Origin of the sequence: Pseudomonas sp. NFPP25, from assembly GCF_900116505.1 — a bacterium.
Classification (GTDB): Bacteria; Pseudomonadota; Gammaproteobacteria; order Pseudomonadales; family Pseudomonadaceae; genus Aquipseudomonas; species Aquipseudomonas protegens.
Map to the genome: position 1 here is coordinate 795,337 of NZ_FPBG01000001.1, position 57,671 is coordinate 853,007.

Genomic DNA, 57,671 nt, shown 5'->3' on the forward strand with positions numbered 1-57,671 from the left:
GAATCACCGGCTTGCCCTTGATGTACTCGATGATCGCGCTATCCCCCGTGGCGTCGGAAATCGACAGGTGCAGGGTCGCCAGGCGCGTGTCCCCGGGGACATTGGCCGTCACCAGGGTAAAGGGCTCTTTCTTCAGCGCGTCCACGGCTTCCGCCACGGTGGCGTAGTTGTCCAGCACATACTGGGCCCAGGCGGCGATGCTGAGGCCCGGCTTGCCGTTGTCGGGCACCGGGTACTGGGACTCCACCAGCCACAGCAGGTTGGTCACCAGGCCTGCCTGGTTGACGCCGTCGGTAGTCGCGATGTCATAGCCCGAGGCAATCACGCTGCCGTAGCGCGAGGTCCACTTGATCGAGTTGGCTCCCACCTCACCATTGCGCTGCATGCCCTGCGGGAAGATCCACAGATGGGTCGCCACATCGGTTTTCCAGTCCATGGAACGGGCGGTGATCACGCTCTGGTTGCTCCCCAGGTAGGTCAGCCGGGTGCAGGCCTGGGCGAGGGGCAGGGACAGGATGATACTGCTGAGGGCCAGGACTAAGGCCCTAGGCACGGCTTTCCTGGGCAGTGGCAATACCGTCATTACCTTCATGGTGCTGATTCCTGTTTTATTCGGCCGAGACGGCGCGGGTCTCTGAACTCATACCAGTCTTTTTCCTTGTCAAGAAAGCCCGGAGTGACCTGAAAATCGCCATAGCCTCACTTTTAGCACTGCCTATACTGGATTGCGCAGCCGTTTCACCGCAGGACACACATAAACAGGAGCGTTTATGACTTTCAGCGAAATAGCCTATGAGCAGTCCGGGCCTGTGGTGATCATCCGCTTCAATCGTCCCGAGCAGCGCAACTGCATCGGCCCGGTCACCCACCGCGAGCTGATCGAGGCCTGGACGCGCTTTCGCGAGGATGACAACGCCCTGGTGGGAATCATTACCGGCACCGGCGACCGAGCCTTCTGCGCCGGCGGCGATCTCAAGGCGGCCGCGCAACTGGTGCCCAGCAGCGCCGAGGAAATGGCAGCCCACGACCGTGGCGAACGCCCGGGTATCATCGGCCCCAGCCGCTGGACCGAGATCTACAAGCCGATCATTGCCGCGGTCAACGGCGTGGCCTATGCCGGTGGCCTGGAGTGGGCCTGTTTTGCCGACATCCGCATCGCTGAAGAACACGCCTCGTTCGGCGTTACCTGCCGGCGCTGGAATATCGGCCTGGCGGATGGCGGCACCCAGCGCCTGCCACGGATCATCGGCATGGGCCGGGCCATGGAACTGATTCTCACGGGCAAGGTGATCGACGCCCAGGAGGCGTACCGCATCGGCCTGGTCAACGAAATAGTGCCCAGTGGGCGCTCCCTGAAACGGGCACTGGAGCTGGCCCATGTCCTGGCCGGCCTGCCGCAACCGGCGATGCGTTCGGACAAGGAAGCGGCCGTGCGCGGCTATGGCTTGCCATTGGCGGAGGGCTTGAAGATCGAAGCGCAGTGCTTCAACCGCTCGATCCATCAACCGGAAACCCAGGAAGGGTTGCGGCGGTTCATCGAGCGCGATCATCCGGATCGAGCCAGCCAGCAGTCGCCCGGTACGCCGGGTATTGTCAGGAACTAACCTCCAGGGCGTGGCGGCCTGCACCCGATGCGGTGCAGACGGCAGGGCTCAGCCTGCTTTCTTGCAGATCATCTCTTCAGCCCCATGGCCCCAAGTGACAGCAGCCTCGCCCTGATGCTCCCAGAAGCTCTCGTTCTGCCCTAGGTAACGTGAGCCGCTGGCAGAGCTGGCCTCCAGCATCAGCGATTGCCGACCTTTATATAAGGCGGTGAGGGAGGGCGGTTCGGTCTGGAAGAAGGTGACACTGATACGGCCATTGCTCGCGCAATCGAACATGACCGGAGCGGAGGAGGTGACCAGCCCATAATCCGTCTGCAGTTCGACGATGCGCCGACGATAGCTATCAGCCACGCAGGCTTGCTGATCATCGATCTTCCAGCACTCGTCGCGGCCCTTGATCCAGCCACGCTGTTCGGCCTTGAGCACATTGCCGCGCTTGCCGGCATTCTTCAGGGCGTCGCGATAAATAGTGGCCAACTTGCGGTCCAGTGCCGCGAGACCAGGGTTCTGGCAGATCAGTGCGGTTATCGACCCGGTCATCTTCTCACTGCAGTTGAATGAAGGACCTTGTTCGGCCGTTGCCAGAGAAATGGCCAGCAGGGCCGATAAAGCGACACTGCTCACCATTGTTCGAAGGGGAAAGGTCATGGGTAACTCCTGATATCCAATATAACTAAACTAAATATTCATTTAGTTTAGTTATTTATAAGCGTCATATTGTAAGGGCAGGGTAGCTCATCCCGCGAGCCATATCTCGACACCCGGCAGCACTCGGCAAGACCCGCGGCGAGGTGTATTTGATAAAGGGCAGATCGAAGCTATCCTCACCAGGGGCAGCAATATCGATTATTTAAACTGCATATTGAACAACTAGGCAGGAGCCAAGAAACATGACAGGGGAAGATCTGGTCAGGGCAATAGAAAACAACGCAACACTCATGGAACTGAAGGATTGTCCTTCCGTGCCCATTCAAATGAGCTGCGCTGTCTACGGGAAGGTGCAAATTGGCACTTTAGTACGGGACCAGTGGTTCATCATTTTGTCGTGATCCCTTGGTACAGGCAGTCAGCCCCTCAAGGGACCGTGTATACGGTATTTATGGCCTACGAAGGAAAGTACCTGCTGGTTAATTATGTAAAACATAACAGCCCGGCCCCTGGTGAGGTTAAAGGCTACAAGACAGCCTGGACGGAAAACGACTTGAGAACCATGCTCTCTGACTTGCTCACCAAGAGTAATGCCTGGGAAGAATACTTCGGCAATGTCGGACCGGCCCAGGCGAATATAATCCACTACTACAAATACAAAACAACAACACTAGACTCTGCAGTTTCCAACGTGAATCGATACAGAGAGCTCTGTCGGTAGATTTCTTGGCCGTCCCGGCAATTACCCAAAGCCCACCTTTAATAGTTCGATATGCAGGTGGGCCACAGTCAGCAACCACCTGAGTTTGAAAGACACACACCACATGTTCACGCGCGGTCGGAATCCGTGGGAGTCACACAACTGGAAGTTTTTCGGCCCAGGGCCGGTGAAGTCCTGGGTTGGCTACAAGGAGCAAAGGAATCAGGATTCGTTTGTCCAGGATGTCATTGCGAAGGCCCAGACGCGAGCGACAGCAGAGTGATCGAAGCCTGGCTTCAGAAGCTGTCCCTGAGGGTAGGCAGCGTTGCAGTTGAGCCTGGGTAATTCTTGGGTATCGTGACCCACATGAATATGCCATATCTACGCATAATGTATATTATGTTAAATCATGTGCTATGTCAGATGTGTTCATGTGCTTCGTAAGACCTTGATATGTGCTCGCTGCGCTTTTGGCGCCAAATGGCAAGTTTCCATCGGGGTGTTCTTATAGAGTTTGAAAAGGTAATGCCAACCCATTACGCCCTGCCGAGCACTGTCGTGTCTCGGCGGCATCCTGACTCACCCACACTGCAAGGCCATCATGGAGAACGCTTATGAGTAGTGGAACCCCCAACCGTACCTGCACAGGTACCCTCACCACCTCGTGCCCGCTGGTGCTGGTCGACACGAAGTACAACCTCAGCGACGCCAACTGGACCACCACCCCGCCGACCTCGGTGCCGGCCAAGACTGCAACCACCGTGTTCGTCGCCAACGGCAATGCGCCGGCCGGCGAGGTCACCTACCAAGCCAAGGACGGCACCCGTTTCATCCTGCAGTTCAGCATGAACGGCACCAACTCCGCGAACATCCTCGGCGTCGGTGGCAGGGTTTCGTCGTACAAGTACGACAAGACCTTCCCCAGCACCGGCGACATCATCACCGTCGCCTACTCCCTGTTCAACATCTGAGAGGAAGCCCGTCATGAGCTACACAATGTCCGTGGACCGGGTGGTCCAGCTTGCCCGTTGCGACGATTTCCCCGAGGCGAAGATCCGCGAGATGTTCGCCCAGTACAGCGCTACCGAACTGCCCCTGGAGATCCTGGCGACCCTGCCGATCCCGCTGCCGGTGAAGGTCTTTCTTGCCCTGCAAGACGAGTTCTTCAGCGAAGCGGAATTCTGCCAACTGTCGCTGGCTTTCGCCAAGCACGCGGCCAGCAGCGACCCGGCAGTGGAAAGCAACCACTTCGTAAGCAGCGTCATCAGCGCCTACGAACAGGCCCTGTTGGAGACCCGCAGCCTGGCACGTGGCGTCGCCCTCAACGCCAATACCCGGCAACAGGTTGAGGGCTACCGTGGTGCTGTCAAGGCGTTGATGGAACCCCTGACCCAGGCGCTGCGCAGTGGCAGTGGCAACGGCGCGCCGTTACACACCGTCGCCGCCTATGAGGCGGTGTGGTTCGCCGGCTACGAGCACTACGGCATTGCCTGCCGCAACGCCGCCTCCTGCGCGGTGGCCGCGGTGCCCAAGGTGGAAGCCGACGCTGCCCAGCAATGGGTGCTGGACAATGCCGTGGCCGTGACCCAGGCCCGGGCGGCCTGACATGGCCAGCACCAGCACCGCCCTAGACGTCGCAGCCGTGCTCGCCCGGCTGCGTCGCGGTCCACTGTTGCAAGCCACTGCGGGATCCTCCGCGGTGGTTGCCTTTCCGCCCCTGGAACAGATGCTGCCGCACCGGACGCCGTTCCTCCTGATCGACGGCGTCCTGGCCTGGGACCCGGACGACCATGTGCTGCACGCGCAGCGCCGGGTCGATCCCGAGGATCCGGTGCTCGGCGGGCATTTCCCCGGCAACCCGATCTACCCCGGTGCGCTCCAGGGCGAAGCCATCGCCCAGGCCGGCCAGTGCCTGTTGCACATGGCCCGGGGCTGCCCGGCGCAACCGCTGGACATCCTCGCTACGCGGGTGTTCGGCGCCCAGTTTCTTGGCCAGGTGCGCCCTGGCGACATCATGGACATCGAGGTACGAATGCTCGACGACAACGGCATGCTGGCGATCTTCGGCGGGCGCATCAGCGTCGCCGGCGCGGTGCGCAGCGTGGTGGTGATGGAGGGCTGCCATGTCTGAAGCGCCCCATGTGGTAGTGACGGGGATGTCGGTGCTCACCGCCCTCGGCGAGGACCCCGGCAGCCTGCTCGACAACCTGCTGGCCGGGCGATCGGGCATTCGCCGCTGGAGCAGCTTCGACCGCGAGATCGCGACCAAGGTCGGCGGCAGCCTGGAAGGCTTCGATCCGCGCCCCCGCCTTGCCGCCCTGGCCGACAGCCTGACGGATGCGCCGCGCCTGCGCCTGCGCCGGGCGAGCAACCGCCTGCCCTGGTCCACCGCGCTTTCGGTGCTGATGGCCGGGCGCGCCTGGCAGGACGCCGGGCTGTTCGACCTGTCTGCTGGCGATGACGGCGAAACCGCGATCATCGTCGGCGGCCACAACATCGGCCAGAACTACCACTACAACAATTTTCGCCAGTTCGAGCAGGACCCCGACCATATCGACGTCCAGTTCGGCCTCGCCGGGCTGGACACCGACCATGCTGCGGTGGCCTCGGAAGTCCTCGGCATCCGCGGCCCCGGCTACAGCGTCGGCGGTGCCTGCGCCAGCGGCGCCCTGGCGCTGCGCGCGGCGTTCAACGAGATCCGTTTCGGCGATGCCGAACGGGTCGTGGTGCTGGCCCCGGTGCTCGACTACTCGCCGCTGGAGCTGCATGCCCTGGCCCTGATGCAGGCAGTCAGCCAACGCTCGTTCAACGACCATCCGGAACAGGCAAGCCGGCCTTTCGACCGCCGCCGCGAAGGCTTCGTCCCGGCCCACGGTGGCGCCTGCCTGGTCCTCGAACGTGCTGACCTGGCCCAGGCCCGCGGCGCCGAGCCGCTGTGCGAAGTCCTCGCCGTGGCCGCCCGCTCCGATGCCAGCCGCCAGCCAAGCCCGCAGGAAGACGGCCAGACCCGCACCATCCAGGCCGCCCTGCGCGAAGCTCGCCTGCAGCCCAGCGATATCGATTTCATCTGCGCCCACGCCACCTCGACGCCAATGGGCGATCTTACCGAGGCGCGCTCGATTCGCCGGGTGTTCCGTGCACACCTGGACCGGCTCAAGGTCAACGCACCGAAATCCATGCTCGGCCATACCTGTTGGTCGGCACCGCTGGTGGAGCTGGTGGCGGCCATCGCGCAGATGCGCGCCGGGCAGTTGCACCCGAGCATCAACCTCGACGACCCCGACCCGGAGCTCGACTTCGATGTCTGCGCCGCCGGCGCGGTGGCGCATCCGGTGCGCTACCTGCTGAAGAACGCCTTCGGCTTCGGCGGCAACAACTGTGTGGCGATCCTCGGTCGCTGGGAGCCCCGTCCATGAATTTCCTAGTCACCGGCGGCAGCCGCGGCATCGGCCGGCGCATCGTCGAACAGGCGCTGCTGGCCGGCCATGATGTCGCCTTCACCTGGAACCAGGGCGCCGAGGCCGCCACCGCGCTGCAGCGCCACGCGGCGGAGATCGCCCCGCAACGACGCTGCCTGGCCCTGCGCCTGGACATGGTCGACGACGCCGCCATCGATGCCGTCTGCGAAGAGGCCGACCAGTTGCTGGACGGCATCGATGTACTGGTGGGCAATGCCGCGATCAACCGCCCAAGCCTGGCCGTGTCGCTGCCCGACGCCGACTGGCGGGCGGTGATGGAAGTAAACCTGGACGGCAACTTCCGCCTGTGCCGGACCCTGCTGCCGGGCTTCATCGCCCGTCGCCGCGGGCGCATCGTCCTGCTCTCCTCGGTGGCCGCCCACGGCATGAGCGGGCAGATCGCCTACAACGTGTCCAAGGCCGGGCTGATCGCCATGGCCGCGACCCTGGCCCGCGAATACGGGCGCCGCGGCATCACCGCCAACGCCCTGGTGCTGGGCCTGGTGGACACCGACATGAGCCGCGAGACGGCGGCGCCAAAAACCTTCGAACACTGGCTCGGGCAATGCCCCAGCGGCCGCCTCGGCACGCCGGACGACGTGGCCCAGGCCGTACTGTACCTGGTCTCCGACGGGGCCGCCTTCATCAACGGCCAGGCCATCCACCTCACCGGTGGACTGAACTGGGTACCATAACAAGGAGCGACGCAATGCACGATATTCACGAGACGGTTCGCGAAGTAGTCCTGCGCCATACCGAGGCCGCCCTGGCCTTCCTCGACCTCGGCCCAATCGACACCCAGCTGCGCTTCGACCACCTCGGTGCCAGCAGCCTGGACATCATCACCATTGTCTCCGACGCCATGCGCGAGCTGCGCATCAAGGTACCGGTAGAACAGCTCAACTCGCTGTCGAGCATCGACGCGCTGATCGACGCCCTAAGCGGCGCTGTGGCCGCCCGCGCGAGCGCCTGAGCTATGGCCTGGTCGCTGGAGATTCACCACGTCGATGTGAAGAAGGCCGGCGACGCGACCCTACGGTTTCCCGCCAGGCTTTTGAAAACCACCACCCCATCCTCTGGATTGGGATCGTCAGCGGTTTGGGCGGCGAGGCTGATGGGTCATTCAAAATCAGCCGACTGGGTCAAAATCATATCAGCGTCAACAACTGGATGACTCCACTGATCCATGACGAATTTCTCATCTTCATAGAACAGACGAGCTCTTTGCACTCAACAAGTCCTGGCAACAGCAAAGACCCTTACAATTTCCTCATCGCAAACGACGTCATGAAATCTGCTTTCATGAAAATCAAAAGCAGTTTCTACCCCGCAGTTGGAAAAATGCCTTTTTACTTCCTGCATCTCCCGTGACTCAAGACCTCCATCATTTTCTTGTAATTTTTCCAAAAAAACCGACCGAGGCCGGTTTTGGATAAATAAATATATTAGGTATGAGGGTGCCTTGTTCCTCCAATCCCTCAAAGTCTGTAAAGGTCACGGCAAAAAACACACTTTCACTTCTTGATACTTCTAACAATCTTAAAGTATTCAAAAGAAATACAGCGAGCCCTGTTAGAAAGCTAGAAGCCCCGCTGCCGCTCAGCTCATCCTTCAAGAGCTTTAAGCGACTGTATCTTGATACAAGCGGAATTTCTTCAAAGCTTTCATAGTTCGCAAAGAATACATCCATGTCGTTATACGGTTCTTCGCTGATTATTTTACTGTAGATATCTGTAAGCTTCATTTTTAGGAGGGGCTCCATCCGTACTTGTTAAGTCATTAATTTATTTTCTTTTGCTCTGCTATAAAACTTTGAAAGCTTTTAATGAAGTGCGGACTTATATCAGGAGCGTAAGTACCGCTCACCCCGTCACCGCCTGATAAACAACCCGATGCGCCTCGGTGGGCAGTGGCACTTCCCACTTGAACAGCATGCGACGGATATCATCGTTGCGCAGCGAGGTGTCGCGCTGCTGGTTGCGCCGCATGATCTCGCCCTCGGGGCGCTCCAGGTAGAGAATTTCCACCTGCGCGCCGTAGCCGTAGAGCAAGTCCAGGGTGCGGTTGCGCATCTGCGCCGACAGGTGCGTCGAGTTCCACACAAAGGGTTTGTGCTCTCGCAGCAAGGCCTTGGCCCGGTCGATGGCGTAATGCGCAGCGGCGCCTTCATTCTGTCCATGGCGCAGGCCCAGGGCCTGGCGGGCGTCGTCGAACGACACCACCGGCAGCTCCGGGTGATGCTGTGCGGTCCAGGTGTCCTTGCCGCTTGCCGGCAGGCCCGAGAGCATCACCACCGACGAACCCTGCGGCGCGTGCAACGGGTAGTCGGGATGTACCCGGGCGCCACGCAGGTACTGAATGCGTGTGTAGTCGTCGGCAAAGGCCCGCGGGCCGTGCAGGCAGCCCTCCTCCTGCGCCAGTTCGCGCCACAGTTCGATGGCGTCCAGTACATCGGCCTTGCCGGCGTAGTTGCGGCCCTGCATATCGGCCTCGGCGACGGCACAGAGCATCCACAGCGGCAGTTCCCAGGACAGTTTGTGCAACAGGAACTCAGGGCTGCGGCCGCTGCGATCACCCTGCAGGGCGAAAAACGGCACTTGGTGCACGGCGATGATGCGGCAGATCTGCTCGCGCAGCTCGAACGGCACACCGGCGCGCCACAACAGCAGCCGCGCATCCACCGCCCCCCGGCGTGAATGACCGGGCTGGCCGATACGCCCGGTATCCTTGTCGATCACCGTGGTGTCGGGCTTGGCGATGTCGTGCAACAGGGCGGCGAAGAACAGCACAAAGCGCTGCTCGGCGCTGGCCTGCTGGTAGGCGGGTTGGGCCAGTAATGCTTCGACCACCAGGCGGGTATGAATCCATACATCGCCCTCGGCGTGGTAGATCGGGTCCTGCGGTGTGTCGGCCAGGCGCGCCAGGGCCGGAATGGCCGACAGGCAGGCGGCGGTGTCCATATCGCGCCCCGGCTCGGGGACCAGTTGGCGCAGTTGTTGAATATCCATTTCGAGATGCTCCTTCAGTAACCGTGGCGTGGGCCCTGCCAGTCCATGGACAGGCGCGGGGCATAGAGGTCGACGCCGGCGGCCAGTTGATTGGGGATAAAGGGTTGGCTGGCATGGTGCTGGTCGGCATCGAGGATGGCCTGGACGAAGTCCTGGCGTACCCACTTGAGCCGGCCGAGGGTCTGCTGCTCGTCCTCGAGCTTCAGGTACAGGCCCTCCATGCGGCTGGAGCGGTCGCACTGGCGCCAGGCACGGGCCAGGTCGAGGCCTTCGCGGTGCACCACCTGCTCGAACACCTGGCGCCAGTGCGCGGTCTTGGCCAGCGAATCGCCCACCAGCGCTAGCAGCTCGGCATGCCGGCGCGGTGCCGGGCCTTCGTACAGCACAGGCACCGACAGAACCGGCCCACCTTCTAGCAGGCGCCGGCGCGCCGCGGTGGAGAGGAACAGCCCTGTGGCGCGGTCCCACACATCGAACTCGCAGAAGTAATGTGGCAAGTGGTCGTAGAACACCGAGTGCTTCTTGTGCAGCCACTCGCCATACAGCACGAAGCGATCTTCCAGGCGTTCCAGCAACCAGTGCTCATGGGCCGAGGCCCACTGCTTGAACAGATTGAACTGGCGCTCGCGCCCACCGCCGGTGAGGTAGTGACCGCGAGATTGCAGGAGCAACTCGCCGCCTGCGCCAAAGCTGATGCCCGCGTTGGCACCATCGAGTTTTTCTTCCACCACCAGCCACTGTCCGGCCAGGGCGGCATAGCGCACCTGGCCAGTGTCAGTGTCGCCATCTTGCAGGCGCGAGCCTTGCAGGTGGGGCGTACGGGGGTATTTGAGCAGTTCCAGGTTGTGCGCGGTGGCACGAATATCCGTGTGCATGGGTTTGTCCTCGAAAAAAGAGAAAAACCAACGACAGGATCAGGCAGGCATGGCAATGAAGCGCCGCCGTGCTTAGGCACGGGCAGCCATCAGGCAGGATGGACCGTCGTCGGTATCAGGCGTGTTGGCTGGCGTAGGGCACTGGCTTCACCACTTGGAGAAAAGGTTGCAGAGGCTTTAGGGCGCGCATTCAACAGCAGATAGCGGCATCAGGTCAAGCCCCGAGAGGACAAAACCCCAGCGCCCCTGCTTGCGCGAAACACCCGAGCTTTTGTCATGAAAAAAACCGCCTGGGGCTCATAGGGTGCAGCCAGTCATAACCCGATAAGGAATCGATCATGAAACGTTCAAGCGTGCTGATGGCTGCAGTCATTGGCCTGGCACTTGCACCTTTGGCCCAGGCCTCGTCCATGGCTGACAGCGAAGAGAAAGCCCAGTTGCGCAAACTCTTCTGCGAGTCGAAGGGCGGCGCCGATATCACTGCGCTGGGTGAGTTGAAGAAGTCCGACGACGTCGGCGCCGTGGTGGTGTGCAAGCTCCCGCCCTCGCCCACCACCGTGGTGGAAAACCAGGCGGCATCGAGCCTTGCCGCGCTGCCATTGACGCCCGTCACGGCAACGCTTGCGCCACCGTCGGGGGTCTACAAGCTCGCCCCGGGAGCCAGCAGCGTCAACACTTCATGCTCGGCCAACCTGGCCATCGCCAAATGGGCGGGCTTTCCCAATACCAGCAACGGCAACGCCACCTTGAACTGTCGTGGATACAATGCCGGCGCAGCAGGCGGTACGCTGGGTTGCAAGATCGAATGGACCGGGCCGACCCAGGTCGCCATCGGGGTCACTCCTTACGGCGGCCAGGTCGCGGTGAACTTCAATTGCCAGGCCCTGTACTTCGGTTCCGTCGGCACGGTGATGGATTTCAGCTACGCCGACCCGACGTATCCGCGCATCCGCTATGGCTCGGTCCAGGCCACCAGCAGCATGACCATCACCCAGTGATGCCGGGCCAGCCTGGCTGAGCTTCGATCAAGCGCCGGCAGGGCCGCTCCCTGCCGGTCACCCTCCTCTGCTTCATTGCTTGCCGCGCATGCTGTTGCGCCATATGCGGTAGGTCCTGATGCCCGAACGCACCGAACCGAACAGCAACTGGCTGTCCATTTCCCGGGTCATCCCCGAACGTTCCAGCATCGCCAGGAAAGTACCGCGGGCACGGGCGATAGCGAAGTAGATGCCCTGGGCGGCCAGGGTCTCGCGGATTTCCCGCAGCACCGCGATGCCGCTGACATCGATATCGGTCACCGCCTCGGCATCGAACAGCACCACCTCGGGTTGGCTCTCGCGCTGCACGGTGTCCAGCAGGCGCATCTTGAAGTAGTCGGCGTTGAAGAACAGGATCGCGTCGTCGAAGCGATACACCACCAGGCCGGGCACAGTGCGGGCTTGCGGGTACTGGCGGATGTCCACCTGGCCTTCGATGCCCGGCATCCAGCCCAGCACCGCGTCGGTGGGTTGGTAGATGCTGTACAGCAGGCGCAGGATGGCCAGGGTCACGGCGAACATGATGCCCGGCAGCACGCCCAGCCCCAGCACACTGACGGTGGTCAGCAGGCACAGCCAGAACTCGAAGCGGCTGAGTCGGTAGATTTGCTTCAGGGACTTGACGTCGAGCAAGCCCCAGCCCGCCATCAACAGCACCGCGCCCAGGGCCGGCTGCGGAATCCACGCCATGGGCGCGGTGAAAAACAGCAGAATCAGCGCAATCGCCAGGGCGGCGATGATGCCCACCAGTTGGCTCTTGCCTCCGGCCATGTCATTGACCGCGGTACGCGAATCCGCACCGCTGATGGCAAAGCCCTGGGAGGCACCGGCGGCCAGGTTGCTCAGGCCCAGGGCGATGAATTCATGGTTGGCGTTGATCGCGTAGCCATGGCGCGCGGCGAAGCTGCGGGCAGTGAGCATGGCGCTGCAGAAACTCACGGTAGCGATGCCCAGCGCGTCGCGCAGCAGGCTCTTGCTTTCCTCCAGGGTGGTCTTGGGCCAGGACAACTCCGGCATCCCGGCCGGCACATGACCGAGGATCGCCACTCCGAGGCGGTCGAAGCCCAATAGCCCGGCCAGCAAGGTGAACAGCGCCACCGTCAGCAGCGCCGCAGGTACGCGCGGATAGCGTCGCGGCAGCCAGATCAAAAGGCCCAGGCTGGCCAGGCCGACGGCCAGGGTCAGGCCATGGATCTCCCCCAGGCGCTGGAGAAAGTCCGCCAGCCCCAGGATGAAGCCGTCGCCTTCGATCTTGAAGCCCACCACCTTGCCCATTTGCCCGGCGATCAGGCTCAGACCGATGCCGTTGAGGTAGCCGATGAGGATCGGCCGCGAGAAGAAGCTGGCGATAAAACCCGCCCGGGCGATCCCGGCGGCAATCAGCATCAGGCCCACCAGCACGGTGACGATCATCGACAACTCGACGGTACGCTGCAGGTCGCCCATGGCCAAAGGCGCCACGGCCCCGCCGAGCATGGCGCAAGTGGCGGCATCGGGGCCGACCATCAGTTGCCGCGAGCTGCCGATCAAGGCATAGACGATCATCGGCAGCACACAGGCGTAAAGCCCGTACTGCGGTGGCAGGCCGACAATCTGCGCATAGGCGATGGCGATCGGGATCTGGATAGCCGCCACGGACAAGCCGGCCCGCAGGTCGGCGCGCAACCATTCGCGGCGGTAGTGCAGCAAGTTGGACAGGCCAGATAGACAGCGGGATAACGACATGCCGGGTCCTTTCGAAATATTCCGTTTTATTCTTTGGCTGCGCGCTTGTTTGGCAAGGCGACGCGGGGCGTTATTCAAGCGAATCGGGCAACTTAGCGCCATGAGCTGGAGCAGCTTTTGCTTCGATTCACCCAGGTGCTTGGCCATGGGCAACCCGCTGAGGCGCAGGTGGTGGTGAGCTTGGGCCGCTATGGATGAACAACCCCTCCCATTCATGGGCCGCCAAGCCAGCTATAACGGCGAGTTGCCTTGATGACGCGCCACTTCCCGGTGCATGTCGTCGCGCTCGTAGCCGGGCAGCAAATGACCGTCGGTCACCTACCTTGAAACGTCTCGGTGTTCGCTCCATTGGTCGGAGAGTTTCTTGACTAGGATTAAACCGCGCTAAGACTTTAACCGAAATTGTTAGAGGTGATGCCCAAGTGGCTCTGGACAGAAGGTTAATCCGCAGGAGCCGGATTGACTCGTACGTTCGCTTTGACTGAGTGCCTATGAGGCCGATATGGAGATCATCTCTGTGGTGGATGTACCGCGATGGATGGACACGATTTCCCCTGACCCCGCGAGACGGACGACTGACGCCCGAACACGAGCCAGAGGAAGTCGTTTATGGCAATAACGCAAAACAACCGTTTGGTGCAGGTCGACAGTCCCCTCGGCGGCGATGTCCTGTTGCTGCAGAGCATGGAAGGCAACGAAGAGCTGGGGCGGTTGTTCCACTACGAATTGGACCTCACCTCCGAAAACCGAGCGATCACATTCGACCAGTTGCTGGGCAAGCCGATGGGCCTGACCCTGGAGCTGCACGATGGCAGCAAACGCTATTTCCACGGCATTGTCTGCAGCTGCCGGCAAGTGAACGGCCACGGTCAGTTCGCCGGCTACCGCGTCAGCCTACGGCCCTGGTTATGGCTGCTCACGCGCACTTCGGACTGCCGGATTTTCCAGAACAAAACGGTGCCGGAGATCATCAAGCAGGTGTTCCGCGACCTCGGTTTCTCCGATTTCGAAGACAGCCTGAGCGGCAACTACCGCGAGTGGGAGTATTGCGTGCAGTACCGTGAAACCAGCTTTGACTTCGTCAGCCGGTTGATGGAGCACGAAGGCATCTATTACTACTTTCGCCATGAGCAGGCGCGTCATGTACTGGTGTTTGCCGACGCCTATGGCGCCCACTCCACGGTGGTCGACTATGACTCGGTGCCCTTCTATCCGCCCGATCGGCAAATGCGCGAGCGCGACCATTTCTACGATTGGCAACTGGAGCGGGAAGTCCAACCCGGTTCTCTGGAGCTAAACGACTACGACTTCAAGCGCCCCCGCGCCAGACTGGAGGTGCGCTCCAGTGTGTCGCGCAGTCACAGCAACGGCGACCACCCGCTCTACGACTACCCCGGTGAATACGTTCAGAGCAACGACGGCGAGCACTACGCGCGTACCCGCATCGAAGCCATTCACAGCCAGTTCGAGCGCGTGCAGCTGCGCGGCCGCGCCCGCGGGCTGGGCTGCGGCCATTTGTTCAAGCTGACCGGCTACGAGCGCGAGGACCAGAACCGCGAATACCTGGTGGTGTTCGCACGCTATCAGATCCGCCAGGAACTCTATGAAAATGCGCAGCTGGACCTGTCCGAGCAGTTCACCAGCGAGCTGGACTGCATGGATGCCAGCCAGGCCTTCCGCCCTCTTCCCCTGACCCCCATGCCCATTGTTCGCGGGCCGCAGACCGCCGTGGTGGTCGGCCCCGATGGCGAGGAGATCTGGACCGACCAGTATGGCCGGGTCAAAGTGCATTTCTACTGGGACCGCCACGACCAGTCCAATGCCAATAGCTCCTGCTGGATGCGCGTGTCCCAGGCCTGGGCCGGCAAGAACTGGGGGGCGGTGCAGATCCCGCGAATCGGTCAGGAAGTGATCGTCAGTTTCATCGAAGGCAACCCGGATCGGCCGATCATCACTGGCCGCGTCTACAACGCCGAACAGACCGTGCCCTACACGCTACCGGCCAATGCCACTCAGAGCGGGGTGAAAAGCCGTTCGAGCAAGGACGGCTCACCGGCCAACTTCAATGAAATCCGCATGGAGGACAAGAAAGGTGCGGAGCAACTGTTTATCCATGCCGAGAAGAACCAGGACATCGAGGTCGAGAACGACGAGACCCACTGGGTCGGCCACGACCGCAGCAAGACCATCGATAACGACGAGACTGTGCATGTCAAACACGACCGCACCGAAACCGTCGATCACAACGAGACCATCACCATCGGCGTCAACCGCACCGAAAGCGTGGGCAACAACGAGGACATCAGCATTGGCGTCAACCGTACCGAAAGCGTCGGCAGTAACGAGACGATCAGCATAGGCCTCAACCGCACCATCAGCGTGGGCGCCAGCGAAACCGCGACCGTGGCCCTGCAACGCACCCATGTGGTAGGTATCAACGAGACGATCGCCATCGGCGCCGCGCAGGAAGTTGTCATCGGTGCCTTTCAAACGGTGAATGTAGGGGCCTACCAAAACGTCAACGTGGGCCTCTACCAGTCGACCAATGTGGGTACCAACCGCTCGGTGGACGTCGGAGCCAATCTTTCAACGACGGTAAAAGACAACGAATCGCGCCAGGTCGGCGCAGGACGCACGACCGATATCGGCAAGGACGATGAGCTGACGGTGGGCAAGAACCTTGTCATCGATGCCGGTGACTCGGTGACCATCATGACCGGCAAAGCCAGCATCGTCATGAAGAAGGACGGCACCATCAGCATCAGCGGCAAGGACATCACCATAGACGGCTCTGGCGCGATCAACATCAAGGCCAACAAGAACGTGGTGATCAAGGGACGCAAGATCCTGCAAAACTAGGAGTAACGCGTATGACGGTTCAATACTCACTGCCCACGCAGGCCCGCATCGATGGCGTAGTCGTCGGTGTACTGCTCGACCTGCCACAGGCCAGTGCGCCCTGGGTGACCTACCCCGGCTGCCCCGAGCAACAGAGCATCGCCGCCCGCAGCACCACCCTGCTCTCCCCTGAAGACATCGGCAGCCAAGTGGCGCTGATGTTCGAAGATGGCGACCCTTCCCGCCCGCTAGTGATCGGCCGCCTGCTGAGCCAGGCCATGGCACCCGAACCGGTTGCCAGCGTGCAACTGGACGACCAGCGCCTGGAACTGCGCGCCGAACGCGAGATCGTGCTGCGTTGCGGCAAGGCCAGCATCACCCTGACCCGCGCGGGCAAAGTGATCATCCAGGGCGCCTACCTGTCCAGTCGCTCCAGCGGGGTCAACCGCATCAAGGGTGGTTCGGTGCAGATCAACTAGACAGGTAGTCGCCTATGGAATTGCTCAACGCCAGCAAACTGCTTGCTGCCTATACCCAGGGCATGGAGCCCGATGGCCGCGAATCCCTGGTGGTGGTGGTCAAAGGCACGTTTAATCTGCCTCTGGACGGCCGCGCGGCGACCCTGGCCGAGACCCAGCAACCGCTGCTGATGGCCGATACCTTCCTCGGCGAACCCGGTCTCAGCGCCCCGCTGCAGGAAATGGACTTCGCACCGGTCAAGCCGTTCTGCGATGTGCTGGTGCGCGGCAAGGCCTATGCCCCAGGCGGGCGACCCGTGAGCCAGATGGCAGCGGGCATTCGCGTCGGTCAGATGAGCAAGGCCTTTTCCGTGCTCGGCCCCCGACAATGGCAATTGGGGCTACTGGGCGTTTCTCCCGGCTTGCCGCAGCCCTTCATCGAGCAGGACATCTCTTATGCCCAGGCCTTTGGCGGCAGCCATCCGATGGCGGAAGACTCCGAATTGCGTTACAGCTACCTGGACAATCCGACCGGTTGTGGCTGGTTTCCAAGCCGCATGGGCAGTGCTGCCATCGTCGGCATGCCGATGCCGAGCACCGAGGAATTGGGCAAGGCGATCGACAGTCCCTCTGGCGACTTCCGTCCTATGGCCCTTGGCCCCATCGGCCGCAGCTGGCCGCAACGTGCTCGCTTCGCTGGCACTTACGACGATGCCTGGCTGGCCGACCGCTTTCCGTTTCTGCCGGGAGATTTCGACCGTCGCTACTTTCAGGCGGCCCCTGACGATCAGCAGATTCCTTACCTGCGTGGCGGCGAGGATGTGTTGCTGCTCAACCTCACACGCCAGGAGCGCGCGGGCTTTCGCATCCCCGAAATGGACGTGCCGGTGACCTTCTTTCTGAAAAAAGGCGGTCACGAGACTGTGCAGGCGGTGATCGATACCCTGCTGATCGACACAGACGCGCTCCAGGTGCAACTGACCTGGCGTGTCTCTCGTGCACTACGACACAACATGTTCGAGATCGCTCAGGTGCTGGTCGGCACTATGTCCACAGGCTGGTGGCGCGCCCGCGAACTGGGCAAGGATTACTACCCGTCGCTCTCCTCCCTGGTAAAAGCCAGGCACGCCCCCGAGGAGACAGACTGATGACTGCACTTTGCATCATCGGTTCCGGCATGGTCAGCGCCGTTGGCCTCAGCGCACCCGCGAGCTGCGCGGCGATTCGCTGCGCTATCGATAACTTCCAGGAAACCCGCTTCATCGACTGCGGCGGCGAATGGCTGATCGCTGCCAGCGTGCCTCTGGAGCAGCCCTGGCGTGGGCGCAGCAAACTGATCAAGATGGCCGCCTGCGCCATCGCCGAGGCGCTGCAAAGCACCCCTAACGTCGACCCGGAAAAGACCCCGCTGCTGCTGGGGGTGGCGGAAGTCGAGCGCCCCGGCCGCCTCGACGGCCTCGATAAGGGGCTGCTGCACGCCATCGAAGCCGAACTGGGCCTGCGCTTTCATCCCAGTTCCAACGTCATCGCCTATGGACGGGTCAGCGCTGCCGTGGCCCTGCTTGATGCGCGTACGCTGATCTACCAGGGCGGCCATCGCCACGTGCTGATTGCCGGCGTCGACTCCTTCTTGAATGGACCGACGCTGGCCGCTTTCGAAGCACGCGATCGCCTGCTCACTAGCCAGAACTCCAACGGATTTATCCCCGGCGAAGGCGCCGCCGCCGTGGTGCTGGCCGCCCCCGTTGCCAGCGAAGAGCCGCAATTGGCCTGCCTCGGCCTGGGATTCGGCGTGGAGAAGGCCACCGTGGAGGCCGAAGGTACTCCCCTGCGTGCTGAAGGTCTGACTCAAGCCGTACGCGCTGCCCTGAGCGAGGTCGGCTGTGGGTTGGAGCAAATGGATTATCGGCTCACCGACATCTCCGGCGAGCAGTACTACTTCAAGGAAGCCTCCCTGGCCCTGAGCCGTACCCTGCGGGTGCGCAAGGAGTTCTTCCACCTCTGGCACCCGGCCGACTGCATTGGCGAAGTCGGCGCCGCCATCGGCCCGACGATGCTGGCCGTGGCCCTGGCCGCCAGCCGCAAGGGCTACGGTGACGGCCCGAATATCCTCTGCCACCTCGGCAACGACGCCGGCCAACGCGCCGCCGCCCTGCTCAGCTACCAGACCGTGAGGGCTGCCTGATGGCCAACGAGGTGTATGCCAACAATATGGAGATTTCCTGCAAGGCGGCCGATGGCAAGTCCGTCGCCTGCTTTCCGGATGTCTGCTTCACCCCGCCCGTGGCTCCGCCGACACCGATGGGGGTACCCATTCCCTACCCCAATACGGGTATGTCCAAGGACACCACCCGGGGCACACGAACGGTCAAGATCACCCGCAAAGAGGTGATGCTCAAGGACAAGAGTTACTTCAAGACAAGTTATGGGGATGAGGCTGGGAATGCGCCCAAGAAGGGGGTCATCACTAGCAAGATCAAGGGGAAGGTGTACTTCACTTCCTGGTCGATGAATGTGAAGTTCGAAGGTCAAAACGTAGTACGGCACCTTGACATGACGACGCATAACCATGCTTCACAGCCAGGTAATACCCCTCCCTGGCCTCACCTTTCCAAGATGTCGCCGAGCACCCAGGGAAAATGCAAAAGGGAGAAAAAAAGAGAAAGAAAATCCTGCCAGGAATACAAACCGTACGGTGAAAAGAATGTTTGTAAAGAGGCCGAGCTGAGCGGTGAAATGGTCAATGAAAGCGCTTGGGCCAGCAAAACAGCGACAAGAGCCAAAGCAAACAAATGCTTGTCGGCTCGCCGCTGTCAGTTAGTACCCTACCGCCCTAAGGACGAAGCAGGTATAGCCGGATGCTGTCCAGCACAAACACCTGACCATGTCATACCGAAAAGCTCATTTTCTGTAGGAGCGTTCAGTAACAACAAGCGCCAGCCCGGCTGGGAAGAGTATTCGAAAGATACGGCGCCTTGTATGTGCGTTGAGGGCTGGGGGAACACTCATGGGAGTCATGGTGTCCGACACAGCGAGCATAAAGCTCTGGGGGTTATCGCTGGGGTCAAGAAAGGCGATATGCGCGAATTCGGTAAAGAGGCCTCCATGGCGGCCCAAAGTACTCGTGGCGCGTTTCCCGAGTCAAACTGTAGCGAACGCTGCCTCACGGCACAGTTGGCCGACGGGCATAAAAAAATGCTACCGCCAAATACGCAGCCCCCTAAAGTAAAACATTCACCAAGCGGAAGAAGTAAGCCAGCGGTATTGAACCGTACTGCGAGAAGGCCCTCCCCTTGAGCCACCACCCAATAAACGGATATTCATATGGCTGACGAATGGCTGGAAGATTATTACTACGCTTATGTTGCCGCCGTAGACGCACAGAAATCTTTTTTCGCTTTTCGGGAAATCGGACTAGAAGCCCAGGACGTTTCGCACACTATTTTCCTGGAGTACAACTCTGGAAAGTGGCGAGAAGTTGGCGACGCGACTTGGGATACCGTTGCCATGACCACCGACCGGTCACAACAGATGCTGGCAATATCCGAAGAGGGTGAAATTGGGGAAGGCGATCTCGGCTCGACCCTCAGCTTGTCGCAAATGGATCCGCCACCGCTAATGCTCAGAGGGATAAGCTCGATAGGCGAATATACCTACTTGTGCGGAGTGTCCCGAGAAGTGTATGTACGCCATGGATCTTCTGCCTGGCAGCCTATACATGCCCCAAAGCCTACGAGTAAAGACAGTGTTTTTGGCTTCGAAGCACTGGGCGGTTTCTCCAATGATGAAATCTATGCCGCCGGCTGGAAGGGAGAAATATGGCTGCGGGAGCAAGGCAACTGGCGGCAAGTCGACAGTCCAACCAACTTTAAAATAACTGCATTGATATGCGCCTCTGATGGTTATTGTTATTTATGTGGCCGCCAAGGCACTTTGCTGCGTGGCAGAGCGGACACATGGGAAATTATCGATCTCGAAGAGTTCACCGATGATTTCTGGAGCATTGCTGAACACCAAGGAAAAATCTATTTAGCCACCTTGTTCGAAGTATACGTTCTCGATGAAAGTTCTTTGCGGCCAATCAACTGGAACATGCCAAAGCCCAATACTTGCTACTGTCTTTCCGCTAAAAACGGGGCGCTTTGGTCTGTTGGCCAAAAGGATATCTTGGTACATGACGGGCAGAGCTGGAGGAAACTTGCTTAACTCACTATTTCTCAAGACTTTGAAATGTACTCGAACTTGATTCCGCTGATTCTGGATCAACATGTCGAAGAAGCCAGCTTCCTCGCCGTCCTGCGGGACTATGCCCTGGGCGCACCGCACTACGACTTCGACCACCTCAGCCAACTCGACGAGCGCATCGACGCCCACCTTGACGGCCTTCGAGTCGCCGGCACCTGCGGCCTGGAAACCCTGTTGGCTCAACTTGGGCCACACGCCATTGGCGAGCTGTTCGCCAGTGTGGTGCTGGCCTTCGAGGCGGGTAACGCACAGGTGTTGTCACGGCTCAGCGAGCGTTTGCGAAGTGCCGTAGAAACGGAAAGCGGCTACCTGATGGCCTTGGGTTGGCTCGACTGGAAGTGGGTATCGCCCTGGGTTGATCGCCTGCTCGCCTCCCCCGACCCCCTGTTTCTGCGCCTCGGCCTGGCCGCCTGTGGCATGCACCGCCATGACCCCGGCGCTGCCCTGCTTACCGGACTTTCCCACGCCGACCCAAGCGTCCTGGCACGTGCCGCCCGCACTGCCGGCGAACTGCGCCGTCGTGACCTGATGCCGACAATTCGCACCCACCGGCAACACCAGGACACCGCCACGCGCTTTTGGGCCAATTGGGCCACCGCGCAGATGGGCGACGAGGAGGCGCTGGAGCCGCTGCGGCAGTTCGCCGAGCAACCGGGCCAGTTCCAGTACCGCGCGCTCTGTGTACTGCTGGCCTGGCAAAGGCGTGAGCACAGCATCGCCTGGATACGCCAGTTGATACAGAACCCCGAGCAACAGCGCGTCGGCATCCAGGCCGTTGGGCTGCTGGGCGACCCGGTCAGCGTGCCCTGGCTGATCCAGCAGATGAGCGACCTGCCTCATGCCCGCGTCGCCGGCGAGGCCTTCAGCCAGATTACTGGGGCAGACCTGGCGTTACTCGATCTGGAATTGCAGGACCTGCCGGATTTCGATGCAGGCCCGAACGACGACCCTGAGGATGCCAATGTCGCCATGGACCCCGATGAGAATCTACCCTGGCCCGACCCGCAGTTGATCGCAGCCTGGTGGCAGGCCCATGGAGGTGATTTCCAGGCGGGCGTGGGCTATGTGCTGGGGCTGGCGCAGCGCGAAAGCAGTTTTCAGCAAGCGCTTGTCCGGGGCCAGCAACGCCAGCGTATTGCCGCCGCCTACGGCATCGCCCGCTTCCGGCCGACCGAAGTGCTTTTTCCCACCAGCGCACCGGCCTGGCGGCAAAAGCGGTTGTTGTCCGGAGGATGAGCAGGCGATTCATTCGGGAGCTAACGCGCTCAACACGGACGACACCCTCATCCCGCTCAGAGATGAGGACATCCAATAGCCCCTGACAACGGATCACTGGACAACGCGACTCATCGAAATTCGAGAGCTCGCGTCCAGTCAGAGATAGCTTCTGCAAAGGCTCTATCGGTTCGCAATGAGTCAAGCTCACTGCTGCATAGGGCACTCTCTATGATTCGCTTCTTTTTTATCGCTCAAGACAACAGCTTTGCCTTCCTTCTTTTCCAGTAGGTACTGTTGCCCGGGCATATAGTTGTAGCCATCAATGATGGAGCTTTATGCTGCGCTTAAACTATCGCTTGTCCCTTGATCAAAGAATACAACAAGATCAGCAAGTGCATAAAGACAGTCGAGCCTGGCAGCTCGACTCCGATTGAGTTCAGTGCTCGCGTAAACCGGTCAAATGCTCTGAATAGAACAAATAAATAAAATTTTTCTTGCGAGGCCACAATTCAACTCTTATCACCTTGTTGCGCCTGATCAACTACCCAGTGAACGGCAGTCTCTGGGTAGAGCATTCTTTAAGAGCTTAAGCCGACTTACGTCTTGAGTTTCCCAAAGTAGTAACCCACTACCACCAATGCGATGTTGCTGAGGGCTAGAGGTATCTTGGCACCTAACAATGGCAACATGCATACCGTCGAAATAACAACAATGGCAAGAATCGCCGTCAAATTATCCTTTAGCTTTTCCAGGCTGAAGGAGCCTGAAGGCAGAAGCCATTTCAGTGCGCCCGCTACAAGAATAAGCGTGATAATTGGCAACAGCATTTGAATCGCCTGCGTTGCGATTGGAATCAAATCTTTCCAGACTGAAAGCAAAGTGGACTTTAGTTCCTGAGGGTCTATACCGTTTCCCGTGCCAAACACCCCTGCAACGGCAAGCAAGTACACCATGAAAAGCACAAGAATCAAGAAAAAAGGTATAGCCACTATCATTGAAACAATTCCAATGATCCTTAACAGAACATCATAAACATTCGGACTTTCACGCGCATCAATATTTGACATCCCTATCCCCTTTGTCAGTTATATAAGTTAGAAGTGCAATCTTTCTATACATAGGTAAGGCGTGGTGTTAATCGCACTTCGGTCCAGTGGCGCCGTTACAGTTGTCCTTGTCACCGACCGGATGAGACTCTATCGCCAACGCCATCATTTGGCCATATCCATGACCTCGGTTAATGCACCACCCCTCCTCCACAGCCAACCGCTCCAACAACAAACCCCACGCCGCAATGACTGCGGCAGCTGGAAGCTAGGTGCCCATAAACCAAATACGCTAGACTGCCGGCCTATTTTGTTCAGGCCCCCTCGTCATGCCCGCAGAGCATGTTCCCAAGCCCTATACGCTCCTGGCCATCGACGATGATCCGCAATCGTTGATCGTGCTGTCGAAAACCCTGACCGCCGAATATGAAGTGCTGCTGGCAAAGAACAGCGAACGTGGCCTGGCCCTGGCTCGCAGTGCCAGCCCCGATCTGATCATTCTCGACATCCTGATGCCGGAGATGGATGGCTTCCAGGTGCTCAGCGAGCTCAAGAGTCATCCGGCGACTGCAGCCATTCCGGTGATTTTCCTGACCTCGCGCAGCAGCGTCGAAGACGAACGCCTGGGGCTGCTGCTGGGCGCCGCCGATTACATCGCCAAGCCGATTTCGCCCCCTGTGGTACTGGCCCGCGTGGCAACGCAACTGGGCTACCGCAACAAACCCCTGCATGGCCTGCAAGCGGTGGCCGGACCTTGCGCCGGCAGCGACATGCGCGATGGTTTTGTCAGTGCGTTGACCCTGCAACTGGCCGGCAATCCGCAGATTCGCCTCCAGGCCCTGCTCGATACCCTGTCGATTCTGCTGCGCAGCAGCCCGAGCCGGCGCGACCCCGCGGCCTTGCGCAGCGCTGCCTGCCTGGCGCTGATGGGCCTCAATCAGCCGGGCAGCCGTATCGATCAGGCCCTGGGTCACAGCAGGCTGCTGATTGAAGAGATTCTCGCCCACGCCGAGCCGGAAGACCCGATCCTCAACCTTGCCTGGAAAATCACCCACGCCGATGCCTTGCTCAAGGGCCCTGGCGAGCTGGACACCTGCGAGCGGTTGTCCCTGTCGGCCCGTCTGTTCGCCCTGGCACTGAACTACCACCTGAGCCTGCTCCAGGCCAGCACCGAGGACCTCCACAGTCGGCATGCGCAAGCCATGGGCCAGATGTACCGCCAGCCCGGGTTCGAGCAGTGCGTCGCCGGCGACCCGGAGCCGCTGTCGGCGGCCTTGCTGAGTTCGTCACAGAGCTTTTTCGGCCGGTGAATGGATGGTGAGCCTGGCCAATGCCTAACTTCGCAGATCTGGAGCTGTTCATTCTGATCGCCGAGCTGCAGGGCCTGTCCCCCGCCGCTCGCGTCATGTCGATCACCCCGGCTGCCGCCAGCCTGGGGCTCAAGCGCCTGGAAAACCGCCTCGGCGTGCGGCTGTTCACCCGCTCCACCCGCACCATGAAGCTCACCCCCGAAGGCGCGCGCTACCTGGAAAGTGCCCAGCACGCCTTGAAGATCCTGGCCAACGGCAAGCGCTCGTTGCGCCACGATGACGGCATGCTGGAACTCACGGTGTCTTCCGACCTGGGCCGCAACCTGCTGCTGGACATGCTCGCCCGGCTCAAGCAGGAACGGCCGCGCATGTACATCAAGCTGGCGCTGAGCGACAAGGAAGAGGACCTGCTCAAGGGCCGCTTCGATGCGGCGTTGCGCTACGGCAAGAACCTGGCACTGGATCTGGTCGAGCTACCGGTGCTCAAGCAGCATTACTTCATCGCCTGCGCCGCGCCCGAATACCTGGCCGAGCATGGCCAGCCCGAGTCGCCGGAACAGCTGAGCGAGCACGAATGCATCATCTGCCACAGCATTGGCCGCCCGGAGAGCCGCTGGCGTTTCCATGGGGCCGGCAAGGTCGAGGACGTGCCGGTGCAAGGGCATTTTTGCTGTGATGATGGCGATGCCGCACGGCGCTGGGCCGTGGCTGGCCACGGCGTGGTCAACCTGCCGCTGCTCAATGTCGTGGAGGACCTGCTCGCCGGTCGCTTGCTGGCGCTGCTGCCCGGTTGGCAGTCCGACGCGGCGCCGCTGAATCTGGTGGTCTCGCACCGCTCGCAGATCACTTCGTCGTTGCGCGCCTTGCATCAATGCCTGGTCGAGCACTGCACCGACCGCATGGCCCGCTATCAGGCCCTGACCCAGGACACCCGCTAGCCCTGGAAGTCGACAAGCAGGTCATGGGCCTGCTGGAACTCCAACCGGTAGATCCGCTCTTGAATGGCCCGCAGAGGGTCACAGGGGTATTGCTCGTACAGTTCATCGATCAGCGCCAGGGCCTGGGCATTATGGCTGCTCAGCAGCTTGGCCAAGCGCTCCAGTGCCAACACCTGCTCAGGGTCCAGCCCCAGCTGCTGCGGTGCCAGATCCCCGTCGGCTGCCCCTGGCAGGGACGCCAGGCCGGCCAGCACCGGTTCCAGGCACCGCGCCAGCTGCTCGATCAGCGGCCCCAGCGCTGCCGGCCCGCCCGCCTGTTCCTCCAGTTGTCCAGCGGCCTCTTTGACCGCCGTGGCACCGATGTTCCCAGCGTTGCCCTGCAGGCTGTGGGCCAGAGAGCCGAGGGCGGCCAGGTCCCCTGCGGCATGGGCTTGCCACAAGCGTTCGATGACCTGCTGCTGGCTGTCACGAAAGTCGGCCAGGAGTTTGCGGTGCAGGGCCAGGTCCTGGTTCACCACCGCCAGCCCGCGCGCGGTGTCGATGCCTGCATAAGTCGAGTTCAAGACCCTTGTACCCGGAGGCGGCGGAGCTTGCGCTACCGGCATGTCCGTCGCTTTGATCCAGCGCACCAGGGTCCGATAGAACGCCGCGACCTCCAGGGGCTTGCTCAGCAGATCGCTCATGCCGGCAGCCACCGCCCTGCCCTGCACATCGGCCTGGCTACTGGCGGTCACGGCAATGATCGGCAGCCACCGCAGGTGCGGATACCCGCGAATCTTGCGGGTCGTGGCGAAGCCGTCCATGACCGGCATCTGACAATCCATCAGCACAGCGTCAAAGCGCCCCTCCTCAAGCAACAGACGCAGGGCCTGCGCACCGTTCGCCGCCAGCACCACCTGGACCCCCACGCGCTGCAGCAGGCCCTGCAACACCTCCTGGTTGAGCCGGTTGTCCTCGACCACCAGCACCCGCGTCCCCGCCAGCCAGCGTACCGGGTCATTGATCGCGCCCTGCCCCGCTGTGGCGCCAGTCGCCGGCGCGGCAGGCGTGGCGCAGTTTTCCTCAAGTGGTAACGGCGACAGGTTCAACTGCACGCTGAACTTGAATGTTGCGCCCTGCCCTGGCTGGCTTTTCACCCAGATATCACCTTGCATCAGTTGCACGATTTTCTTCGAGATGGTCAGCCCCAGGCCGCTGCCGCCATAACGCCGGCTGATGGACCGGTCGGCCTGGACAAAGACATTGAACAAGCGGGCCTGTTGCTCGTCGCTGATGCCCACCCCGGTGTCGGTGACGCTGAAGCACAGCAGCGCCTGATGATCCCACTGGCGCACCAGGTACACACCGATACAGACATGGCCGGCCTCGGTGAACTTGATCGCGTTGTCCACCAGGTTGGTCAGCACCTGGGCCAGACGCAGCGGATCACCCACATAACGGCGCGGCAGTGAAGCCGGAATATCCAGTTGCAGCCGCAGCGCCTTTTCTTCCGCGCGCTGGCGGACCAGCAGCAACACATCGTCCACCAGTTCCCGCAGGTCGAAGCCCACCTGCTCCATGCTCAGCTTGCCGGCTTCGATCTTCGACAGGTCGAGCACGCCGTTGATGGTGCCCACCAGGTGTTTGGCCGCACGGTCGATCTTTTCGATGTAGTCGCGCTGCACCGGCTCCAGCGGCAGGTCCAGTGCCAGGTGGGCCATACCGATGATCGCGTTCAGCGGCGTGCGGATCTCATGGGACATGCAGTCGAGAAACTCCGACTTGGCCTGGGTCGCCCGCTCGGCATCCTGTCGTGACTGTTGGATTTGCGCTTCCACCGCCTTGCGCTCGCTGATGTCTTGCAGCACCCCGGTGACCCGCGCCGGTGCTCCACTGGCGTCGCGCTGCATGATCTTGCCGATGTCCAGCACCCACAGCCATTGCCCCTCTTTGTTGCGCATGCGGTACTCAGCGCGGTATTCGCCGACTTCATCGTTCAGGTGCGCCTTGAGCCGGGCCATGACCGGCTCGTAGTCGTCCGGATGCACCAGAGCGGTCCAGCGCTCCAGGCCATGGCCGAAAGCCTGTTCCATCTGCTGTTTGCTGTAGCCAAGAATCTGCAGCCAGACATCGTTGTTGATGACCGTCCCCAGGCTGAGGTTCCAGTCCCACAGGCCCAGGGCCCCGCTTTGCAGGGCCATGTCCAGGCGCTGTTCGCTCTGCTCGATCTGCGCCACGTCGCGCTTGTGCCGCCGGGCATCGGCCAGACGCCGCAGGCCGCCCCAGAGCAACAGCAAGAACACCAGGGCACTCAGCCCCTCGATCAGCAGCACCTGTTCCCCCGGCAACAGCGTATCCAGGTCGCCCAGGGTGATCAGGGTCCAGGGACCGCTCGGGTCATTCCAGTCGAAATCCACCCGGGACAGGCTATAGCGCCGGCCGTCCAGCTGGATCACCGACTGATGGGCATCGAAGGGCAAGCGTTCGGGCACCCCGTTGGCAAACCGATAGTCGCTGAACTGGCGGCGGATCTCCCCCGTGAACCGGTTCCAGGGCCAGGCACGGTCGGATTTGAGGATAAAGGCCGGGGAACTGGCGGCCAGCACCACGCCGCTGGGGGACAGGATCATCTTCAGATCGTCGCTGTACGGCTTGCTCAGGCTGGCATCGAGCCTATCGGCATCAAAACGCGCCACCAGCACCCCGATCACCTTGTCCTGGCGCGTACGCGACTCGAAGATCGGTACCGCCATGTAGAACATGCGAGTGCCGGTGGTGGCGCTGATGGCGCCGTAGACACTGCTGCCGCCATCGAGAGCCACCTTGAAGTAGGGGCGGAAGGCCACGTTCAGCCCCAGGGGCGTCTGCCCGTGCTGGTCATGGGCCGCTACCACCACCCCTTCCCGGTTGAGAACAAACGCATGGTTGGCTTCCACCACCAGGGACAGGGTCTTGAGGGGAATGGTGGCCCGCTCCATCAGGTCCGCAGAGGGTTCGGGCTCCAGGACAATGCGCTTGAGCGAGGGGTTGTGACGCCCGAGGATCGACAGTGCGCCAATGGCAAAACCGTTGGATTTCCATTGTTCCAGGTCCTGGGCCTGCTCCCGGGTCTGCATCTGGATGCTGGCCCGGTAGACGTCTTCGACCTGCACACGGTAGTAGTTGCCCAGCGCCCCTGCGGCGCCGCCCGCGATCATCACGCCCAGGGCATAACAGCAGCGCCTGTGACTGTCGAAGAAGTCCAATAACCCGTACAACCCTGTCCCCCTTTACCTGAAAAAAATCGGTGCCCGCCAACCCTTGTCCGAGGCATTGCCTGGCCCTGTCAGCGTTTTGCCAGCCGGCGTGGAAACTCCGGCGGCAGAAAATCGCGGTCCGGATCGTAGTCGGCCTTGAGGTAATCACAAAGCGCCTTGAGGTCCTGGGGCGACAATGTCCCCACTGCCTGCTTGAGCCGCAGGGTGTCGAGAATGTAGTCATAGCGGCTGTTGTTGTACTGGCGCACGGCGTTATAGAGCTGACGCTGCGCCTCCAGCACATCGACGATATTGCGGGTTCCGACCTGAAAGCCCATCTGCGAGGCCAGCACGGCGCCCTGGTTGGAGATGATCGACTGGCGCCGCGCCTGCACCTGATCGACACCACTGTTGAGACCGCGATGCAGGTTGCGGGTCTGCTCCACTACTTGACGCCGCAAGCCGTCGTTGAGGTACTCGCGCTGGTTCATCCGCTGGTGGGCTTCGCGCACCTGGGAGCGGGTCTGGCCGCCACTGAACAGCGGAATGTTCAACTGCAGACCGACGGTGCGCTGCTCGACATTGCCACCGTAGCCATTGCCACGGATATCGCTGTTGCCGTAGCCCAGGGCGTCGTTGTCCCCGGTCTGGTAGCGCAGCACCGCGTCCAGGGTCGGCGCGTGCCCGGCCTTGCGCGCGCTCAGGGTCTGCTGCGTCGCCTCCAGGGCAAACTGGCTGGCCTGCAGGGTCAGGTTCTGGCGCACCGCCGTGTCCACCCAGCGCCGGGCGTCGTTGGGTTCGGGCAACAGCACCGGCATGTCGTGGCGCAGCCCCTGGACTGCCTGGTACTGCTGATGCGTCAGGGTGTCCAGGGCTTCGAAGGCATCGTCGGTCTGCTTCTGCGCCACGATGCGGTTGGCCCGCGCCGTGTCATGGCCGGCCTGAGCCTGCAGCACATCGGTGCGGTCCGACAGGCCCAGCTGCAAGCCCCGTTCGGCCAGTTGCTGCTGGCGCTTGAGCGCCGCTTCTTCGGCCTTGGCCGCCGCCAGGGCGTCCTGAGCCTTGAGCAGGCCGAAGTAGGCCTGGGCGCTGTCGAACATGAGTTTCTGCTCGGCGGCGGCCAGCTCCAGCTGGGCCTGCTGGTCTTCAGCTTGCGCGGCCTTGAGGGTGAACCAGCGATCGGCGCGGAATATCGGCTGGTTCAGCACCGCCTGATAACTGGTGCCACTGCGCCGGGTGTCCTGCCGCGGCTGCTGCAGGGAGGTGCTGGTGGCATTGAGATCGGCACTGGCGGACAGCGTGGGCAGCAGGCCGGCCCTGGCCTGGGGCACCGCCTCGGCGCGGGCCGCCTGATCGGCCTGGGCCGCCGCCAGCTCGCTGTTGTTCTGCCGGGCATCCAGGTACACCCGCCACAGGTCACTGGGCAGCGCCTGGGGCCGCTGTTGTGGCACATAGGCTGGCGGATGCTGTGCCGAGTCTTGTGGCAGGTCTTGCCGATGCAATGGGGCCGCCTGCGCCAGGGGCGCCACCAGCAGTGGGACGACAAGCAGCCAGCCGGCAAGGGCTCGCTGCCGCGAATTCATGGGTTTGCTCATGGTTGGATCTAACACCGGGAAAAGAGGGCGCCGCAGACAGGAGGGGCTTTGCGCCCCTCCCGTGTTTCTCCTGCGAGGTCAGGTCAGTGAAGGCACCAGCACCGCCTGCGCGGCCTGATGGTTTTTCGGCAGTTGTTCGCGAGCACCGCCGGTGTCAGCGAAGGCCGCCATGGCCCCGCTGAGTTTTGCCAGGCTGGGGCCCCGACCATCCGCCGCCGAGTCCGGCACATCCGCCGCCGAGCTCAGAGCGTTCGCCGCCGGCAGCGTCTCGCGCTGGCTCCAGGCTAGTTCGAACACGCTGTCCCCGGCCGATCCGCTCGGACCAAAGCCCTTGAGCAGTTGCTCGACGCTGATCATCGACGAGTCGCCTTTGAGCTCGATCAGCAAATGCCCATGGGCGGCCGCCTGGCTGCCCAGCACCTGGCGCAGCACCAGGGCCGTGCCATTGCCCGTGTCGGTCAGCTGCACGTCCTCGCCCCGACGGCTGACGAGGATGTTCTTGCCATCGGCAACCGGCAGGATCACCCGATCCAGGGCCAGGCCCGGATCATCGTTGTCGATGACCACCGAGCGGTAATGCGCCCACATCGCCGGGCTGAAACGATAGGTGTCATCCCCGGCGCCGCCGTGCAGCACCACGCTGTCGACCCCGGCAATCAACGGCGGCGCCAGGTCATCCTGAGGAGCATTGCCGCTGGCTCCCTGAAGCAGCAGCGAGGAGCCGATGCGCTCGACATTTGCGTAATGGCCCAGCTGCAGCGCCTTGCCGTCCTTGACCTGATACAGCGCCTGCGCCGTCGGGCTGTAGACATAGGCCGAGTTCGGCGTCCCGGCAGCGACGCCAATAAAGCGCAAGTCGCTGCCACCCGGGATGCCGTTGCTGGCGAACATCTGCCCACTGGCAATATCGAACCAGCCGCGGGTGTCGCCGTCCTGCAAGCTCAACACGCCTTTGGCGCCCCACTGGCCAGCCACCGTTGCCAGGGCCTGGGGCAGATTGCCCAGCCGCGCCTGTTGCCAACCCTTGTCCACGGCCACCAGTTGCACATCGCCGTTGTTGCTGCGCAGCAGCACTTCGCCTTGCACCGTGGTCAGGCGCAACCCGGCATCGACCTGGACCGCCGAACGCAGTTGCAGCTTGGGCATCCAGTCAATGGCGGCCGGCAATTGCGCCGAGGCCTCAAGCACCTCGTCTTTGCCAAACGCGGTGGCCAGTGCTTGCGCTGTCAGCGGCGGCTGTAGATAGAGCTTGCCGCTCTCGGGCTCGAACAGCCGGGCACTGGCGCTGGCACTGTCGAAGCCGAGAAACTGCAGCGGCTTGCCTTGCAGCGCGGACGATGCCACCACCACCTGACCGTTGTGGTACCACACCGGCAGCGCACTCTTGCCGTCGGCGGCCTTGACCCCGAATACCGCCAGGGTGGCATTGCTGCCGGCGACCTCGGCGAGGTTTTTCCACCAGTTACTGTGGGCCTTGAGCCAATGCTCGTTGACCGCCTCATAGCTCAGCCGTCCCGTCGCCTCGATCCGGGCCATGCGCCCGTCGTTGGTCACGGCCAGCAGATGGCCATTGAGATTGAGCACATTGGCCAGGGGCGGCGTGCTCAGCCGCAAGGCGCTTGGCTGGCCGGCATCGAGCACCTTCTGCCCCGGCCCTTCCTGGCGGAACAGCACCTGCTGCGCCTTGCTGTAGAAATAAAACACTTCCTGGCCACCGGGCTGCGCCTGGCTGCCCGCCAACACCAGGTCGGCCGGAATCTGCCAGGCGCTTTGCACCTGCCCCGGGGCATCGGCGCGCGGCGCCTGCCCGGCCGGTGGAGCCAGGTTCGGCTTGATCACGATGCCGTCGCTGCTGCGCACCCAGTAGCGGTGCGCGACTTTGGCGTTGTCCAGGCCAAACACCGTGATCAGCTCTGCCGCAGTCGGCTCCAGCACGGGCGCGCCCAAGCTGTACACCGGGGTGTCGCGCTGGGTGGCCTGAGTCTCGTAGCCCTTGAGCAGGGTATTGAGCAGGGTCTTGGCGTCCTTGCCATGCTGGCTGTTGCTTGCCGACAGTTGCAGCAACGACTCATCGCCGACCACCCCCACCAGCTCCATGCGGTCACCAAGGATACGGAAGCTCAGTTCGGCTTCCCGCTCCTTGAGCTGATAACGACGGGCCAGATACACCGCATCGCCCTCTTGCCAGAACCGGCTGATCTGGCCGGCGCTCTGGTTGAACGCAGGGGCGAACTGCGCATCGACCTTGCCGCTGGCAATATCGACCCGCCACGCGGCGGCGTTCTCGGCATCGACGAAGTAGGCATGCTCGCCGATGACCGCCCCCAACTGGGCGTTGCGCGCCTGTTGCACATCGGTGTCGGTGAATAGCATGCGGTCCTTGGCAACCTCGTAGTACGCCCGACCGACATTGCGCTCACCGTGCTTGTAGTTCTCCACCACCACGTATTGGCCGTGCAACTGATGGGCCTGGGCCAGCTCCTTGAGGTGCTGTTCGATGCGCTGCCCGGACACCTGCCATTGGCTGGCGTCTTCCTTCACCACGTAGGTGGTCTGGCCGGCAAAATCGGCTGCCCGTACTTCGCCCTTGGCGTTGACCAGCAGCACCTGCCCGCTCTGGGCCGGATCGAGCCTGACCTTGACCCCACCCACCAGCAGGTGGTCCTTCGCCACGGTGATGCTGTCGCTCTCAAGCTGGCTGCTGTCGATGATCCAGCGTGACGGCTGACGACCGGCCTCGTTACTGAGCCTGACCTCGGTGCCTTCGTTGAGGCCAATCAGGTATTCGCCGCCTGCGCCCTGGATGTCGTAGCGCAGGTAGCCGTACAGCTCCTTGGGCAGTTGCGGCACCACCAATTGCCGGTTGTGCCCATCGAGCAGCACTTCTACCGGCGTCTCGACGTACTCCTGGTGAATCCGCCGGATCGTCTCCTCGCTCGGGAAGATGTAGAAGTCGTAGTCGAAGCGCCGGTCCTGCTCAAGCTTGCGAATCACATCGAAACCCGTGTCATGCCGGGTGGTGGCCCCCGGCAGGATCATGTACTCGTAGCTGATGTAGGACTTGGGCGTGCCCGGCAGGATCACCGTCCTGCTGTCGCCGTGGTCGAGTCTGGGCGGCTTGGCGCCGTGGCCAATGCCGCTGCGCACCTCGATCGCCTGGGCGCGGTCGTGGATCATCCGCGGAAAGTCCCCGACCCAGAAGAAGTAGTTGATCGCCCCGGAACCGGTGGAGCCGTGGTGAGTGCGGTAAATGTACTGGCTGTCGAAACCTACCTCGTTCGAGCGCAGGTCGAGGCGCTTGACCACCGCCCCGGCCAGAGGCACCAGCACCTGCTGTTTCTCGTCATAACGGTAGCCGTTGCCTTGGTAGGCCTTGTCCAGGGTGTCGAAGTAACGTCCCACCGCCTTGGCATCTTCGGCCACCGCGCCAAAGGCCTGGGCCAGTGCCGTGAAGCCTACCGCCAGGCCACCGAGGATCACCCCCGCGCCGCCCAGCACCGCCGCCGTTGTCGAGGCACCGATCAGCCCGGCACCGATACCCGCCGCGCCACTGACAAAACTCGCCGAGTCGAACGCCAGCTGGGTGCCGAATACGGCTTTCTGCACATCGTTCTCGGCATGGGCCAGCTCATAGGCATCCAGGCCGACCATGGCTCCGCCAAACAGCACGCCTGCGCCCTCGTTGACCGTGTGCCCCAGGGTCGAGGCAAAGTCCTTGAGCGAGGACTCGGCGGCCAGGGCTTCGCCGCGCAACGCGGTTTGCACCAGTTGGGTGATGTTGGCCACATCTTGCACCGTGCCATGGCCGATCTGCGCCAGGCCCAGGTAGCTATGGATCTTCAGGGCGGTGGCCAGGTCCGGTGAAACCACGCCCTGGGCCGCATCCTTGCGGTTCTTGTCGGCAAACCACTGGATCAGCGTCTGGACCGCAAAGCCGGCGTTCAGGCCGTCCACATGCGCCGCTTCGCCGACCCCGCCGCGGGGCCGGATCTGCCCATGCTCCAGGGTGAAGTGCTCGTTGAGCACGCTCATGTGCTCATCGACGAAACGACGGAATTCGACAAAGGTGCCATCGTCGGTGCTCAGCCAGCGGGTCTGATCGGGCTGCTCGCGGTTGATGAACTGCACCCGATAGCCGCCCTCCGGCTGTGGCTCGGTGTTGGCGATGATCGGTATCCACTGGCTGCTCAGTTGGTGCTCCCGGGCCAGCCGGGTGCTGGCGGCGTCGAAGCGCGCGCCCCATTGCTCGGCGTCGAACGTGGTCAGCGCCGCGCCCAGGCGCAGGTCCTGGCTGACGCGCTGCTGGGCACCCACCGCCTGCTCCACCTGGCGGCGTTGGCCGATGACACCGGCCAACTCCTCGGGACGGGACAGATCGGCAACGTTCAGCCCGCTGCCCACCGGCACCTCGGCCATCTTGTGGGTGTCGATCTCGACCAGGTTGAAGGCCGGCTGCGACTGGCTGCCGAACGAGCCGTAGTGCGCCGCCAGTTTTCGGCGCACCAGGTGCTGCTCCATGGCCTTGGCCAAGCCCTTGCTGGAGTCGAAAGCGAAGATCCCCACGTTCGGGTCATAGAAGTAGTAGCGACGGCCTTCGGGGCCCTGGGTACTGCCCACCATCATCGAGTGGTTCTGGGTGTTGAGGGCATACATCGAGTCGCCGCTGCCGTTGGCCAGCCGGGCCACCACGTCGGACAACTGGAACTGCCCCAGCGCCTTGGAGGCCTGGACCGCGTCGACATTGGAATGCAGCCGGATCAGGCTGTTCTTGAGCAAGGTCGAGCTGCCCGCCTGGGGATCGGCCGAGGCCAGGAACAGCTTTTGCACCAGGCTGTTGACCCCCGCCTCGCCGCCCCTGGCCAGGGCGACGGCCATGGCCCTGACCAGCGGGTAGCAGCGGCCTCCGGAGCGGTCCCCCACCAGCGACAGGTAGAAGTCCTGGGGCGCCAACTGGCCGAAGACACTGCCGGCGCCCCGGAAGTCTTCACTGAGGGTCGCGGTCTGGCGCAGCACCTTGTCGATGTATTCGGCCTGGCTGGTCTCACTGATGCGGGCACTCAGGGCGCCACGCTGCCCAGGCGTGAGCTGGCCGTCGAGAAACAGGCGCTTCATCTCCAGGGCCGACTTCTTGTCGTCCAGCCCGGGGATCTTGATCTCGCGAAAATCCCGCACGCCGTCACTGAATGCCGTGCCCCGGGCCCCGCGCTGATAGGCCTCGGCAATGGCGTAGCGCTCGCCCACGCTGGTGCTGCGCTCATCGCCCCCGCCCTGGATCGCCGTGTCGTCGGTGCGCACCACCGCAGCACTGCCCTGCTTGGCCTGGATCTGCTGCCAGAGCCAGGTCTTTTCCACCGAAGCGGCCTCACGCAACACCGGTTCGTACTGCGCCCGGTAGAAATCCTGCGTGAGGTTGAGCTGCTTGATCTGCTGGTCGATCAGGCTCTTGTCGCTGGCCCCGCGCCGCTGCTCCTGGAGTTGATAACGCTGGTTGCCGAGCTGTTCGATGTCGGCGCTGACCTTGGCCTGGACCGCATCGCGCAGCCGGTTCCAGGCGGCAATGGCCGGGTGCTCGGGAGAAAAGTCGCCGCCGCTGTAGACGCCATCGGCCACCCCTTCAGTGGACACGCCGAACTGGGTCGCCACCTTCTTCAGGTTCTGGTGCACCTGTTCGCGGTATTCGGCGAACTGGGTCCGGTTGCGTTCCTGCACCTGGCTGTCGGCGGTCTGGATGGCAAGCGGCTCTACACCCTCGCGCAACTTCGGCCAGACCATCTGCCCTTCGCGCTGGTACTCCTGGCGCTGGAACACCAACTGCCACTGGCCGTCGACGACCTGCATGTACGCCGCAGCCAGGCCCTCGGCGGTGCCGGCCACCTGGTAGTCCTTGTAGTCGACCGCCATCACCACGTTGTCGTACAGCAGCGAACTGTTGACCCGACCGTCGTGATAGACCCGATAGGTAGTGGCGTCCAGGCTGGTCACCACCAGCGAGCAGCCCGACAAGGTGCCGGTAAAGAGGAAGCTGCCCGCGCGCGCCTGCTTGGGAATGTCCACATAGGCCGGCGCGGCGTTCGCCTGGTTCGGCCCGTTGTAGCCGAGAAAATACGCCGGCACGCTGTCCGGGCTCCCGGCGCTCACGGAGTTGGCGCTGTGCTCGGTGTATTCGAGCTCATACAGCCTGGGCGCGACTTCCACCAACTGCACATTGCCCTGGGCCGGCAAGCGCCCCGCCTTGACCAGGGCCTCGGCACTGAGGGTGTGGGTCTGGGCGAACTGCACCGGGTCGGCGGCAAACTGGTGAATGTCGGCGCTGCCCTGGCGCGGTTCGAAGCCGGCTCCGAGCGATGCCAGCCCGGTCTTGAGTTGCCGGTCCTTGGCGGCCTGCCCCAACAGCGCGGGCAGCGGCCCCAGGTCGGTGAAGCGCGGTGGATGAAACTCCTCGCTCGGCGCCAGGCCTTGATTGACGATGGGCAGGACCCGGGCCATCACGGCGTCGTACAGCTCCCCATGCAAAGCCTCCCGGCGCCCTTGGGCACGGTAGCGGTCGAAGGTCTGCAGCAGGTCCTTGCCGATGCTGTCCGGCCCCTGGGGTTCATAACGGGCGGCGACATACAGGGTTTCGAAGAACGAGTGGTAGCCGTTGCGGATCATGAAGGCCGCGTTGGCCATCTGGAACTGCCAGTACTGCTTGATGCTCGGCGCGCTACCGAACAACTCCGGCAAGGCATTGCTGACGGTCTGGGTAGTCCCGGAAATGCCCCCCACGAACGGGGTGTCCAGGTCGCTCATGTAGCGTGTGGCTTCATTGTTCGGATCGGGGCGGAACTGGCTGTAGCTGCGGTACTTGTCGTCCTGGATCAGCAGCGCGGCATCGGTCCGGGCCTGCTCCGGGTGGGTATTGAGGATCAGGTAGGGGTCGGGCTGGTTCAGCCGGTTGTTGATCATGACCTTGTCGGCGCCGGTTTTTGGCGTCAGCGCGGCATGGGCATTGACCGGCACCGCGGCTTTGGAAAAACTGTCGGCCACGGGGCGCAGGGCATGGAACAACGCCTGCTTGCGCAGGCTGCGGCCCTGGTCGCCGGACAACAGCGCCTCGACCGTCGGCCGCAACGCGACGTCGGCCGGCGCCAGGCCCTGGGGGCCGCTCAACAACAGGTTCAGCAGTTTGCTGTCCAGGCCGCGCTCCACCGCCACCTGATCGAAGACATGCACCTTCGGGTTGCCTGGATGCTGCCCGGCGTTGGCGCTGGCCACTCGCTGTGTTTCCATCTCGATCGCCTGGGTACGCCACTGTTCATACAGCGGTGCCAGCAGCAATTTGGCCTGGGCAATGTCGCTCTGCAGATAACCGCCTTGCAGGACTTTGCTCAGCGCCTGGTTCTTCACCAGGTTCTGCCCCAGGCCGAACAGCAGCTCATCGTTGTCGTGGCTTTGCCAGACCGACGCGGCGAAGGCCTGTTCCCACAGCACCTTGTTCAGGTTGTTGCCCTTGATATCCCGCAGGCTCGGGCGGCTGTGTTGCGCCAGCAGCACCCCCGCCGGGGTGATGTGGTTGCGTTCGAGCAGGCGCGTCAGCTGTTGCACGAAGGTGGCGCGCTCGCTGCTGCCTGCGAACAGCCGGCTGGCCTTGAAGCCCTCACCGCGCAGTTGTTCCAGGCGCTCGAAAAACGCCGCGTTGTATTGATACAGGGTCTCGGTCTGGGCCTTGCTCAGGTGGCTGCTGCTGACCTTGTCGCCCTCGACGGTCATCACGGCAAAAGGTGTCGCCGAACGGTAAGCGTCACCCTGGGGCATTTCCAGCAGGTACTGATGCTCGGCAAAGCCGACCGAGCGTTCCAGCTCATGAATATTGACGAACAGGCCGTCGCGGTCCGGGTGGTAGCTGTTCTGCCGATAGTCTTCGACGCCCAGGGTCTGGAAGCTGGTGATGTCCGCGTTCTGGTTGATCAGTTCGCTCAAGGCGCCAGCCAGGGGCACTTCACGGGTCACGCTGGTGCCGGGCGACTGGCCCGAGACCTGGATGCCGACCTGGTTGGGCACTTTGCGATCGACGCCGGTCAACAGCAGCTTGCGGCCGTTGCTCAACACCTGGGCCTTGAAGCCTTCGCGCAGGGAGCTTTCCGACACCAGGTGGTTGGCGAAGTACTGCTCGACGAACCCGGTCTTGACCAACACCGAGCGAATCGGTGCATAGGTCGGCGAGCGCATGGACGGTGGCTCGCTCTTGAGCCGGTACTGTTGCTGCCAGGCCAGGGAACGGGCGGCGGTGCCAAAGGAGAAATTCAGCACGCCGTCGGTGGGCACCACCAGCCGGCCGTGCTCCAGGTAGAAGTCCTTGAAGCGGCCATCGGTGCTGGCATTGACCAGCGCCACGTTCATGCGGATGTAGCCCGGGCGCTCCTCCATCATCAGCAGTGAAAGGTTCACCGGCAGCTCGTCGGAGGCCCGGGGCGGCTTGGCCAGTGCCGCCAGGCTCGCGGCCTGCTGCTGCGGGGCGGCCTTGAGCCAGGCGTTGTAGCGGGTACTCACCTCCTTGTAGGCCTGCAGCTCGGAGAACAGGGTCACGTAGGTCTGGCTGAAGGTGGAGTCGGCCACCTGCAGGCTCAGGTGCTTCTCCAGGCGGTTGATCCGGCCCTTGAGCTCTTTCTGCTTGGCCGGCGCATCGGCTTGCAGGACCTCGGCCTTGGCGCCACCGGGACTGAGCAGCCGCAGGGCCTTGTTCCAGGTGCTGTCATAGTGGCTGATCGCCGTGTCCTGACGGCTGTACAACAGGATGTCACGGTCCAGTTGCTGCTTGTAGGCAATGGTGGCCGGCGTGTCGGCGATGGCCTTCATTTCTTTGCGGCGTTGTTGCAGCACCTGCAACTGGTCGCCCACCGAGACCGGGTTGTCCTGCATCTGGTAGTGCTGGGCGGCCAGCACGCTCAGGGTGCTCTGCTGCATTTCCAGCAGGCGCTCGCCGACCTGGCCGATGTACGCGGCACGCTCGTCGGCGCTCATGTTGAACCATTCGGTTTGCCGCCCTGCCGTCTTGATCTGTTGGTCGATCAGGGTATTGAGCAGGCGCGTGAAGTCCTTGGACATAAAAGCCATTGCAATGATCCTTTGTCTGTTTTGAGCCAAGCCCTGCGTCTCGCGAAGGGCTGCCTAGGGGTATGGAACTGCGGGGTGGGGAGACATGACGGGTGGGCGAGTCCTCCTGCCGTCGGTGGGGTCAGTCCTTCATCTGCAGCGCCCACTGCCGGGCATACAACCCGTTCAGGGCGAGCAGCTGTTGGTGTGTGCCTTGTTCGAGCACCCGGCCCTGATCGATGACCAGAATCCGGTCCGCATGGCGCAGGGTATTGAGGCGATGGGCGACGCTGATCACCGTGCGGCCGTGGACGATGCCCTGCAGGTTGGCCATCACCGCCGCTTCCGACTCGTAGTCCAGGGCACTGGTGGCTTCGTCCAGCAACAGGATGCCGGGGTTGGTCAACAGGGCCCGGGCCAGGGCAATGCGTTGACGCTGGCCGCCGGAGAGCTGGCCGCCACGCTCGCCCACCTCGGTCTCGTAGCCCTGGGCCAGGGCCTCGATAAAGGACGCCGCCCCGGCCAGACCGGCGGCGTGCCGCACCTCGGCGTCGCTGGCTTGAGGCCGGCACAGGCGGATGTTCTCGGCAACGCTGCCGGCGAACAACACGCTTTCCTGGAGCACCACGCTCATGTTGCGGCGCAGGGCCACCGGATCGGCGATGGCCAGGTCGATGCCGTCCACCAGCACCCGGCCGTGCTGGGGCACATAGAGGCGCTGCAGCAGGCGGGTCAGGGTCGATTTGCCGGAACCGGAAGGCCCGGTGATGCCGACGAACTCGCCCGGCTGGATCTCCAGATCCAGCTGGCGCAGCACCTCCTGGCCGTCTTCCTCGTAGCGAAAACGCACCCCCTGGAAGCTCACCCCGCCCTGCAACGCTGGCACCGAGGCCAGGCCGCCGCTGCCGCTTTCACAGTCGCTGTCGAGAATGTCCCCCAGGCGGCGCAGGGAAATCAGCGTGTGCTGGAAGTCCTGCCAGACCTGGGCCAGACGCAGGATCGGCTCCACCACATGCCCGGCCAGCATGTTGAAGGCCACCAGTTGGCCGGGGCTCAACTGGCCATCCAGCACCAGCATCACGCCCCACCACAGCAACAGCGCTGCGGTCAGCTTCTGGATCAGGCCGATGCCCTGCCCGGCCCAGATCCCGACGATGCGGGTGTGGAACGCCGCACGCACATAAGCCGCCAGCTGGCGCTGCCACTGCTGCTGGAAGGCGCTTTCGATGGCCCCGGTCTTGATAGTCTCGATGCCGGTCACGGTCTCGGTGAGAAACGCCGTGTTGGCCGCATTCAACTCGTATTCGCGCAAGGCCCGGCTGCGCAGCAAGGGGCCCACGCACAGCCAGAAGAGGAAATACAGGGCCAGGGAGCCCACAACCACCCAGGTCAGCAGCGGTGCGTAGCTGTACATCACGGCGATGAACAACCCGCAGAACGCCAGGTCCAGCACCAGGGTCAAGGCCGAGCCGGTAAGAAACTGGCGGATCTGTTGCATCTCACCGACCCGGGCGATGATCTCGCCGCTCTGGCGCCGCTGGAAATAACCCAGCGGCAACTGGATCAGATGCTGGTACAGGCGCGCGGACAGCTCGGCGTTGATCTTGCTCGCCACATTGCTGAACAGCCAGGACCGCAACAGGCCGAACAAGGGCTCGAACAGCGCCAGGGCCAGCATGGCGATCCCCAGCACTTGCAGGCTCGACAGGCCGCGACTGACCAGAACCCGGTCGATGATGTTCTCGAACAGCAGCGGCGTGACCAGCGCTACGCCTTGCAGCATCAGCGACACCAGCAGCACGCTGCGAAACTGGCGCCCATGCTTGAGGATCGACGGCAGGAACCAGGAGACGCCGAAACCACCCGTCTTCAGCTGCACATGCCGCTCGGCCAGCAGCAACACCTCTCCCTGTCCCTGATCATGGCCTTGCCAGAGCGTCGCCAGCTCCTGGCGCGACAGGGTCTGGCATTGCCCCTGCAGCGGCCAGAACACCCGGACCCGGTCGCCCTCCACCGCGTCCAGCACCGCCCAGCCCCGCGTGGTGTCCAGCAGCGCCGGCAGCGGCAGGTGATGCAAACGCTGCACCCGGCTTTGCACTGCCCGTGCGCGCAGGCCGATCCAGCCGGCGCAGCGCCGCAGGTCAAGGCTGTCGGCCGGACCTTCAACCCGTCCCAGGCGGTGAGTCAGTTGCGCCACGCTGATGCTCAGGTCAAAGCGCCGGGCGGCCCAGGCCAGGGCGTGCAGGCCGGTGTCGAGCATTGTCGGTGAGGGTTCAGAAGCGGCATCGAAAGCGCGGGTCATGCTCAACGCTCCCGCAACGCTTCGGACTGATACTCGCGAATCGGGCTCAGCAGGTAATTGATCACCCGCCGCTCGCCGGTGCGAATCTCGCCGGTCACGCTCATCCCCGCCTGCAAGGGCATCCAGCCCTGCCCTGCGGCAATGGCCGCACGCTCCAGGCGAATCCGCGTGGGGAACACCAGCCCCAGCTGTTCGTCCTTGATGGCGTCACCGGAGACATGGGCCACGGTGCCGCGCAAGGTGCCGTAGCGGGTATAGGGAAACGCATCCACCTTGATCTCCACGGGCTGGCCGGCCCTGACGAAACCGACGTCCTTGTTCAGCACCATGACCTCGGCATCCAGCTCGGCCCCCTCGGGCACGATCACCAGTAACTGCTGCGCCGCTTGCACGGCGCCGCCCAGGGTATGCACCGCCAGTTGCTGGACCACACCGTCCACCGGCGCCAGCAGGGTTTGCAGGCGCTGCCGGTCGCGGCCACGGATCAGTTGCTGCTCGAGCACGGCGATCTCCTGTTGGCTGCGGTTGAGCAATTCATGCTGTTCGCGCTGGGTCCTGGCCAGGAAGCTGTCGCGCTGCTCGCGACGGTTCTGCGCCTGGGCCTTGAGCACCTGCAGTTCGGCCTGCTGCTGGGCCAGCGAACGCTCGACGTCCAGTTGCTCCTTTTCCTGCTCAAGCAATTCCACCAGGGGCATCAGCTGTTCGGCGGCCATCGCCCGGCGTGCATGGAGCCGTTTGCGCACATTGCTGGCCAGCTTGCCCAGGGCGCTGATCTCGCTGCCCCGGGCCCTTTGATTGGCCTGGTTGATGGCGATTTCGGCGTTGAGGCTGTCCAGGTTGGCGCTGATTTCCTTCCAGGTACTGAGCAGTTGCTCCCGGGCCGCCGCGACCTGCTGTGCATCCAGGCCAGCAGGCGTCTGGTAGCTGTGCAAGGGGTCCGGGGTCAGCAGTGCACGGGCCCGGGCCAGTTCCAGACGCTTGAAGTCCAGTTGCGTGCGCAACTCGCTCAACTCGGCGTCGATGCCGATCGGGTTCAGCGCCACCAGCACCTCGCCGGCCTTGACCCGCTGCCCGTCACGCACATGGATGGCCCGAACTTCACCCGCCTCGTGCGCCTGGATCACCTTGGTGTAGCTGGAGACCATGAGGCGCCCGGCGGCACTGGCATGAATGTCGAGAAAGCCGAGGATCGCCCAGCCCAGGGCCAGCAGGATCGCCAGGATCAGCAGCAGTGCCGTGCCACGTGCCCAGGGCGCGGGTGGCCGCTCGACAATTTCCAGGTAGCCGGGTTGGAACTCGTATTCGTCGCGGCTGCGCTTGAGCAGCGTCCGCGCGTCACCCAGGCGCTGCCAGGCGCGGCGTAAGCGAGACAACAGCGCACCGGACCTCATGACGCCTCCTTGCACAGCGCCTGTTGCAGCGCCCACAGGCGCGAGTAGCAACCGCCGTTGGCCAAGAGTTGCTGGTGGCTGCCCGATTCACTGATGCGCCCCTGTTCCAGGGCGATGATGCGTTGGCAATGCCGTACCGCAGACAGGCGATGGGCAATGATGATCACCGTGCGTCCCTGGGCGATGCTCGCCATGTTGTCCTGGATCAGCGCCTGGGATTCGTCATCCAGGGCGCTGGTGGCTTCGTCGAAAATCAGGATGCGCGGGTCGCCCATCAGTGCCCGGGCTATGGCGATGCGTTGCCGCTGGCCGCCGGACAACGAGCTGCCGGCTTCGGCCAGCACCGTGTCGTAGCCCAGGGGCAGGCGCAGGATGAAATCATGGGCACCGGCCAGGCGCGCCGCGGCGATCACGCTTTCCAGGGAGGAGGTGGGATGGCGCAGGGCGATGTTGTGGCGCACGCTGCGGTTGAACAGGTAGTTTTCCTGGAGCACCACGCCAATCTGGCTGCGCAACCAGGCCGGCTGCAACTGATCCAGGGGCAAGCCGTCGATCAGGATGCGCCCGCCATCGGGGGTGTAGAGTTTCTGCAGCAAGCGGGTCAGCGTGCTCTTGCCGGACCCGGACGGCCCGACGATGCCCAGGGTCTGCCCCGCGGCGATCTGCAAGTCCAGGCCGCGCAGCACCCACTCAAGTTCCGGGCGGTAGCGGAACACCAACTGTTCGATGCGCACTTCGCCACGCAATGCCTGGGTCGGGCGCAGATCCCCCTCGGCCTGCTCCACCGGCAGATTGAGCATGTCGCCCAGCTTGTCCACCGATACCCGCACCCGGACGAACTGCTGCCAGACCTCGATCAGTTTGGCCACGGGCTGGCTGACGTGGGACAGCATCATGTTGAAGGCAATCAACTGGCCGATGCTCATCTGCAGGTCGATGACCCGGCTAGCGCCCCAGCAGATCACCGCCACCGCGGTGACTTTCTGCAACAGCATCACGGTCTGGCTGATGGCGCTGCCCAGGGTCTGGCTGGCAAACCCGGCCTCGACCATCTGCGCCGTCTGCGACTCCCAGCGACGCTGCATGCGCGGCTCCACCGCCAGGCTCTTGATGGTTTCGCTGCTGCTGACGCTTTCATTGAGAAAGGCGGTGTTGCGCGCCGCACTGTAGAACTGGCGCTCGATGCGTTTCTCCAGCGGGCCGGTGCTGAACCAGGCCAGCAGCGCATACAGGGGCAGGGTCAGCAGCACCAGCAGGGTCAACGGCCAGGAAATCCAGGCCATGACCGCAAAAAACACCAGGGTGAAGGCCACGTCGACACACAGGGTCAGCAGCGAGCCGGTGAGGAACTCGCGGATGCTGTCCAGCTCCTGGACCCGGGTGATGATCGCCCCCACCTGGCGTTGCTTGAAGTACAGCAGCGGCAGGCCCAGCAGATGGCGCAAGAGCTTGACCCCAAGGCCGATGTCGATGCGGTTGGCGGTGTGCGCCGCCAGGTATTCGCGCAAGCCCTTGAGCAGCACCTCGAACAGGCCCACCACCACCAGGGTCATCACCAGCACGTCGAGGGTCGACAGCGCCCGGTGCACCATGACCTTGTCCATCACCGCCTGGAAGAACAACGGCGTCGCCAGGGCCAGCACCTGCAGCAACAGCGAGCACAGCAGCACTTCGCCGAGTATCCGCCGATGGCGCAGCAGCTCCGGTACGAACCAGGACAGATCGAAGCGCAAACCGCTCTGGCGCAGGCGAATCACCTCCCCGCTCCACTGCTCGGCCAACTGCTGGCGATCGAGCATGTCCGGGGTCGGCATTGAAGGTCGCTGCACCAGCGCCTGGGTGTCCGAGAGCCGCGCCAGCAGCATGAATTCGCCACTCTGATTGCGCCAGGCAAGGGGCAGCATCTTTGGGGTCAGTCGGGTCAGCGCCAGGCGTTCCAGGCGCAGATCGACACCGGCGTTGCGTGCATAGTCCCTGACCGCCTGGCGCAGGTCCCGCGAAGGGTCAGGGTCCAGGGATTGCGGGGCCGCGGCTTGCGGTACGCGTTCCTGGGTCAGTTGCAGCAGCAGATGGCAGCAGGCCAAGGCTGAGTGAACGGCCGTATCGGCCGCGGATGATGGGGCAGACAGCGCTGTCATAGCGGAACATTCGCTGAGGACAGGCTGCGGGTTGTTGCAGTATTGACTGGCATAGACCGCTCGTTGCTTGCTCCAGGGAGCATGGAGGCACGAACGCAGTCTGAGTCAGCCAATTACGAATGATAATCAGCAGTTTGATTGAAGCGTTTTAACTAAAACTTAAGGCTGTCCCGCAAAAGCCCCGCATGTTCATACGGCGCATGCAGAGAACCCTGGCCCCAGGCTGGAGAGGGAGGCGAGAGTGGCGAGAGTGGCGAGGCTACTGATACAGCGCTGCCCACGGCTGTTCAACCTGAGTGTCAGCGCGTACCAGTCGCTGCCCTCACTGGTTGCGCCAGCCCTGAACGGTGATGGCAATCAGCGGTCAAAATAATCCGTCAAATCCATCCATCTCTGCACATAACCCTCTAATCTTGGCGGCACGTTTTGCAGGTCGTTGCGGTCGGTCTTTGTACGTGTCGAATACGCAGCGTTAATCCGAGAGCATGAAATGCCACTGTCTGTTGAGTTACTGCCATGACTCATGTGAGTCAATCGTTGCGCCAGCGGGGGGCGCTGATCCTGACGATGCTGCTCGCTCTGATGGTCTTGGGGCCCTCAGTGTCTGGCGCCGAGTCCCGTAGCTTCGACCTGTACATCGCCGAAGCGCCGCCTTTATCGATGCTGGAGCAGACCGGCCTGCATGGCATCGTCGGTGATGCGACGTCGGAAGCGGCGACCCGGGCCGGATATACGCTGCACTTTATCGAAGTGCCCTGGGCACGAGCCCAGCAAAGCGTACGCAAAGGCGTCGACAAGCTGATCATTCCCCTGTCGCGCACGCCGGAAAGAGAAGCCGATTACACCTGGATCGCGCCCATCATGACCATGGACAGAGCCTTCTTCAGCCTGCACACGCGCGTCGAAACCCTGCAGCAGGCACGGGAAACCTTCGCTCGGATCGCCGTTGGCCGAGGCAGTGCCCAAGAGCAGAAGCTTCGGGCTGAAGGCTTTGGCGACAACCAGATCTATCCGTTTGAAATTGGCGAGAACCCGGCTCAACTGCTGCTGATGGGACGGGTCGACGCCTGGTTCAACGGCATTCCCGAAACCCAGAGCATCTGGCGCAAGGTGTCGACTCAGCCGTTGCAGGTCAGTCCGGTCTTTATGAGCACCGATCTTTACCTGGCCTGCTCCAGAAACTGCAATGCGACACTGGTGCGCAAGCTGCGCGCGGCGGTCGAGGGGCTGCGCAAGGACGGCACGATAGAGAGAATGCGAAAATCCTACCTCGACGCTCCCTGACCGGCCCCTGTGCTGCGCAGAACCCGGGCCGCGTTGGCATAGCCGGCGTCCCGATCCTGCAAGCCTCTGCAAAGCACCGCCGCGGGTCCGCAGCACGCGCTTGCCGATGCTCCTCAACGCGAGAGCATGAACGTCTCGTACTCCAGGTCATCCAGCGCCGTCGACAGCCGCGTCAGCCCCAGCAGCACGCAGATCAGCAGCGACAGGGTAAAGCCATAGCCGAAGAAGCTCGGCCCCAGGTGCAGGCTGAGCAGGGTCAGGGCGGCATTGAGGGCCACGAACAGCAGGCACAGCTCCAACACGATGGCGCGTTTGTCGAGGTAGAAGAACACGTTGAGAATCGCCATGAACACCACCTGGATGCTCACCCCGATCAGGTCGATGTAGAACAGCGGCAGGTAGTAGCTGGACATCCCCAGCCACTCCAGCAGGCGCGGGCCGAAGAGGAACAGCAGGACCACCGTCAGCCCCTGGACCTTGCAGATTTCCAGCAGGCCCTGGCGGATCGAGAAGGTCATCTCGGCCTTCAGCGAACCGATGTGCTGCAAGGTCTCGCCATCGCGCACGGCACGGAACAGGCGGTCGTACCATTCGGCGAAATCGGTTTCGATGCGCACCAGGAACACCGCCATCCCGGGAATGATCGCCAGGTAAGCGAGGAAGATCGGCAGGTCGTAGAGAATTGACGCGCGCATCGGCCCGATCACCTGGCTCGAAGTTTCCGGGTTGAACCAGAAGATGAACTTGTCGATCCAGATCCCCAGGTTGTAGCAAAGCCCGGTCAGCAGCAGGCTGACAAACACCTGGCGGCGGTCGAGAAAGTCGAATGCCACCAGCTTCTCGGCCCGGTACTCGCGCAGGATGTCGTAGAGAAACAGGAACAGCAGCGTGCTGTGCCCTAGCAGCAGCGCCAGCAACAGCCCTTCCATGCCCATGTAGCGCAGGTAGAAGGCGCTGCCGACCATCAAGCCATACCCCACCAGCATCACCAGAAGGATGCGGTTATAGGCCTTCATCCCCGAGAGGAAGATGATCACCAGCCACAGGTTGCACAGCACCACGAAGTTGGCCAGGGTCAGCAGGCGGTAGATCAGCGCCTGGTCGAACAGGGTCACCAGCAGCAGGATGCCCAGCGCCCCGGAGCCCAGGGTCACCAGCAAGAGTACGCCCACCAGGTTCGGCAGGATCTGCTCGTACTTGCGCTCGAACAGGCGGTCGGACACGAAACGGGTGAAAAACAGCTGCAGGCCGCCGGTCAGGATCAGCGACGTGGCCATCAGGTAGGTGACGGTGATCAGGAACTGGCGGATCAGGACCTCCGGCACCACCAGCCCGAGGCTGATCACCCCCACCAGCATCACGCTGAGGATCGACAGCACCCAGGGCCCGGAACTGATCAGGCCGGCATAGACATAGGCGTGCAGGGTCGCCGTGTAGGAGTCGCGGGAGAGAATCTTGCGCAGTTCGAAACCGATGCCGGCCATTTACACAGCCTCCTTGTGTGGGGTGCCGATGGCCGTGTGATAGAGCGTGCGATAGCGGTCGAGCATCAAGCGCTCGCTGTAGTAGCGATGTACCCGCAACAGGCCCGCCGCCTGGGCCGCTTGCCAGCGTGCGGGGCTGCGCAGCAGGTCGATGATCGCCTGGGAGGTGGCCTGCGGATCGGCGATCGCCACCACTTCCCCGGCCCGCCCCAGGTCCCGGTCGGCCGCCTCGCCGCCCTCGATCAGCTCGCGGCAGGAGCCCACGTCACTGCTGACCACCGGCGTGCCGGCAGCCCAGGCTTCGAGAATCACCAGGGGCTGGGCCTCGCTGATGGAGGTCAGCACCATCAGGCCCAGTTGCGGCAGGATGTCCTGGATTTTCTGGAAGCCCAGGAACAGTACCTTCTGCTCCAGCCCCAGGCTCGCCACCAGGCTGCGGCACTCGGCGACGTACTCCGGGTCTTCCTCTTCCGGCCCGACGATCCAGCCTTCGACCTCGGGCATCACGCTGACCACCCCGCGCATGGCCCGCAGGAAGGTCTTGACGTCCTTGATCGGCACCACCCGGCCGATCAGCCCGACCACCGGCGCAATGCCTTCGGCCCGGGCCTCCAGGGCCTGGGTCCAGAGCTGCAGGTCGATGCCGTTGGGGATCACCTGGGTGCGCTCGGGGGGCGCGCCGTCCTTGATCTGGCGTTGGCGGTTGCCGTCGTACAGGGCAATGATCTGGTCGGCGCTTTCATAGACCAGATGCCCGATGCGTTCGAAGAAACGCACCCAGAGCATGCGGATATAGCCGGAGCCGGAATCCATGCTGTCGTTCAGCGCCTGGTTGCTGCTTTCGGCGATCCAGCTGGCCTGGGCCAGGTCGATCTTGCGCTCCTTGGTGTAGATCCCGTGCTCGCTGAGCAGGAACTGGCAGCCCCACAGCTGCTTGAGAATGCAGCCCACCAGCCCGGCGTAGCCGGTGGAAATCGAGTGCAGCACCCGGGCCCGCGGCATGTGCCGGGCGGCATTGGCCAGCATCAGCAAGGGCGACTGCATGGTGCGCAGGGTCCAGAAGTAGTTGACGAAGGACGGATCGGCGCAGTGCTGCTCGTAGCCTTCGGTCAGCGCTTCCCAGCTGGGCCGGCTGTAGAGCACGTCGTCCAGGGTGATGCGCCCCTGGGCCAGGGATGCCAGCACTTCGATGCCCAGCTCGGCGGCGGGCTTCTGCGGGTTGTGCAGGTAGCGGTACAGGTTGCTCAGTTCCTCCAGGGACGCGCTGTGGGCCTCGCGCTTGTGCCTGGGGTTGCGCCAGGCCTCTTCCAGGTACACCTCTTCGATATGCACGACGTTGGCCGGAATCTCATAGCGGCGCTGACCATAGGCCTCGCGCTGGCCGCCAATGAACAGCACCGAAAACTGCAGCTGCGGCAGGCCGAGGATCATCTGGTGGATCCAGCTGGACACGCCACCACGCACATAGGGCCAGGTGCCCTCGAGCAGCAGGCAGACATCGGCGATGGGGGTTGAGTCGGGGGTTTTCTTCATGTCCAGGTCCTTACCAGCCCGGCAAAGGGCGGACGTTGCTGCATTTGCGCCGGCAGGCTTCGCAGCAGCCCGGGAATCTCGGCATAGCGGCCGGTTTCAAAGGCGATTTCGGCGCGGAACGGCAGGACCTTGGCCGGGTCCATGCCCGCCTCCTCGGCCTGGTGCATGTGCAGGCGCGCCTTGCCGACGTCACCGCGTTCAAGGGCGATGCGCCCGGCCAGCAACAGCAGCTCGCCGCCCTCCCCCAGCTTCAGCGCCTGTTCGGCATGCTCGCCGGCCTGGCCCAGCACGTGCTGCTGCACACTGCCCTGGGCCAGGCCCAGGTAGGCCAGTTCCCAGTACCAGCGGGCCAGCGTCGCGTGCAAGGCTCCGGCCTTCTGCGGCGCCGCGCCGGGCAGTTGTTCCAGGGAGGACTGGATCCGCTGGTTGATGTCGGTTTCCTGCTTGTCGAGCATCGAATACGCCAACAGCCGCACATCGTCGCTCGGGTCGCCCAGGGCCAGCTTGAGGATCGGCACCGCTTCCTTGCCCGGCATCCGCCGGGTGGCGAGCAATGCCGCCAGGCGCTGGTCGGGGTCCGGCGCATGACGCAAGACATCCTGCAGCCCGCTGTCACCGAAGGTGGGCGAATGCAGTTGAGTCTGAGCGCGAAACGGCAGGTCGGGAATGCCCACCGCCTGCCACGTCTGCGCCTCGCGCTTGCGCGGCAGGTACAGCGCCGGAAAGATCGCGGCAATCACCCCGACGGCCCCGATCAGCGGCACAAAGAACGCCAGGCTGAAGATGAACAGCGGGCTCCATGGCAACGGCCGGCGATAACGCGCCGGCAGCAGCAGCCAGACCGCCGCGGTCAGCAGGCCACAGGCGATGCCATGGGTCATTGCATACAGCAGCGCGGTCTGCAGGTCGGGCAACTGCGCCGTCAGGCTGGCCCAGCTGCCGATCTCGAGAAACAGCGCTCCGCTAAACAGCCACTTGCTGATCATTCAGGCCACACTCGTTGTATAGGAAGTTACGCAGCCCATCGCGTTGCCGGGCCGACTCCAGGTCGTAGGGCAGTACCTTGACCCCCAGGCCGGCCAGCTCCACGCTCATGCCGAAGTGTTCGTGGACCAGCTTGCCCAGGCGTGCCAGGTAGCCCTGGGCGCCCTCGGCGCTGGTCAGCGGCAACAGCACCAGCAACAGTTCGTGCCCGCGTGCATTGGCCAGGCTCAGGTGCAGGTCCAGGCCACGCTGGCTACGCTCGAACAGCCGCGCCAGTTCATCATTGGGCTGGGTCAGCTCGAAGGCATAGAGGCAACCGGACAGGCCGTGGCGCTCGACATCCACCAGTGAACGCTTGAGTTGGCGGGTGAAGTGCTGGGCATCGGCGCTCTGCAGTTGCAAAACCTGCGGGTCCGGGTGCAGCAGGTCGGCGATATGTCCGGCCAGCAGGGCCAGCAGGCTGAGGGTGCGTTCCTGGAAGGCAAAGAACGGCATCTGCCGCACCGCCAGAATCGCCAGCACCTGGCCCTGGGTGTCCACCAGCGGAACACAGGCCTGCAAGGACGACACCGAGGCCTGGGCGCCGCTATCCAGCAGCTCCTCACGCACACTCACCAGCTCCTCGCGCTCCAGGCACATACGCACCAGCAGGTCCTGGCTGTCCAGGGGCCCCATGGTGCCGATCGAGGCCAAGAGGCTCAGCTGTGGCGCCGCACTGGCGCCCTGCTCCACCCGGTACAGCCCGGCCACCCGCAGCGAGCCGTACTGGCCGAGCAGGGTCAGCACCGGCTCGGCCAGCAGGCTCAGCGGGTCGCCGCCATTGGGCGCCGCGCGCAGCCGATCACGCAGGCCCAGCAGGGAACTGCGCAAGCTCTGGTCGCTGCCCGCCAGGCGCTGCTCCAGGCGGTCATGGGAGACCCGCAGAATCTGGTGCGCCCGGGTGAAATCATCGAGCCGGTACTGGCGGTACTCGTTGGCCATCTGCAAGCGCAGCAAACGCCGCTCCCAGAGGTCGCGCACCTCGCCCACCAGCATGCCGCAGACCAGTACGCCGACAATGTAGGACGGCGCGACCTGGGCGTAGCTCGCCAGCCCCGAATGACGCAGGGCAAAGAACGCCGCTACCAGCAGGCTGGCACTGATCAGGCCGCGGACAAACCCGTAGCGCACCCCCAGCAGCAGCGGCGCCAGCACCGACCAGGGAAACTCGCCCTGCACCTGCAAGGGGTCCTCGGGGGCCAGCCACAGGCCGACGCCGATGACCAGGGCGGTCACCAGAAAGGTTTCCAGCCAGGACGCCGGACCGCTGGCGCGGGGCGCCAGCGCATAGTCCATGTGTGGAGAGTTCATGGCAGTCACTCGATCCGAAGGCCACCGACAAGCTTGTCGAGCACCTTCTGGGCGGCCCCGGCCAGGCTTTCCCGGGACCAGCCGGCGCGGGCCCCGCTATTGCTCCACAGCACCTTGCCGGTACCGGCCTCGACCACCCGCAGGCTGATGCCCACCGCCGGTTCGCCATCCAGGCCGTTCTTGTACTGCCACTCCTCGACGCTGCCGGACACCACATAGTCGAGCTTCTGCTCCCGGGCCCAGTCCATGGCCCCGGCCAGACGCTCGTTGTCGTCGAGCAGGGCCTGTTCGCCCTGCCCCGCCGTACCGGTGTAGACCTGGGGTTGCAGGCCGCGGCTGCTCAGCACGCTGAGCAGAATCTGCTCACTGCGCTCGCCGGCCTGGGGTGTCTGGGAATAGTTGACCAGCGGCAGCACGCCCCAGCGCGCACTCTTGGACAACTCGGGGCTGCTTTGCCCGGTGAAGCTGCTGCACCCGGCCATCAGCAAGGCGACCATTGCCAGACTCACGCAACGAATGGATTGCATAAGGTTTACTCCTCTTTGAATTCCATGATCAGCGTCCGAAACGCACGCTGTAGCTGACACCTGCAGTGCCCCCGGACTTGCCTGCCCCGCCTTGCGGCGCGGACTGGTAGCCAAATGTCACTGCCAATTCGTCATCCCCTATCACCTCGGTGCCGACACCGGTACTGATGGCGTAGTTGATGGTGTTGTCGGTCCACTGCCAGCCGGTGCTGACATCCACCAGCCAGGTGTATTGCCCCCGCGTGCGGTTCAGCGCCCCCGGGAAACCGCGCCGCCAGGAACTGCCGAAGAACAGCTGGCCGTAGCGCTTCTGCAGCAGGGTCTGGCTGGTGATCTGCTCCGGATTGTCGAGATCGGCCCCGACCAGATCGATGCCTCCGCCCAGGGTATTGGCCAGGTCGGGCAGCGAGCGGTTGTTCAGGCTGTTCTGCTGGTAGTCGATACCGCTGCGCAATTCCCAGTTCGGCCCTTCGAACTGCAAGGTGTGGTCGAACTCGATCTTCAACGCCTGGCCGCTGCCCAGGTCATCGCCGCCGCGGGTCGAGAACCAGCGCTGGGCCAGGTTCCAGGACAACTGGTCACGGGCCGAATAGCGATGCCGGCCGCCCACCCAGACATCATCCTGCTGGCCGAAGGTGCGCATGTATCCGCTGTCCTCGTTCTTGCGGTGCCAGTCGGCACCGACGTCCAGCTCGTTGCCGCTGTCCAGTTGCCAGGTGCGGCTGGCACCCAGGCCGTTGCGGTCATCGTCCTTGCGCAGGCTGCTGTCGAAGATCAGCTTGTAGTTGCCGTTCTCCAGCTGGCGCTGCAAGGTCAGTTCGGTGTTGGTCTCATTGCCCAGGCGCGACTCATCCAGCACATCGCCGCTGTAGCGGCCCTGCTCCAGGACCAGCTTGGCGTACCAGTTGTCGTTCAGATAGCGCGCGGCGGTCAGGCGCGGGCCGTTGAACACCAGGCCGCCGTAGTCCTGGCGCTCCCAGGCGATTTGCATACCCTGGGGCGTGCGCTCCGTCATCTCGATGGCCTGGCGGCGCAGTTGCTCGCGCAGCGCCGCCGGTTGCTCGTCACCCAGTGCCGAAAGGCCCACCGCCAGCGCTTCGCCGCTGCGACCCAGGCTGTTCAAGGCCTCGACCTGCTGCGCCGGGTCCAGGTCGCCGCTGGCCACCAGGCGCTCCAGGGCCTGGCGATTGCTGCCGCGCAGGGCTTCCTGGATCTGCTCGTAGCGGCTGACTTTCAGGCCGCGGCTGCGGGCCCAGGCCAGCCACTCATCCTTTTGCGCCGACTGATTGAGGTCATCCAGGCGCGCGAGGAACTGATCGAACCACAGCTGCAGCATCGGCTTGGAGCCGTCCTGCCATTGCATGGCCTTGTTCTGCGCCTTGCGTGACGAATAGCTGCTGGCCAGCAGGCGCAGCCAGGTGGCATAGCCCTGGGGCGTGGCGCGGATCTGCTCCGGGCTGACCTGGCGATCGAGCCGCAGGCGCAAGCGCTGGGCCGAGTCGGCATAACCGGCGCCCTCCAGGGCATCGGCATAGGCGGCCTGGACCATCCAGTCCCGGGGGTTGGCCTGCAAGTACAGGCGATACCAGGCCAGGGCCTCGGTATTGCGCCCGAGCAACTGGCTGGCGGCGGCGAACGGCAGCCACAGGCTGCTGTCACTGCGGGCCAGGGAGCGCCATTGCTGCAACAGCGGCTTGATCTCGCCCGTGCGGCCCAGATCGACATACAGCCACAGCAGCCGCTCACGGAAGGTGTTGTCGTCCGGGAAGCGGCTCAAGCCCTGTTGATACAGGCGCAGGGCCAGATCGGTCTGGCCCTGCTGCACCGCCAGCGCGGCGCGGGCGGCCAGCACCTGGGACTGGTCGCTGGCCCCCGGGTACTGCTCGGCCTCCTTGAGCAAATCGACCACCAGAGGCCAGTCCTGGAGTTCCTGGGCCAGTTGCAGGGCGGCCACCAGGCGCTGCGGGCTGTGGCCCTGGCGCCAGCTGTCGACGGTCAATTGCAGGGCCTTGCGCGGATCGCGGGTGCGATACAGGGCAATCAGCTCGCTTTCGTCGCCTGTATTGAGTGAGCCCTTGATCGCCAGCATCTTCTCCAGCGCCAGCTGCAGCTCGTCGTCCAGTTCCAGGTCCCAGGCCAGGGCGGCGCGGGACTGCCAGTAGTTGAAGTCCTTGATCTTGTTGCCATCCACCGCGGTGATGACTTTCCAGGCCCCCTGGCTATCGAACAGCTTGAGGTGGTTGTTGGCCCAGTCCACACGTTCGGTGCTGGTGAGCGGATAGCGCTTGGCGAACTGGTTCCAGACCACCAGGCGCTGCGGGTACTGCTCGGTGTTTTCCAGGTTCTGCAACAGGCGCACCCAGGCCAGACGCTGTTTCGGGTATTTGGCGACATAGCGGCGCAGCCACTTTTCTGCCTCCTCGGGCGTCCCCCTGGACTCTTGCGCGTAGACCAGGGCATCGAGCTCGACGTTGGTCAGGGCGCGGCTGTCCATGATCCCCGCCAGCAGTAGGATGCCCCGATCGAAGTCGTAGGTCTGCATCGCCAGGCGCCAGGTGTGCTCGAACTGCGCCGGGTCCTTGCTTAGCGTGCTCAGGCTGATCCAGTAGCCCAGGGCGGCGGCCGAGTCGCCCTGCCATTCGGCGAGATGGGCCATCTGCTCCAGCAACTGCGGGTCATCCGGTCGCTGTTCGAGCAGTTGCAGGCCCACCGCATGGGCGCCGGCCAGGTCACCGAAGGCCAGGCGCTGCTTGAATTCCTTGGCGAGGATTTCCGGGCTGTCGGGCTGCACCTTGCGCCAGGCACTGAAGAACTGTTCCGCCAGGTCCACGCGGTTGTGCGCCACGGCCACATCCACGCCGCGGTCCAGCAGCGCCGGTTCGAATTCCACGTCCGGCTGTGCGGCCAGCTCTCGGGCCAGCAGCTCCACTGCCTGATCGCCGCGATCGGCCGCCACCAGGGTGGTGAAGGCCTGTTGCAGAAACTGCCGACGCGCCTCGGGGGTCTGGCTGGCATCAAGCAACTGCACATAGAGATCGGCCGCGCGCCCCGGCTGTTCGCTGGCCTGGTACCACTTGGCGGCTTCAGGCAGCCACTGCTCGCGCCGTGTCGGGTCGCGCCGCGCCAGCTCGGCATAGGCATCCGCCGCCAGCCCCGGGGCCTGGGCGCTCAGGGCCAAAGTGGCCAGGCGCTCGAGTTGCGGCGATGGCAGCGGCTTGTAGTCAAAGGCCTTGAAACGTTCGGCCAGGGCCTGCAGGGCCGCGCTGTCGGTGCTGTTGTTCAGCGCCAGGGCATCGAGCTGCAAGCGGTAGTAGGCCTTGAGCGCCGGATCGGGCCGCTGCCACTGGGCCAGGTGTTTTTCCGCCTTGGGGTAGTCCCCCAGCTGAATCAGCAGGTCGAGCAGCTGGGTGCGCAGCTCATTGTTTTCCGGGTGTGCGGCCAGCAGCACCTCGGCGTAGCTGGCCGACACTTCGTCCGGCTGCCCGCCCTTGGGGCGGAACGCCTCTTCATTGCGAAAGGTTGCCCACAGCAGCACGCCGACGGCGATCGCCACCAGCAGCAAGGCCCAGGGGTTGAGCAGCCGCGCGCTGGGCGCCTTGGCCTTAGTTGCAGAGGAGTTGGGCATCACTCACCTGCTTCATGGGAAGTTGGAAATGCCACAGGCCCTGTTCGGACTTGCCGGCGTAGCGTTGGCCCTGGACCTCGACCCGACAGGCGCTGGCCGAACGCACCGAGAATTCCAGGTTGAACTGGCCGGCAAAGGAGAAGCTCACCTGCCGGTCATTGACATAGCGCCAGTCGCGCAGGGGAATATTGGCCAGCTCCAGTGCCGGGCGCGGATCGCGCTCGGGGCGCAGGGCCAACAGCGCATGATCGCTGCTCAAGGCTACATAGCGCCCCTGGGGCAAGTCGCGCACCCCGGCCACCCCCACCGAGCGGCCGAGGTCCGGCCAACCCAGCGCCGGGTCCAGGCGCAAGGTGCGCAGGCCGTCCATGCCGCGTACCTGCCAGTCGCCATTGGCGGTCCGCGCCAGGCTTGCCTGGTACAGGCCGTGGACCCGGTCCAGGTAGTCACTCATCCACAATGACAGCGGCTGCTGGCCACGCATGAACTGGTAGATGTCGGTCATGGCCTTGATCGACGCCTGCTTGGTGCCCGAATAGAAGTGGTAGTACAGGTGGATGCCGCGCAGGCGCCGTGGGCTGTCGGTCAGCTCGAAGGTGTCGATCACATCGCGAAAGCCGTAGTACGGGCCTTTCCAGAGGTTGGTGTACATGTTCTCGTTGATCACCGGAGCGTAGTACTGCAAGCCGCCCGAGGTCGGCCGCAACAGCGGGTACAGGCCGGTGAGCGATGAGTTGGCCTTGGTCAGGATGGTCTGCCCGCCGTTGACGTTTTTCAGCCCGGCGTCGTAGGCCAGCTTGATGGTCTCGGCGCTGGGCAGCGCATCCCCCGGCCAGAAGACCAGCTTCACCGGTTTCTGCGCGGTGGTCAGGCGGCTGTTGATGTAGTCCCGCGAGCCGAGGATCTCGCGCTTGTAATCCAGGGTCTTGTACCCCGGGATATTCAGGCGCAGGCCGTATTCGGCGTGGAAATCCTCGTCCTTCTTGGCCTTCTCCGGCTGCATGTAGAACGGGTGGCTGTAGGTGTGGGTGGCCACTTCGACCTTGGGGTCGGCGAAGATCTCCTGGGCGATGGGCTCCAGCTCCCGCGCCAGGAACGGCGACATGCCCTTGGGCCCGACTTCGCCTTCGATGATCGAGACCGAGGTCAGGAACGGGTTGGGACGAATGTAGTCGTCCAGCACCTGGCGCCCGGAATACGGGGTGCCACGCACTTCGGCATGGGACGGGAAACCGTCACCGTCGATATGCACCGTGGCGATCCGCCGACCGTTCTCGGTGGTGGTGTCCGGTCGTGGCTGGGACGGCAGGCGCAGGGCCTTCTGGATAAAGGCGAACGGATCGAGGATCCAGCGGCTGCGCTCCACATTGGCCTCCACCACATAGGGGGCCAGGGCCATGCCGCCCCAGGCGGCGGTGGCCACCGGGACGTACTTGCCGCCCTTGTCATCGCCCAGCACCAGGGCTGGTTTCGGCCCGTCGGGCAGCAGGCTCACGCGGGTCAGTTCACGGCTGCGCGCCACCACCGGGGCCTCGAAGGCGCCGATCAGGCTCTTGTCCTGGCTCAGCACATGCAGGGCATCGCGAGCCCCCGGCGCCGCCAGGTTCAGCCCCAGGCGCTTGAGCAGCGCCCGGTCCTCGATCGGCAGGCCGGCCATGATCGCCAGGGGCACCTGCTCATCCAGGCGCTGGCCGACCCAGCTATAGAAGGCACGGCTGTCCTCGGGCGGGCCGCTGGTCATCCACAGCACCACCCCGGCGTAAAGGCCGGCGAAGCTGTAGGCAGGCAGGCTGTCGTCCACCGGGAAGTAGTCCACCCGGTAACCCAGGTACTCCAGCAGGCCACCGAGCATGCGGTGCCCGGCGTGATCGTAGAGTTCCCCTTCGCGCGGGTCATAGAGCATGGCGATGCGCCGCGGCTGGACTTCCACGGTGCTCATGCTCAGGGCGTTGAGGTCCGGGGTGGTGACCACCGGTATAAAGCCTTCCTGGCTCAATTGCCGGACCAGCTTGCGTGCCTCTTCCCGACGGTTGGCCGGCAGGTAATCGATGGCCACCAGCGGG

General features: G+C 63.3%; 38 protein-coding genes (2 of these 38 only partly in view). 18 read left to right on the top strand and 20 right to left on the bottom strand.

The annotated features are described in order from the left end of the window. Window positions 1-583, bottom strand: the 5' portion of a protein-coding gene (locus BM382_RS03410) for a linear amide C-N hydrolase (protein ID WP_072442434.1). Its footprint begins 479 nt before the window's first position; only the first 583 of its 1,062 coding nucleotides appear in the window; it begins with the start codon at window positions 581-583; its stop codon lies off the left edge, out of view. Window positions 584-770: 187 nt separating this feature from the next. Between BM382_RS03410 and BM382_RS03415 the strand changes: the two genes are divergently transcribed. Next, entirely contained in the window at window positions 771-1,604 is an 834-nt protein-coding gene (locus tag BM382_RS03415; protein WP_072441828.1) for an enoyl-CoA hydratase/isomerase family protein, read from the top strand. A 48-nt stretch (window positions 1,605-1,652) separates the two neighbouring features. On the opposite strand, the gene BM382_RS03420 is transcribed toward BM382_RS03415, so the two are convergent. Further along, window positions 1,653-2,252 (bottom strand): MliC family protein, encoded by a 600-nt coding sequence (locus tag BM382_RS03420; protein ID WP_072441830.1) that lies wholly within the window; start codon window positions 2,250-2,252, stop codon window positions 1,653-1,655. Window positions 2,253-3,566: 1,314 nt separating this feature from the next. On the opposite strand from BM382_RS03420, the gene BM382_RS03430 reads away from it, so the two are divergent. From BM382_RS03430 to BM382_RS31825, 6 genes are read left to right on the top strand one after another with little or no spacing between them, the layout of a single operon-like run. Beyond that, window positions 3,567-3,923 carry a hypothetical protein gene (locus BM382_RS03430; protein WP_072441832.1) on the top strand — a complete coding sequence of 119 codons (357 nt, stop codon included), beginning with the start codon at window positions 3,567-3,569 and terminating at the stop codon, window positions 3,921-3,923. A 13-nt stretch (window positions 3,924-3,936) separates the two neighbouring features. Then, window positions 3,937-4,557: a hypothetical protein gene (locus BM382_RS03435; RefSeq protein WP_139187199.1), complete on the top strand. Its 621-nt coding sequence runs from the start codon at window positions 3,937-3,939 to the stop codon at window positions 4,555-4,557. Window position 4,558: 1 nt separating this feature from the next. Further along, complete coding sequence (locus BM382_RS03440) at window positions 4,559-5,083, top strand: 3-hydroxyacyl-ACP dehydratase FabZ family protein (protein WP_072441836.1); 525 nt, start codon at window positions 4,559-4,561, stop codon at window positions 5,081-5,083. Beyond that, window positions 5,076-6,368, top strand: coding sequence for a beta-ketoacyl-[acyl-carrier-protein] synthase family protein (locus BM382_RS03445; RefSeq protein WP_072441837.1), 1,293 nt, complete (start codon window positions 5,076-5,078; stop codon window positions 6,366-6,368). The genes BM382_RS03440 and BM382_RS03445 overlap by 8 nt, the downstream gene beginning before the upstream one ends. Next, window positions 6,365-7,105, top strand: a complete 741-nt coding sequence (locus BM382_RS03450; protein ID WP_072441838.1) for an SDR family NAD(P)-dependent oxidoreductase — start codon at window positions 6,365-6,367, stop codon at window positions 7,103-7,105. Before BM382_RS03445 ends, BM382_RS03450 begins: the two co-directional genes overlap by 4 nt. Window positions 7,106-7,119: 14 nt before the next feature. Then, complete coding sequence (locus tag BM382_RS31825; protein WP_072441839.1) at window positions 7,120-7,383, top strand: acyl carrier protein; 264 nt, start codon at window positions 7,120-7,122, stop codon at window positions 7,381-7,383. Between the two features lie 411 nt (window positions 7,384-7,794). On the opposite strand, the gene BM382_RS03460 is transcribed toward BM382_RS31825, so the two are convergent. The 3 genes from BM382_RS03460 to BM382_RS03470 form a co-directional block, all read right to left on the bottom strand. Continuing rightward, a complete protein-coding gene (locus BM382_RS03460) occupies window positions 7,795-8,154 on the bottom strand; it encodes an Imm15 family immunity protein (protein ID WP_239690384.1) in 360 nt (119 codons plus the stop codon). Window positions 8,155-8,272: 118 nt separating this feature from the next. Continuing rightward, the gene (locus BM382_RS03465) at window positions 8,273-9,418 is read right to left on the bottom strand and encodes an AAA family ATPase (RefSeq protein ID WP_053151674.1); all 1,146 of its coding nucleotides are present in this window, start codon (window positions 9,416-9,418) and stop codon (window positions 8,273-8,275) included. A gap of 14 nt (window positions 9,419-9,432) precedes the next feature. Next, a complete protein-coding gene (locus tag BM382_RS03470) occupies window positions 9,433-10,293 on the bottom strand; it encodes an RNA ligase family protein (RefSeq protein WP_072441840.1) in 861 nt (286 codons plus the stop codon). A gap of 338 nt (window positions 10,294-10,631) precedes the next feature. Here BM382_RS03470 and BM382_RS03475 point away from each other — a divergent pair, with 338 nt between their 5' ends. Further along, entirely contained in the window at window positions 10,632-11,291 is a 660-nt protein-coding gene (locus BM382_RS03475; protein ID WP_011061294.1) for a hypothetical protein, read from the top strand. Window positions 11,292-11,363: 72 nt separating this feature from the next. Here the strand turns inward: BM382_RS03475 and BM382_RS03480 are convergent, their stop codons facing one another. After that, window positions 11,364-13,055 carry a SulP family inorganic anion transporter gene (locus tag BM382_RS03480; RefSeq protein WP_011061293.1) on the bottom strand — a complete coding sequence of 564 codons (1,692 nt, stop codon included), beginning with the start codon at window positions 13,053-13,055 and terminating at the stop codon, window positions 11,364-11,366. Window positions 13,056-13,664: 609 nt separating this feature from the next. On the opposite strand from BM382_RS03480, the gene tssI reads away from it, so the two are divergent. The 7 genes from tssI to BM382_RS03515 are packed head-to-tail and all read left to right on the top strand — an operon-like array spanning window position 13,665 to window position 21,832. Beyond that, on the top strand, window positions 13,665-15,914 hold the full coding sequence (gene tssI / locus BM382_RS03485) for a type VI secretion system Vgr family protein (protein ID WP_072441841.1): 2,250 nt from the start codon (window positions 13,665-13,667) through the stop codon (window positions 15,912-15,914). 11 nt (window positions 15,915-15,925) lie between these two features. Further along, a complete protein-coding gene (locus BM382_RS03490; protein ID WP_019095552.1) occupies window positions 15,926-16,372 on the top strand; it encodes a DUF6484 domain-containing protein in 447 nt (148 codons plus the stop codon). Between the two features lie 14 nt (window positions 16,373-16,386). Next, entirely contained in the window at window positions 16,387-17,499 is a 1,113-nt protein-coding gene (locus BM382_RS03495) for a DUF2169 family type VI secretion system accessory protein (RefSeq protein WP_011061290.1), read from the top strand. Next, window positions 17,496-18,536: a 3-oxoacyl-ACP synthase gene (locus BM382_RS03500; protein ID WP_092137439.1), complete on the top strand. Its 1,041-nt coding sequence runs from the start codon at window positions 17,496-17,498 to the stop codon at window positions 18,534-18,536. The genes BM382_RS03495 and BM382_RS03500 overlap by 4 nt, the downstream gene beginning before the upstream one ends. Continuing rightward, window positions 18,536-19,648 carry a PAAR-like domain-containing protein gene (locus BM382_RS03505; RefSeq protein WP_072441843.1) on the top strand — a complete coding sequence of 371 codons (1,113 nt, stop codon included), beginning with the start codon at window positions 18,536-18,538 and terminating at the stop codon, window positions 19,646-19,648. Before BM382_RS03500 ends, BM382_RS03505 begins: the two co-directional genes overlap by 1 nt. Before the next feature lie 27 nt (window positions 19,649-19,675). Next, on the top strand, window positions 19,676-20,557 hold the full coding sequence (locus tag BM382_RS03510) for a hypothetical protein (protein ID WP_072441845.1): 882 nt from the start codon (window positions 19,676-19,678) through the stop codon (window positions 20,555-20,557). A 24-nt stretch (window positions 20,558-20,581) separates the two neighbouring features. Beyond that, complete coding sequence (locus tag BM382_RS03515; protein WP_072441847.1) at window positions 20,582-21,832, top strand: TIGR02270 family protein; 1,251 nt, start codon at window positions 20,582-20,584, stop codon at window positions 21,830-21,832. 578 nt (window positions 21,833-22,410) lie between these two features. Here BM382_RS03515 and BM382_RS03520 read toward each other — a convergent pair. Then, window positions 22,411-22,881 (bottom strand): hypothetical protein, encoded by a 471-nt coding sequence (locus tag BM382_RS03520; protein WP_139187200.1) that lies wholly within the window; start codon window positions 22,879-22,881, stop codon window positions 22,411-22,413. A 308-nt stretch (window positions 22,882-23,189) separates the two neighbouring features. On the opposite strand from BM382_RS03520, the gene BM382_RS03525 reads away from it, so the two are divergent. Further along, window positions 23,190-24,170 (top strand): response regulator, encoded by a 981-nt coding sequence (locus tag BM382_RS03525; RefSeq protein WP_072441852.1) that lies wholly within the window; start codon window positions 23,190-23,192, stop codon window positions 24,168-24,170. A gap of 20 nt (window positions 24,171-24,190) precedes the next feature. Then, window positions 24,191-25,108: a LysR family transcriptional regulator gene (locus tag BM382_RS03530; RefSeq protein ID WP_011061274.1), complete on the top strand. Its 918-nt coding sequence runs from the start codon at window positions 24,191-24,193 to the stop codon at window positions 25,106-25,108. Here the strand turns inward: BM382_RS03530 and BM382_RS03535 are convergent. The 6 genes from BM382_RS03535 to BM382_RS03560 form a co-directional block, all read right to left on the bottom strand. Beyond that, window positions 25,105-28,284 carry an ATP-binding protein gene (locus tag BM382_RS03535; protein WP_170866312.1) on the bottom strand — a complete coding sequence of 1,060 codons (3,180 nt, stop codon included), beginning with the start codon at window positions 28,282-28,284 and terminating at the stop codon, window positions 25,105-25,107. The two genes, BM382_RS03530 and BM382_RS03535, sit on opposite strands and share 4 nt — an antisense overlap. A 128-nt stretch (window positions 28,285-28,412) precedes the next feature. After that, entirely contained in the window at window positions 28,413-29,918 is a 1,506-nt protein-coding gene (locus tag BM382_RS03540; RefSeq protein ID WP_011061272.1) for a TolC family outer membrane protein, read from the bottom strand. A 78-nt stretch (window positions 29,919-29,996) separates the two neighbouring features. Then, the gene (locus BM382_RS03545) at window positions 29,997-39,011 is read right to left on the bottom strand and encodes a TcdA/TcdB pore-forming domain-containing protein (RefSeq protein ID WP_072441857.1); all 9,015 of its coding nucleotides are present in this window, start codon (window positions 39,009-39,011) and stop codon (window positions 29,997-29,999) included. Window positions 39,012-39,132: 121 nt separating this feature from the next. Continuing rightward, a complete protein-coding gene (locus BM382_RS03550; RefSeq protein WP_072441859.1) occupies window positions 39,133-41,292 on the bottom strand; it encodes a type I secretion system permease/ATPase in 2,160 nt (719 codons plus the stop codon). A 2-nt stretch (window positions 41,293-41,294) separates the two neighbouring features. Beyond that, window positions 41,295-42,683 carry an HlyD family type I secretion periplasmic adaptor subunit gene (locus BM382_RS03555; RefSeq protein ID WP_072441861.1) on the bottom strand — a complete coding sequence of 463 codons (1,389 nt, stop codon included), beginning with the start codon at window positions 42,681-42,683 and terminating at the stop codon, window positions 41,295-41,297. Continuing rightward, window positions 42,680-44,821 carry a type I secretion system permease/ATPase gene (locus BM382_RS03560; protein WP_072441863.1) on the bottom strand — a complete coding sequence of 714 codons (2,142 nt, stop codon included), beginning with the start codon at window positions 44,819-44,821 and terminating at the stop codon, window positions 42,680-42,682. Before BM382_RS03560 ends, BM382_RS03555 begins: the two co-directional genes overlap by 4 nt. 516 nt (window positions 44,822-45,337) lie before the next feature. Between BM382_RS03560 and BM382_RS03565 the strand changes: the two genes are divergently transcribed. Further along, window positions 45,338-46,105, top strand: a complete 768-nt coding sequence (locus BM382_RS03565) for a substrate-binding periplasmic protein (RefSeq protein WP_072441865.1) — start codon at window positions 45,338-45,340, stop codon at window positions 46,103-46,105. A 113-nt stretch (window positions 46,106-46,218) separates the two neighbouring features. On the opposite strand, the gene pelG is transcribed toward BM382_RS03565, so the two are convergent. The 7 genes in view from pelG to BM382_RS03600 are tightly spaced (at most 28 nt apart) and all read right to left on the bottom strand, a layout consistent with a single transcriptional unit that may run on beyond the window. Next, complete coding sequence (gene pelG, locus BM382_RS03570; protein ID WP_011061266.1) at window positions 46,219-47,589, bottom strand: exopolysaccharide Pel transporter PelG; 1,371 nt, start codon at window positions 47,587-47,589, stop codon at window positions 46,219-46,221. After that, window positions 47,590-49,122, bottom strand: a complete 1,533-nt coding sequence (gene pelF, locus BM382_RS03575; protein ID WP_011061265.1) for a GT4 family glycosyltransferase PelF — start codon at window positions 49,120-49,122, stop codon at window positions 47,590-47,592. Next, the gene (locus BM382_RS03580) at window positions 49,119-50,108 is read right to left on the bottom strand and encodes a HEAT repeat domain-containing protein (RefSeq protein ID WP_072441867.1); all 990 of its coding nucleotides are present in this window, start codon (window positions 50,106-50,108) and stop codon (window positions 49,119-49,121) included. Before BM382_RS03580 ends, pelF begins: the two co-directional genes overlap by 4 nt. After that, window positions 50,086-51,456 carry a PelD GGDEF domain-containing protein gene (locus BM382_RS03585; protein WP_015635591.1) on the bottom strand — a complete coding sequence of 457 codons (1,371 nt, stop codon included), beginning with the start codon at window positions 51,454-51,456 and terminating at the stop codon, window positions 50,086-50,088. The genes BM382_RS03580 and BM382_RS03585 overlap by 23 nt, the downstream gene beginning before the upstream one ends. Before the next feature lie 5 nt (window positions 51,457-51,461). Beyond that, a complete protein-coding gene (locus tag BM382_RS03590) occupies window positions 51,462-51,983 on the bottom strand; it encodes a transporter (RefSeq protein ID WP_011061262.1) in 522 nt (173 codons plus the stop codon). Between the two features lie 28 nt (window positions 51,984-52,011). After that, window positions 52,012-55,608 carry a tetratricopeptide repeat protein gene (locus BM382_RS03595; RefSeq protein WP_072441869.1) on the bottom strand — a complete coding sequence of 1,199 codons (3,597 nt, stop codon included), beginning with the start codon at window positions 55,606-55,608 and terminating at the stop codon, window positions 52,012-52,014. Next, a protein-coding gene (locus BM382_RS03600; RefSeq protein ID WP_015635589.1) for a bifunctional glycoside hydrolase/polysaccharide deacetylase family protein crosses the window boundary here: on the bottom strand, window positions 55,586-57,671 show its 3' portion. Its footprint extends 725 nt past the window's final position; only the last 2,086 of its 2,811 coding nucleotides appear in the window; the start codon falls outside the window, past its right edge; its stop codon occupies window positions 55,586-55,588. Before BM382_RS03600 ends, BM382_RS03595 begins: the two co-directional genes overlap by 23 nt.

Excerpts from the sequence above, each read along its gene's own strand:
- BM382_RS03520 (WP_139187200.1), bottom strand. The coding sequence starts at position 22,881 with ATGTCAAATATTGATGCGCGTGAAAGTCCGAATGTTTATGATGTTCTG.
- BM382_RS03550 (WP_072441859.1), bottom strand. The coding sequence starts at position 41,292 with ATGACCCGCGCTTTCGATGCCGCTTCTGAACCCTCACCGACAATGCTC.
- BM382_RS03445 (WP_072441837.1), top strand. The coding sequence starts at position 5,076 with ATGTCTGAAGCGCCCCATGTGGTAGTGACGGGGATGTCGGTGCTCACC.
- BM382_RS03460 (WP_239690384.1), bottom strand. The coding sequence starts at position 8,154 with ATGAAGCTTACAGATATCTACAGTAAAATAATCAGCGAAGAACCGTAT.
- BM382_RS03515 (WP_072441847.1), top strand. The coding sequence starts at position 20,582 with ATGTACTCGAACTTGATTCCGCTGATTCTGGATCAACATGTCGAAGAA.
- BM382_RS03580 (WP_072441867.1), bottom strand. The coding sequence starts at position 50,108 with ATGATCAGCAAGTGGCTGTTTAGCGGAGCGCTGTTTCTCGAGATCGGC.
- BM382_RS03535 (WP_170866312.1), bottom strand. The coding sequence starts at position 28,284 with ATGATCGCGGGCGGCGCCGCAGGGGCGCTGGGCAACTACTACCGTGTG.
- pelF (WP_011061265.1), bottom strand. The coding sequence starts at position 49,122 with ATGAAGAAAACCCCCGACTCAACCCCCATCGCCGATGTCTGCCTGCTG.
- BM382_RS03480 (WP_011061293.1), bottom strand. The coding sequence starts at position 13,055 with ATGTCGTTATCCCGCTGTCTATCTGGCCTGTCCAACTTGCTGCACTAC.
- tssI (WP_072441841.1), top strand. The coding sequence starts at position 13,665 with ATGGCAATAACGCAAAACAACCGTTTGGTGCAGGTCGACAGTCCCCTC.
- BM382_RS03560 (WP_072441863.1), bottom strand. The coding sequence starts at position 44,821 with ATGACAGCGCTGTCTGCCCCATCATCCGCGGCCGATACGGCCGTTCAC.
- BM382_RS03475 (WP_011061294.1), top strand. The coding sequence starts at position 10,632 with ATGAAACGTTCAAGCGTGCTGATGGCTGCAGTCATTGGCCTGGCACTT.
- BM382_RS03470 (WP_072441840.1), bottom strand. The coding sequence starts at position 10,293 with ATGCACACGGATATTCGTGCCACCGCGCACAACCTGGAACTGCTCAAA.
- BM382_RS03525 (WP_072441852.1), top strand. The coding sequence starts at position 23,190 with ATGCCCGCAGAGCATGTTCCCAAGCCCTATACGCTCCTGGCCATCGAC.
- BM382_RS03585 (WP_015635591.1), bottom strand. The coding sequence starts at position 51,456 with ATGAACTCTCCACACATGGACTATGCGCTGGCGCCCCGCGCCAGCGGT.
- BM382_RS03565 (WP_072441865.1), top strand. The coding sequence starts at position 45,338 with ATGACTCATGTGAGTCAATCGTTGCGCCAGCGGGGGGCGCTGATCCTG.
- BM382_RS03545 (WP_072441857.1), bottom strand. The coding sequence starts at position 39,011 with ATGGCTTTTATGTCCAAGGACTTCACGCGCCTGCTCAATACCCTGATC.
- BM382_RS03430 (WP_072441832.1), top strand. The coding sequence starts at position 3,567 with ATGAGTAGTGGAACCCCCAACCGTACCTGCACAGGTACCCTCACCACC.
- BM382_RS03490 (WP_019095552.1), top strand. The coding sequence starts at position 15,926 with ATGACGGTTCAATACTCACTGCCCACGCAGGCCCGCATCGATGGCGTA.
- BM382_RS03450 (WP_072441838.1), top strand. The coding sequence starts at position 6,365 with ATGAATTTCCTAGTCACCGGCGGCAGCCGCGGCATCGGCCGGCGCATC.
- BM382_RS31825 (WP_072441839.1), top strand. The coding sequence starts at position 7,120 with ATGCACGATATTCACGAGACGGTTCGCGAAGTAGTCCTGCGCCATACC.
- BM382_RS03495 (WP_011061290.1), top strand. The coding sequence starts at position 16,387 with ATGGAATTGCTCAACGCCAGCAAACTGCTTGCTGCCTATACCCAGGGC.
- BM382_RS03590 (WP_011061262.1), bottom strand. The coding sequence starts at position 51,983 with ATGCAATCCATTCGTTGCGTGAGTCTGGCAATGGTCGCCTTGCTGATG.
- BM382_RS03505 (WP_072441843.1), top strand. The coding sequence starts at position 18,536 with ATGGCCAACGAGGTGTATGCCAACAATATGGAGATTTCCTGCAAGGCG.
- BM382_RS03595 (WP_072441869.1), bottom strand. The coding sequence starts at position 55,608 with ATGCCCAACTCCTCTGCAACTAAGGCCAAGGCGCCCAGCGCGCGGCTG.
- BM382_RS03465 (WP_053151674.1), bottom strand. The coding sequence starts at position 9,418 with ATGGATATTCAACAACTGCGCCAACTGGTCCCCGAGCCGGGGCGCGAT.
- BM382_RS03435 (WP_139187199.1), top strand. The coding sequence starts at position 3,937 with ATGAGCTACACAATGTCCGTGGACCGGGTGGTCCAGCTTGCCCGTTGC.
- pelG (WP_011061266.1), bottom strand. The coding sequence starts at position 47,589 with ATGGCCGGCATCGGTTTCGAACTGCGCAAGATTCTCTCCCGCGACTCC.
- BM382_RS03415 (WP_072441828.1), top strand. The coding sequence starts at position 771 with ATGACTTTCAGCGAAATAGCCTATGAGCAGTCCGGGCCTGTGGTGATC.
- BM382_RS03530 (WP_011061274.1), top strand. The coding sequence starts at position 24,191 with ATGCCTAACTTCGCAGATCTGGAGCTGTTCATTCTGATCGCCGAGCTG.
- BM382_RS03540 (WP_011061272.1), bottom strand. The coding sequence starts at position 29,918 with ATGAGCAAACCCATGAATTCGCGGCAGCGAGCCCTTGCCGGCTGGCTG.
- BM382_RS03510 (WP_072441845.1), top strand. The coding sequence starts at position 19,676 with ATGGCTGACGAATGGCTGGAAGATTATTACTACGCTTATGTTGCCGCC.
- BM382_RS03420 (WP_072441830.1), bottom strand. The coding sequence starts at position 2,252 with ATGACCTTTCCCCTTCGAACAATGGTGAGCAGTGTCGCTTTATCGGCC.
- BM382_RS03555 (WP_072441861.1), bottom strand. The coding sequence starts at position 42,683 with ATGAGGTCCGGTGCGCTGTTGTCTCGCTTACGCCGCGCCTGGCAGCGC.
- BM382_RS03440 (WP_072441836.1), top strand. The coding sequence starts at position 4,559 with ATGGCCAGCACCAGCACCGCCCTAGACGTCGCAGCCGTGCTCGCCCGG.